Origin of the sequence: Streptomyces crystallinus, from assembly GCF_039521265.1 — a bacterium.
GTDB classification, from domain to species: domain Bacteria; phylum Actinomycetota; class Actinomycetes; order Streptomycetales; family Streptomycetaceae; genus Streptomyces; species Streptomyces crystallinus.
Genome location: NZ_BAAACA010000005.1, coordinates 1 through 56809, shown reverse-complemented (window position 1 = coordinate 56809; position 56809 = coordinate 1). Strand labels below are relative to the sequence as shown.

The following is a 56809-nucleotide window of genomic DNA, read 5'->3' as shown; positions in this document are numbered from 1 at the left end:
AGCCGCACCAGGCGCTCGCGCTCCTCGCCGCGCTCCAGCAGGGCGGGCGCCGGCGCCGCGGGCCCGGCGGGCACCGGCGGCTTGAGCGAGCGTTCGCGCTCGATGCGTTCGGCGGTGGAGCGGCGTTCGGGGCGGCCGGGTATCTCACCGGGCGGGCAGGGCTCGATCTCGCTGCCGTCGACCGGGTTGACGGTGAGCAGGAAGTCGCCCGAGACCAGTTGGACGGTGCGGGCGAGTGAGGCGGCGCGGGCGCCGAGCTCGGGGGTGACGGCGTCGCGGTCCTTGCGCGGCGCGGCCGTACCCGTGCCCGGTCCGCCCTGCTCGTCGTCGAACTCGTCCGGTCCCCGGGTGTCCATCGGGTTCATGGTGAAAGCCCCCCAGATGCGCCTGCGTCAACCTTGCCCCACCCGGCCGCTACGCACTGCGCTGTCGCTCTGGTCCGGTACCCGCCGCAGGGATGTCGACCGGCGGGAGACCGCACCCTAAACCTTCGCCCAGTATCGCCGAACGGGCGGGGTGCCACCCCGCCCAGAGCGTCACAGTCCGGTGAGGATTGCGTGCGGAGGACCGGCTTCCACATCTTCTGCACAAGTGCCGCACAAGCCGTGCCCACCAGGCCGCGGCGAGACTCGTACGACGGTGGCGCAGCCTGCGTTCACACGCGCGGCAGTGCCTCCGCCGCGATGCCGCCCTCGATGGCGAGGATGCGGTGCAGCCGGGTCGCCACCAGCAGGCGCTGCATCTGGGGCGGCACGCCCCGCAGCACCAGCCGCCGGCCGCAGCGGCCGGCCCGCCGGTGGGCGCCCATGATCACGCCGAGGCCGGTGGCGTCCCAGGAGTCCAGCTCGGTCAGGTCGAGCACCAGGTCGCCGGCTCCGTCGTCGACGGCCGAGTGCAGGACCGTACGGGCGTCCGCCGCGCTGCGGACGTCGAGGCGGCCCCCGACGACCAGCTCGACGTGGTCGCCCCTGATGTGCATATGAACTCCCCGGAGTGCTCCGTATGCCTGTCTGCCTGTCGTCTCTTACTGCACCAACTGACTGCACAGACCGCAGGGAAGTTGCCGTCTGTAAGCGAACCGATACCTAATTCACCCCATGGAGTGATTCCGGGGCGAGGGGAGGTGAGGGTGTGTCAGTCAGTGCTTGTAGAAGCCCTGCCCGCTCTTGCGGCCGATGTCACCCGCGTCAACCATCCGGCGCATCAGCTCCGGCGGCGCGAACTTCTCGTCCTGGGACTCGGTGTAGATGTTGCTGGTGGCGTGGAGCAGGATGTCCACGCCGGTGAGGTCGGCGGTGGCCAGCGGGCCCATCGCGTGGCCGAAGCCCAGCTTGCACGCGAGGTCGATGTCCTCGGCGGTGGCCACGCCCGACTCGTACAGCTTCGCCGCCTCGACGACGAGCGCGGAGATGAGGCGGGTGGTCACGAACCCGGCGACGTCGCGGTTGACGACGATGCAGGTCTTGCCGACGGACTCGGCGAACTCCCGGGCGGTGGCCAGGGTTTCGTCGCTCGTCTTGTAGCCGCGCACCAGCTCGCAGAGCTGCATCATCGGCACCGGCGAGAAGAAGTGCACACCGACGACCCGCTCGGGGTTCTCGGTGGCCGCCGCGATCTTGGTGATCGGGATGGCGGAGGTGTTGGAGGCGAGCACGGCGTCCGGGCGCACGATCTTGTCGAGCGCGCGGAAGATGTCGTGCTTGACCTCCAGCTTCTCGAAGACGGCCTCGACGACGACGTCGGCGTCGGCGGCGGCGTCCAGGTCGGTGGTGGTGGTGATACGGGCGAGCGCGGCCTGCGCGTCCTCGGCGGCCAGCTTGCCCTTGCTCACGAACTTGTCGTACGAGGCCTTGATGCCGTCGGTGCCACGGGCCAGCGCCTCGTCGGTCACATCGCGCAGGACGACGTCCCAGCCCGCCTGGGCCGAGACCTGCGCGATGCCCGAACCCATGAGTCCGGCCCCGATGACGGCGAGCTTCCTGGCCACTTCACACCCCTTTGACGGCTTACTGATACGGCTCTCCGGCGGAGGCTATCGGCCGTGAGGCGTCTTGGGAGCCCTAAGAGATGCGCGTCACGTCTCAGATGACGGACATCACACCAAGACGGGTGAGCGGCGTCTCATCGGGGGCCCGTACGGACCCCATCGCTCGTCCCGTACCGCGTACTTGGGCGGGGAATGTCCGTACCGCGAGGCGGGCCGTGACGGTCGGCACAGAAGCGTGGCGGACGGCCCCCGCGTAACTAGGCTGACCCCATGGTCAATCTGACGCGCATCTACACCCGCACCGGCGACAAGGGCACCACGGCCCTGGGCGACATGAGCCGTACGCCCAAGACGGATCTGCGGATCTCGGCGTACGCGGACGCCAACGAAGCGAACGCGGTGATCGGCACGGCGATCGCGCTGGGCGGCCTCGACGAGGAGGTCGTGGGGGTCCTCACCCGGGTGCAGAACGACCTGTTCGACGTGGGCGCGGACCTGTCGACACCGGTGGTCGAGGACCCGAAGTACCCCCCGCTGCGGGTCGAGCAGTTCTACGTGGACCGGCTTGAGGCGGACTGCGACCGGTTCAACGAGCGGCTGGAGAAGCTGCGCAGCTTCATCCTGCCGGGCGGCACCCCGGGCGCGGCCCTGCTGCACCAGGCGTGCACGGTGGTGCGCCGCGCCGAGCGCTCGACCTGGGCGGCCTTCGAGGTGCACGGCGAGACGATGAACCCGCTGACCGCCACGTATCTCAACCGCCTCTCCGACCTGCTGTTCATCCTCGCGAGGACGGCGAACGTGGCGACCGGGGACGTGCTGTGGGTCCCCGGCGGCGAGCGGTAGGACGGCGCTCAGCGGCGCGGGCGGACCGCCTCGGCCTTCTTCGGGAACAGCGTGTAGCTCAGCGCGATGATCAGGTTGATGCCGATCAGCCACAGCATCCGCTGCTGCCACATCCGCAGCGAGTCCACGTTCCCGTCGCCGCCGACGTACCAGATCCCGCCCTGGAGCAGCCCGATCGCGAGGGCGGCGGCGAGCGTCCAGCGCCCCGCGGTCTTCCACTCGTGGAGCGTGCGGGCCGTGCCGCCCGCCGGCGCCTTGGCGGGGGGCGGGCCGCCCGCGAAGCGGTGGGCGAACCGGGCGTCGGCCCACTTCACCAGGGAGTGGCCCATGGCGACCGAGAAGCCGATGTAGACGGCGGCGAGACCGTGCTTCCAGTCCGGGTCGGCCCCGTTCTTGAGGTCGACCACGGTGACCACCAGGAGCAGCAGTTCCAGCAGCGGCTCGCACAGCAGCACCGCCACCGACGCCCTCGGCATCTTCGCGAGGTAGCGCAGGGCCAGGCCGCCGGCCAGCAGCACCCAGAAGCCGACCTCGCAGACGACGATCAGTGTGACGATCACGGTGTTCCCCGTTTCCCCGGTTCCCCGTTTCCCCGGACTCCCTTCCAGCGTCGGCCCGCGATCGGGCCCGCTCGTCGTCGGCAGTGAGGAAACGGCACTGCACCCTTCGATGTAGTGCCGGATCGCCCCGTGCGTGGAGGCCCCCGTCCCCGGCCCCGTGTTTCATGGGAACGTGAACCTCTTCCGCCGCCGCCCGCACCGGCACGACGTGATCATCGCCGTCGTCGGCCTGCTGACCGGTCTGGCGGGCTGGGCGCTCGGGCTGCACACCCAGGGCGGGCGCCCGTTCGGCGGCGCGTGGGTGCTGCTGCCGCTGGCCGTGACGGCCGCCCTCGAACTCGTACGCCGGACCGCCCCCCGGTTCGCCCTGGTCACCGGCACCTTCGCGATCATCGCGGACCAGTTCACGCTCGGCAGCGTGGTGACGGTGCTGATGTTCACGGATCTGGTCTACGCGGCCGTCCTGTACGGCACCCCGGCCGCCGCCCGCCGCATCCCCGTCACCACCGGGCTGCTCTCGGTCGCGGTGGCCATCGGCTTCCTGGCGTGGCTGCACAAGCCCGAGGCCCTGCTGATCGGTCTGCTCACCGGCATCGTCTCGTTCGCGCCCGCCACCACCGGCGCGCTGGTGCGCAACCACCGCGACGCCGCCGAGGCGGCCACCCTGCGCGCCGAGCAGACCGCGCTGCTCGCCGAGATCGACCGCACCCAGGCGGTGGTGGCCGAGCGCGCCCGGATGGCCCGCGAGATGCACGACATGGTCGCCAACCACCTCTCGGCGATCGCGATCCACTCCACCGCGGCGCTCTCGCTGGACGACCCGGCGACCACCCGCCGGGCGCTCACGGTCATCCGGACCAACAGCGTGGACGGGCTCGCGGAGATGCGCCGGTTGATCGGGCTGCTGCGGGACAGCGGCGCGGCCACCGAACCGGCCGCCGCGCCCACGCTGGCCGGGCTGGACGCGCTGGTCGCCCAGGCGCGTACCAACGGCGCCTCCAGCGGACTCGGCTTCACGCTGAAGGACGAGCGCCCGGCCGGGGCCGCGCTGCCCGCCCCGGTCGAGCTCGCGGCGTACCGGATCGTCCAGGAGTCGCTGACCAACGCCCTCAAGCACGCCTCCCCCGGCGCGGTCACCGTCCACCTCGCGCACACCGGGCGGGCCCTGACCGTCGAGGTGGCCAGCCCGTACGGTGACGGGGAGCGACCGGGGCCGAGGGCGCCGGGCTCGGGGGCGGGGCTTGTGGGGATGCGGGAGCGGGCCGCCCTGCTCGGCGGGACCTTCGAGTCGGGGCCCGAGCCGTCGGCGGACGGCCGCAAGATCTGGCGGGTACGGGCCGAACTGCCCGTTGGGGAAGGCGAGTCGCAGGGATGACGATCCGGGTGCTGGTCGCGGAGGACCAGTCGTCGGTACGGGCCGGTCTGGTGCTGATCCTGGGCAGCGCCCCGGACATCGAGGTGGCCGGGGAGGCGGCGGACGGTGAGGAGGCGGTGCGTCTGGCCCGTGAACTCCGGCCGGACCTGGTGCTGATGGATGTGCAGATGCCCCGGCTCGACGGTGTCTCGGCGACCCGTCAGGTGGTCGCGGAGGGGCTGGCGGACGTGCTGGTGCTGACGACGTTCGACCTCGACGAGTACGTGTTCGGGGCGCTGCGGGCGGGGGCGGCGGGGTTCCTGCTGAAGAACACCGAGGCCCGGGATCTGATCGAGGCGGTACGGACGGTGGCGCGCGGCGAGGGCATGATCGCCCCGGCCGTGACCCGGCGGCTGATCGCGGAGTTCGCGGCCCCGGCGGCACGGCCCGCCGTCCGGCGGCCGGCCGCGCTGGACACGCTGACCCGGCGGGAGAGCGAGGTGCTGTCCTGTCTGGGCGAGGGGCTCTCGAACGCCGAGATCGCGGAGCGGCTGGCGATGGCCGAGGCCACGGTGAAGACGCATGTCAGTCGGCTGCTGGGCAAACTGGAGCTGCGCAGCCGGGTCCAAGCGGCCGTACTGGCGCAGGAGTTGGGCATCTGAGGGCGCCTTCCGGCCGTTGGTCTGGACCTCTTGACGGTTGGTCCAGACCTTTCTACGCTCACGGCACTGCTGTGTGAGCGTGGCCGCTTGCGCCGCGTGCTCACCGGGCGGAGCAGGGTCCCACCCCCACACCCGTCGGACCTCACTCGAGGAGCTTCCTTGAGCACTCCCACGCGCATCCGCACCCGCTTGAGAACCCGAGCCGCCGCGACCCTCACGGCGCTGGCCCTTCCCCTGGCCGCACTCGTCGGCCTGGCCGGCGCCTCCCCCGCCGCGGCCGCCGCCTCGGCGACCGCCACCTACACCAAGACCCAGGACTGGGGCTCCGGCTTCGGCGCCCAGTGGACGGTGAAGAACACCGGCACCACCGCGCTCAGCTCCTGGACCGTGGAGTGGGACTACCCCTCGGGTACGTCCGTGACCTCGTTCTGGGACGCGGATGTCACCCATGACGTCAACCACTGGACCGCCAAGAACAAGTCGTACAACGGCACGCTCGCGCCCGGCGCCAGCGTCACCTTCGGCTTCAACGGCGCCGGCTCCGGCGCCCCTTCGGGATGCAAGCTCAACGGGGGCTCCTGCGACGGCACCACCACCCCGCCCGGCGACAGCCCGCCCTCCGCGCCCGGCACCCCCACCGCGAGCGGCGTCACGAACACGTCGGTGGGCCTGTCCTGGACCGCCGCCACCGACGACAAGGGCGTCAAGAACTACGACGTCTACCGCGGCTCCGCGAAGGTCGCCACGGTGACCGGTACGACGTACACCGACACGGGCCTGACCGCCGGGACGGCCTACACGTACAGCGTGACCGCGCGCGACACCGCCGACCAGACCGGCCCCTCCTCCGGCTCGGTCACCGTCACCACCACGGGCGGTGGCGGCAACCCGGACCCGGGCTCCGCCGTCAAGCTCGGCTACTTCACCGACTGGGGCGTCTACCAGCGCAACTACCACGTCAAGAACATCGTCACCTCGGGCTCGGCCGCGAAGCTCACCCACATCAACTACGCCTTCGGCAACGTCACGAACGGCCAGTGCGCCATCGGTGACGCCTACGCCGACTACCAGAAGACGTACGACGCCTCCTCCAGCGTCGACGGCACCGCCGACACCTGGGACCAGCCGGTCGCGGGCAACATCAACCAGCTGCGCGAGCTGAAGAAGAAGTACCCGAACATCAAGGTGCTGTGGTCGTTCGGCGGCTGGACCTGGTCGGGCGGCTTCGGCGCCGCCGCGGCCAACCCGACGGCGTTCGCCAACTCCTGCTACAACCTGGTCGAGGACCCGCGCTGGGCCGACGTCTTCGACGGCATCGACATCGACTGGGAGTACCCCAACGCCTGCGGGCTCTCCTGCGACACCAGTGGGCAGGCGGCGCTGAAGAACCTGCTGTCCGCGCTGCGGGCCAAGTTCGGCTCCGCCAACCTGGTGACGGCGGCCGTGACGGCCGACGGCTCCGCCAACGGCAAGATGGACCAGGCCGACTACGCGGGCGCCGCCCAGTACGTCGACTGGTACAACGTGATGACGTACGACTTCTTCGGCGCCTGGGACGCGAAGGGTCCGACGGCCCCGCACTCGCCGCTCACCTCGTACAACGGCATCCCGATCGCGGGCTTCAACACGGACGCGGCGATCCAGAAGTACCGGGCCAAGGGGATCCCCGCGAGCAAGCTCAACCTGGGGATCGGGTTCTACGGCCGCGGCTGGACCGGCGTCACCCAGGACGCCCCCGGCGGCACCGCGACGGGGCCGGCGCCCGGCACGTACGAGCAGGGCATCGAGGACTACAAGGTCCTCAAGAACAGCTGCCCGGCGACGGGCACGATCGCGGGCACGGCGTACGCCCGGTGCGGCTCCAACTGGTGGAGCTACGACACGCCGTCGACGATCGTCTCGAAGATGTCGTACGTGAAGTCCCAGGGCCTGAAGGGGGCGTTCTTCTGGGAGTTCAGCGGCGACACGGCCGGGGGTGAGCTGATCTCGGCGATCGACAGCGGCCTCAGGTAACTCCTGGTACGACACCGGGCGGACGGCCCGTCCCCGTCTCCCGGTGTCACCGTTCCCCGCGCCCCTAGGTGCCTAGGGGCGCGGGGAACTGCGCGAGCAACCCAGCACGGTCCGCAGACGAACCAGCCGGCCGTCCGCCAGAGGACTTTCGGGAAGGGGCGGGGTGGGGAACAGCTACGCCACGTTGACGCGCTGGCCCGGGGGCGCCGCCTCCAGCCAGGCCAGGAAGCCCGTCAGGGCGTCCTCGCTCATCGCCAGCTCCAGGCGCACGCCCCGGTGCGTACAGCCGAGAACGATCGCGTCGGACAGGAGAGCGAGCTCCTCCTCCCCCGCCGGCTTGCGCCGCGCCACGACCTCGATCGCGGACCGCTCCAGCAGCCGCCGCGGCCGAGGCGCGTAGGAGAAGACCCGGAACCACTCGATCCGGTCACCGCTGTACCGTGCGACTCCGTACACCCAGCCCTTGCCGCTGGGATCGCCGCCCTCCGGCACGTCCCAGCGCAGACTGCAGTCGAAGGTCCCGCCGGAACGCTGGATCAAGCGCCGGCGCAGACCGAAGACGAAGAGTCCCACCAGTACCAGCGCGACGACCAGGCCGCCCACAAGCAGAACGAGGGTCATCTACACCGACCTCCTCGCTCCATTCGGGGCCGGGGGATCGCCCCGGTCACTTGTGCCTGCATCGACCTCAGCCGCGGCCGGGTCCGGAAGATTCCAGACCCGTGACCGCGGCTGAGGGCAAAACTCTTCGGCGGGGTGCTAGCGCACCGACACCGTACGCAGCCGGACCTCGGCGCGGCGCTCGGCGGCGCCGTCCTCGGCCGACTTGGCGCTCTCCAGCGCACGCTCGGCACGCTGGACGTCGATCTCGTCCGCGAGCTCCGCGATCTCCGCGAGCATGGAGAGCTTGTTGTCCGCGAACGAGATGAACCCGCCGTGCACAGCGGCGACGACGGTGCCGCCCTCGCTCGTACGGATCGTCACCGGGCCCGACTCCAGCACTCCGAGGAGCGGCTGGTGACCGGGCATGACGCCGATGTCGCCGGACGTGGTGCGCGCGACGACCAGGGTGGCCTCGCCGGACCAGACACTGCGGTCCGCGGCGACGAGCTCGACGTGCAGCTCAGCAGCCAAGGTGGGCTCCTCGGGTCACCACCCGGCGGTTGCTGCCGGGTGTTGGGTCAAAGTCTAGTGGGCGGCGGTGAGGGGGCGGGACGCACCCGCCCCCTCACCGTCACTGATCCGGGGCCGGCGTCAGGAGACGCCGAGCTCCTTCGCGTTGGCCTTCAGGTCCTCGATGCCACCGCACATGAAGAACGCCTGCTCGGGGAAGTGGTCGTACTCACCGTCGCAGATCGCGTTGAACGCGGTGATCGACTCGTCGAGCGGGACGTCCGAACCGTCGACGCCGGTGAACTGCTTGGCGACGTGCGTGTTCTGGGACAGGAAGCGCTCGACGCGGCGGGCACGGTGGACAACGAGCTTGTCCTCCTCGCCCAGCTCGTCGATACCGAGGATCGCGATGATGTCCTGGAGGTCCTTGTACTTCTGCAGGATCCCCTTGACACGCATGGCGGCCTGGTAGTGGTCCGCCGCGATGTACCGCGGGTCGAGGATGCGGGACGTCGAGTCCAGCGGGTCCACGGCCGGGTAGATGCCCTTCTCGGAGATCGGACGGGAGAGCACCGTCGTCGCGTCGAGGTGGGCGAAGGTGGTGGCCGGGGCCGGGTCGGTCAGGTCGTCCGCGGGGACGTAGATCGCCTGCATCGAGGTGATCGAGTGACCACGGGTCGAGGTGATGCGCTCCTGGAGGAGACCCATCTCGTCGGCCAGGTTCGGCTGGTAACCCACCGCGGAGGGCATACGGCCGAGCAGGGTCGACACCTCGGAACCCGCCTGGGTGTACCGGAAGATGTTGTCGATGAAGAAGAGGACGTCCTGCTTCTGGACGTCACGGAAGTACTCCGCCATCGTCAGACCGGCCAGCGCGACGCGCAGACGCGTGCCCGGCGGCTCGTCCATCTGACCGAAGACCAGGGCGGTCTTGTCGATGACGCCCGAGTCGCCCATCTCCTCGATGAGGTCGTTGCCCTCACGGGTACGCTCACCGACGCCCGCGAACACCGACACACCGTCGTGGTTGTTGGCGACGCGGTAGATCATCTCCTGGATCAGCACGGTCTTGCCGACACCGGCACCACCGAACAGACCGATCTTTCCACCCTTGACGTACGGGGTGAGGAGGTCGATGACCTTGACGCCGGTCTCGAACATCTCGGTCTTCGACTCGAGCTCGTCGAAGTTCGGCGCCTTGCGGTGGATCGGCCAGCGCTCGGTGACCTCGGCGTTCGCCTCGGGGTAGTTGAGCACCTCGCCCAGGGTGTTGAACACCTTGCCCTTGGTGAAGTCACCGACGGGGACGGTGATGCCCGTGCCCGTGTCGGTCACCGCGGCCTGGCGGACCAGACCGTCGGTGGGCTGCATCGAGATCGTGCGGACCAGGCCGTCACCCAGGTGCTGGGCGACTTCCAGGGTCAGCGTCTTGAGCGCGCCGTCCTCGGCCGGGTCGGCGACCTGGACCGTCAGCGCGTTGTAGATGTCGGGCATCGCGTCGACGGGGAACTCCACGTCGACGACCGGGCCGATGACCCGGGCGACGCGGCCCGTGGCGGCGGCCGTCTCAACAGAGGTCGTCATTACTTGTCACTCCCCGCGGTCGCGTCGGCCATGGCGCTGGCGCCACCGACGATCTCGCTGATTTCCTGGGTGATTTCGGCCTGGCGGGCCGCGTTGGCAAGCCGGGAGAGGCTCTTGATGAGGTCCCCGGCGTTGTCGGTCGCCGACTTCATCGCGCGGCGGCGGGCGGCGTGCTCGGAAGCGGCCGACTGCAGCAGTGCGTTGTAGATACGGCTCTCGACGTAGCGCGGCAGCAGGGCGTCGAGGACGTCCTCCGCCGACGGCTCGAAGTCGAACAGCGGAAGGATCTCGCCCTTCCCACCGATCTCTTCCTCGGCCTTGTCGAGGCTGAGCGGCAGCATCCGGTCGTCCACCGCGTTCTGCGTCATCATCGACACGAACTCCGTGTAGACGATGTGCAGCTCGTCGACGCCACCCTCGGCCGTGTCCTGCTGGATGGCCTCGATCAGCGGCGCCGCGACGCGCTTGGCGTCCGCGTAGGCCGGGCTGTCGGTGAAGCCGGTCCACGAGTCCGTGACCTTGCGCTCACGGAAGCCGTAGTAGGCGACACCCTTGCGGCCGACGATGTACGCGTCGACGTCCTTGCCCTCAGCACGCAGCCGCTCGGTGAGCCGCTCCGCCTGCTTGATGGCGTTCGAGGAGTAGCCGCCGGCCAGACCGCGGTCGCTCGTGATGAGCAGGACCGCGGCCCGGGTCGGCGTCTCGACCTCGGTGGTCAGGGCGTGGTTGGTGGTCGAGCCGGTCGCGACCGCGGTCACCGCGCGGGTGAGCTCGGTCGCGTACGGCATCGACGCCGCCACCTTGCGCTGCGCCTTGACGATGCGCGAGGCGGCGATCATCTCCATCGCCTTGGTGATCTTCTTGGTCGCCGTGACGGCACGGATGCGACGCTTGTAGACCCGGAGCTGCGCTCCCATGAGTCAGGTCCCTTCCGTCGTCACTTGGAGACGTTGACGGCCGGCGCGTCGTCGCCCAGGAGCTTGCCGTCCGAGGTCTCGAACTGCCGCTTGAAGGCCGTGATCGCGTCGGCGACCGACTGGAGCGTGTCGTCCGACATCTTGCCGCCCTCGGCGATGGAGGTGAGGAGCTCCTTGCGCTCACGGCGCAGGTACTCCAGCAGCTCCGACTCGAAGCGGCGGATGTCGGCGACCGGGACGTCGTCCATCTTGCCGGTGGTGCCGGCCCAGACGGAGACGACCTGCTCCTCGACGGGCATCGGCTGGTACTGGCCCTGCTTCAGCAGCTCGACCATGCGCTTGCCGCGCTCCAGCGAGGCCTTCGACGCGGCGTCCAGGTCGGAACCGAAGGCGGCGAACGCCTCCAGCTCGCGGTACTGGGCCAGGTCCACACGAAGACGGCCGGAGACCTGCTTCATCGCCTTGTGCTGCGCGGAACCACCGACTCGGGAGACGGAGATACCGACGTTCAGCGCGGGGCGCTGACCGGCGTTGAACAGGTCCGACTCCAGGAAGCACTGGCCGTCGGTGATGGAGATGACGTTGGTCGGGATGAACGCCGAGACGTCGTTCGCCTTGGTCTCGACGATCGGCAGACCGGTCATCGAGCCGTTGCCCATCTCGTCGGACAGCTTCGCGCAGCGCTCCAGCAGACGGGAGTGCAGGTAGAAGACGTCACCCGGGTAGGCCTCACGGCCCGGCGGGCGGCGCAGCAGCAGCGACACGGCGCGGTAGGCGTCGGCCTGCTTCGACAGGTCGTCGAAGATGATCAGGACGTGCTTGCCGGCGTACATCCAGTGCTGGCCGATGGCGGAACCGGTGTACGGCGCCAGGTACTTGAAGCCGGCCGGGTCGGACGCCGGGGCGGCGACGATCGTCGTGTACTCGAGCGCGCCGGCCTCTTCCAGGGCGCCGCGCACGGACGCGATGGTCGAGCCCTTCTGGCCGATGGCGACGTAGATGCAGCGGACCTGCTTGTTCACGTCGCCCGAGCGCCAGTTGTCGCGCTGGTTGATGATCGTGTCGACGGCCAGCGCGGTCTTGCCGGTCTGACGGTCGCCGATGATCAGCTGACGCTGGCCACGGCCGATCGGCACCATCGCGTCGACGGCCTTGTAGCCGGTCTGCATGGGCTCGTGCACCGACTTACGGACCATGACGCCCGGGGCCTGCAGCTCGAGGGCGCGGCGGCCTTCGGTCGCGATCTCGCCGAGGCCGTCGATCGGGTTGCCGAGCGGGTCGACAACGCGGCCGAGGTAGCCCTCGCCGACGCCTACCGAGAGGACCTCACCGGTGCGCTGCACCGGCTGACCCTCCTCGATGCCGTTGAATTCGCCGAGGACGATCGCACCGATCTCGCGCTCCTCGAGGTTGAGGGCGAGACCGAGGGTGCCGTCCTCGAACTTCAGCAGCTCGTTCGCCATGGCGGAGGGCAGGCCCTCCACCTTCGCGATGCCGTCGCCGGCAACGCTGACCGTTCCGACCTCCTCGCGCGAGGCCGCGTCCGGCTGGTACGACTGGACGAAGTTCTCCAGTGCGTCCCGGATCTCCTCCGGCCGGATCGTGAGCTCCGCCATCTGGGTTCCCTGCTCTCCTTGTTGGGCCTGAAGCTTCTTAGGGGGTCTGGGGGCGACCCCCAGGAATCTTCTGCAAGTTCTGCACGGCCCAACCGGGCCGCTGTGTTGCCTGTGTTGTTGGTGACCTGCCGAGGCAGGTCAGCCGGCCAGCCGCCGGCTCGCCTCGTCGAGGCGCTGCGCGATGGTGCCGTCGATGACCTCGTCGCCCACCCGCACCGAGATCCCGCCGAGGACCGTCGGGTCCACGTCCAGGTTCAGGTGCATCTGGCGGCCGTACACCTTCGCCAGAGCGGCGCCGAGGCGCTGCTTCTGTACGTCGGTCAGCGGCACCGCCGAGGTGACCACGGCGACCATGCGGTCCCGGCGCTCCGCGGCGAGCTTGGAGAGGGACTCGAGTCCCGCTTCCAGGCTACGTCCACGCGGCTTGGTCACAAGCCGCGTGACCAGACGCTCGGTGGCCGCGTTGGCCTTGCCGCCGAGCAGGCTGCGCAGCAGCTCGCCCTTGGCGGACGCGGTGGCGGCGCGGTGGGTCAGCGCGGAGCGCAGGTCGGCGTTGGAGGTGACGATCCGGCCGAACCGGAACAGCTCGTCCTCCACGTCGTCCAGCGCGCCGGCCTTCTGCGCGGCGGTGAGGTCGGCGGTGTTCGCCAGCTCCTCCAGCGCGTCGACCAGGTCGCGCGACTGCGACCAGCGGGAGCGGACCATGCCGCTCACCAGGTCGGCGCTCTCGCCGCCGACCTGACCGCCGAGCAGGCGCCCGGCCAGCTCGGCCTTGGCCTCGGCGGGCTGCGCCGGGTCGGTGAGGACCCGACGCAGCGACACCTCGCGGTCGAGCAGCGCGGTGACGGCCGCCAGCTCCTCGGCGAGCTTCGCCGCGTCGACGGACGTGTGGTCCATCAGCGCGTCGAGCCGCTCGCGCGCGGCAGCCAGGGCCTCGCGGCTCGCTCCGTTCATCGCGTGGCCTCGGCCTTCGAAGCGCTGTCCTCGAGACCCTCGAGGAAGCGGTCGATGGTGCGGCTCTGCCGGGCGTGGTCCTCAAGGGACTCGCCGACGAGCTTGCCGGCCAGGTCGGTGGCGAGCTTGCCGACGTCCTGGCGCAGCGAGTGCGCGGCGGCCTTGCGGTCGGCCTCGATCTGAGCGTGACCGGCAGCGATGATCTCCTCACGCTGCCGCTGGCCTTCCGCCCTCATCTCCTGGATGAGCACGGTGCCCTGCTCGGTCGCCTCCTGGCGCAGGCGGGCGGCCTCGTGGCGGGCCTCGGCGAGCTGGGCCTTGTACTGCTCCAGCACGCTCTGAGCCTCGGTCTGCGCGGCCTCGGCCTTCTCGATACCGCCCTCGATGGCCTCGCGACGCTCTTCCAGAACCTTGTTGATGTTCGGGAGGAGCTTCTTGGCGAGGAAGCCGAAGACGATGACGAAGGCGATCAGGCCGATGACGAGCTCAGGCCACGGCGGAACGAGAGGGTTTTCCTTCTCGGCCGCCAGCTGAACCATGGTGAGGTTCACATCAGTGCCTTTCGTCGGATCGGTCTAGTCGTCGTTCGTCTTAGTAGACGAACGGCATGACGAGGCCGATGAGGGCCAGCGCCTCACAGAACGCGAAACCGAGGATCTGGTTGGCGCGGATCAGGCCGGCCGCCTCAGGCTGACGAGCCATGGCCTGGGTGCCGTTACCGAAGATGATGCCGACGCCGACGCCGGGGCCGATCGCGGCGAGGCCGTAACCGACGGAGCTGAGGGAGCCGGTGACGCCATCGGAGGCAGCGAGGATCTGGGACATGCCAGTTCTTCCTTCTCTTTCACGGACCGGTGGGGGTTGGCCACCGGACGACTTTGGGGGTGGTGAGGTGCGAGCGGGCGGTCAGTGGTGCTCGGCGACGGCGCCCTGGATGAAGCTGCAGGCCAGAAGCACGAACACGTACGCCTGGACGGCCTGGATGAAGAGCTCGAAGCCGGTCATCACGATGACCATCACGAACGAGACGCCCGAGTACGCGATGCCGATGCCGTTGAGCATGTACCAGCTGGCGATGGTGAAGAGCAGCAGCAGGGTGTGACCGGCGAACATGTTCGCGAACAGTCGCACCGCGTGCGTGAAGGGGCGCACGAACACGTTCGAGAAGAACTCGATGACCATGACCAGCGGCAGGACCGCGCCGAGCGACTTGTCGTAGCCCGTGAGGTTCTTGAAGCCGCCGACGAAGCCGTGGCGCTTGAACGTCAGGCTCATCCAGATGACGTAGACGATCCCCGCGAGAACCGCCGGGTACGCGATGATCGACGTCACCGGGAACTGCGCGACGGGGACGATCGACCAAAGGTTCATCATCCAGACGAAGAAGAAGATCGAGACCATGAGGGGGACCCACTTCTCGCCCTCCTTCTTGCCGATCGTCTCGTAGACGATGCCGCGGCGTACGAAGTCGTAGCCGGCCTCGGCGACCATCTGGAGCTTGCCGGGGACGACCTTCGGCTTGCGGAAGGCGGCCCAGAAGAAGCCCACGATGATGAGCGAACCCAGCAGGGCGAGCAGCATCGGCTTGTTGAAATAAACGCCGTTGCCGTCCGCGTCGCCCCAAAGAGGCTTGAACAGGAACGAGTGCAGGCCCGGACCCTCGAAGCCACCGCAGTCCTGGAACAGGTGGCAACTGGTGTCGAAAGCGAGCTGCGTCGGGTCAGCACTCACCGCGGGCTCCTTCAGCGTGGCGCATAGGTACGGCAACCTCGTTGTGTCGGCGCGGCGCGCAGCCGCGGTTCGGCACTGGACTGGTGTTACGGATGATGGGGCGGCGGTCGGGCATCAAGCCTCGCGTTCGAGCAGGCGTCAGCTCAGATGCCCGCGCCCGCAGTGCCGCAGTTGGCACCGGACGATAGCAGGGTCTCGAACTCGCATTTATTCCGCCCCTACCTTTCACGACGAAGACCCGGACTTGTGGGCCTTGTGAGCCTCCGAATCCGGCTCGACGTAAAGGATCTTGGCCTTCATGTGCGCACGTGCCTGCATGCCGATCCAGACGAGGGTCAGCGCGACGAGCGTGGCGGCGAATGCCTTGGGGTTGAACAGCGTCGTGTTCTTGAAGACCGCGACGAAGATGAAGAGCAACAGCAGCTGGGCCGTGTACAGCATCAGCCCCATGGCCTGGAACAGGTGGGGCAGGTTCTTTGCCGTGCGTTCCAGGACGACCAGCCCGATACCCATGAAAGCGATGACCACGACCGACGCGACGGCGGCTCCGATGGCCCCCTTGCCACCCGCGACCCCCGCGCTGACGGCGACGGCGATCACGCCGGCGGCAGCGGTGGGCAGGGCGGTCCGAAGGAGGGTGCGGGCGTCGTTGGACGGCATGGCGGCAGCTCCGCTTACTGGTGGGGGCAGGGTGTCGTCATGGACGAGCGTAGGCCCCGGCCGAGGTGATCCCTCGGGCCAATGGGCCGTCGCACTACGGTCCTTCGGCTCTGTTGCCGGGTCTCGTGAACCGTATCACAAACTATTTGATGAGGTCTTTACCATGGGGTGTGCTGCCCGTCACACATGAGAGTGAACGCGCCCGCATGTGCAAGACGGGCGGCAACTTGTCTGGTATTGGGGTCCGGTGCGGCAATTCGTCAGCGCGACGCGCCCGTCTTCCGCCGGTCGGGGAAGCGCGAACGGGGGCCGATGGCGGTCGCCCCGTTGACGCCGGAGACGCCCGCGCCGACCGGGGTGCGCTCCTCCTCGTCCCCGTCCCACTCCTCGGCGTCCCGCGCGGCCGCGGCCGCCGCGGCGAGCCGGGTACGGCGCCGATAGCGCGGCGGGACGAACGCCTCGGCCCAGCGCGGGGCGCGCGGGGTGAAGCGCGGGAGCAGCAGCAGGACCAGACCGACCGCGCTCAGCGCGACGATCACGAAGACGATCCACATCGACGCCGAGTGCACCGAGTACGCCAGCGTCCCGAAGGCGATCAGGGCCGCCCAGAAGTACATGATCAGCACGGCCCGGCTGTGGCTGTGGCCGATCTCCAGGAGCCGGTGGTGCAGATGCCCGCGGTCGGCGGCGAACGGCGACTGGCCCTTCCAGGTGCGCCGCACGATCGCCAGCACCAGGTCGGCCATCGGGATCGCGATGATGGTCAGCGGCATCAGCAGCGGGATGAAGACCGGCAGCATCGCGTGGGTCGCCTCGCGCTCGCTGCCGCTGAGGCTGAGGTTCATCCGCAGCGCGTCCGGGTCCACCTGGCCGGTGATGGAGATCGCGCCGGCCGCCAGGACCAGGCCGATCAGCATCGAGCCGGAGTCGCCCATGAAGATCCGCGCCGGGTGCATGTTGTGCGGCAGGAAGCCCAGGCACATACCCATCAGGATGGCGGCGAAGAGGGTGGCCGGGGCCGCGGCCTCGATGCCGTACCCGAACCAGATCCGGTACGCGTACATGAAGAAGGCCGCGGCGGCGATGCACACCATGCCGGCCGCCAGGCCGTCCAGGCCGTCCACGAAGTTCACCGCGTTGATGGTGATCACCACCAGGGCGACCGTGAGCAGCGTGCCCTGCCAGGAGGTGAGCGAGACCGCGCCGACGCCCGGGACGGGCAGCCACAGGATCGTCAGACCCTGGACGACCATCACACCGGCGGCGATCATCTGGCCGCCGAGCTTGATCAGGGCGTCGATCTCGAACTTGTCGTCCAGGACGCCGATGATCCAGATCAGCGCGGCGCCGGAGAGCAGCGCGCGCGGTTCGTTGGAGCGCTCGAAGACGCCGTTGAGGCTGTCGAGGTGGTCGGCGACCAGCAGACCGGCGCACAGTCCGCCGAACATGGCGATGCCGCCGAGCCGCGGCGTCGGTTCGCGGTGCACGTCCCGGGCCCGGATCTCGGGCATCGCACCGGTCGCGATGGCGAACTTCCGCACCGGCCCGGTGAGCAGATAGGTCACCGCGGCCGTGACGCAGAGCGTCAGCAGGTATTCACGCACGGGCTGCCCCAGAGGTATCGCTGGCCATCTCAGCCCCACAGACTAGCTTCGCGCTTCCATGGTTGAGGACATGCGGGTACACGAGATGGTTGCAGTCAACCCCGTCACTCACCCCATCTATTGCGGATAGGGCGGAAATCTCCCGGCAAGTTCCCGCACCTCGGCGCGGACTTCACCGCCTTGCGCGCTGTCTTCCCGCAGCGCCGCCGAGAACAGCACCGCGAGCCTGGCCATCTCCGCCTCGCCCATTCCCTGGGTGGTCACCGCGGCCGTACCGAGCCGGATGCCGCGCGCTTCGTCGTACGGCAGGGCACAGGTGTCCAGGACCAGCCCGGCGCCCGCCAGACGGCCCCTGGCGGCCCTTCCGTCGGCTCCCAGGGGGCCGGGGTCGGCCAGGATCAAGTGGGTGTCGGTGCCCTCGGTGACGACGGCGAACCCCTCGGCGGCGAGCCCGGCCGCCAGCACGCGCGCGTTGGCGACCACCTGATGGGCGTACCCGGTGAAGGCGGGGGTCGCCGCCTCGCCGAACGCGACCGCCTTGGCGGCGATGGTGTGCATCTGGGCGCCGCCCTGGGTGAACGGGAAGACCGCCCGGTCGATCCGGGCCGCCAGCTCCGCGCCGCACAGCAGCATCCCGCCGCGCGGGCCGCGCAGCACCTTGTGGGTGGTCGCGCAGACCACGTCGGCGTACGGGACGGGGCTGGGCGCCGCTCCCCCGGCCACCAGGCCCATGGGGTGCGCCGCGTCCGCGATGAGGTAGGCGCCGACCGCGTCGGCGATCTCGCGGAACGCTTCGTAGTCGGGGTGGCGCGGGTAGCAGATCGAGCCGCAGACGATCGCCTTGGGGCGGTGGCGCTCGGCCAGCGCCGCGACCTCCTCGTAGTCGATGAGGCCGCTCTCCGCGTCGACGCCGTAGCCGACGAAGTCGAACCACCGGCCGGAGAAGTTGGCGGGCGAGCCGTGGGTGAGGTGTCCCCCGTACGGGAGGCCCATGGCGAGCACGGTGTCCCCCGGGCGGAGCAGCGCCGCGTAGGCCGCGAGCACGGCCGAGGAGCCGGAGTGCGGCTGTACGTTGGCGTGCTCGGCGCCGAAGAGCGCCTTGGCGCGGTCCACGGCGATCCGCTCGGCCACGTCCACCAGCTCGCAGCCGCCGTGGTGGCGGGCGCCGGGGTAGCCCTCGGCGTACTTGTTGCTGAGCGGGGAGCCGAGCGCCGCGAGCACGGCGGGCGAGGTGAAGTTCTCGGCGGCGACGAGCTGGAGCGAGGTGGCCTGCCGGCGGGTCTCGCCGAGCAGCACGTCGGCGATCTCGGGATCCTGGCGCCGCAGGGCGTCGAGCGCCCCCTCGGGGGCGGCGGCGCGGGCAGCGGACACGGCTGCGGTGGTGACCGTCATCGGGGGTCTCCGGGCCTGACAGGGGGTGTGTGAGGCGTCAGATCCAATGTAGGCCGCCCTGCGGACGTACGCCCGCCGTATTCCCGTCAGTGCGGCGCGGCCACACCCGTCAGCGCCGTCACCACCGGCTCCAGGGCCGTGTTGAGCCCCTCCCCTACGCGCCACTCGCGATGCTCGGCCCGAGGGGCCTCACAGGCTTCGAGTCGCCGCGCCGGACTCCGTCCGGCGGTCTCGTGCCCGGGCTTCCTTCAATGCGGATGCGGCGCGGCCACACCCGTCAGCGCCGTCACCACCGGCTCCAGGGCCGTGTTGATCTCGTCGCCGATGGAGCGGAAGAACGTGATGGGGGCCCCGTACGGGTCGTTCACCTCGTCCGCCTCCGCGCTCGGGGCCAGCAGCCAGCCGCGCAGCGCCGCGGCAGCGCGGACCAGGGCGCGGGCGCGCTCGACCATGCCGTCCTCCAGGGGGTCCGGCAGCGTCGTGGGGTCTATGGCGCGCACCAGCCGGGTGAACTCCTTCAGCGTGAAGGTGCGCAGCCCCGCCGAGTGGCCCATGGAAATGACCTGGGCGCGGTGGTCGCGGGTGGCCGTGAGGACCAGGTCCGCGGTGATGACGTGCTCGTCCAGGAGCTCGCGCCCCGTGAAGCCGGAGGCGTCCGCGCCGAAGTCCGCGAGGACGGCCGCCGCGTTGGCCTCCATCGGGGCGCCCTCGTGGCCCCAGGTGCCCGCGCTCTCCACGATCAGGCCGCCGGTGTACGGGTCGCCGAGGCGGTCGTACAGGGCATGCCGGGTCAGCCGCTCGGTGATGGGCGAGCGGCACACGTTGCCGGTGCTGACGTGGAGGATGCGGAAAGTGGTGCCGGTGAGCCCGGTGCCTATGCCACGCCCCGTCTCAGGGGCTGTCAATTCGCCACCTCGAGGTCGGGTACCACCTTGCGCAGCTCGTCGGCGTCGAGCGCGCCCGCGCGCAGCAGCACCGGCACCTTCCCCGTGACGTCGACGATCGACGACGGGACGATACCGGGGGTGGGGCCGCCGTCCAGGTACACCGAGACGGAGTCGCCCAGCATCTCCTGCGCGGCGTCGCAGTCCTCCGGCGAGGGGTGCCCGGTGAGGTTGGCCGAGGAGACGGCCATCGGGCCGACCTCGGTCAGCAGCTCGATGGCGACCGGGTGCAGCGGCATCCGGATGGCGACCGTGCCCCGGGTGTCGCCCAGGTCCCACTGGAGGGACGGCTGGTGCTTGGCGACCAGCGTGAGGGCGCCCGGCCAGAACGCGTCGACGAGCTCCCACGCCTGCTCGGAGAAGTCCGTGACCAGGCCGTGCAGCGTGTTCGGCGACCCGATCAGGACAGGGGTGGGCATATTGCGGCCCCGGCCCTTGGCGTCCAGCAGGGAGGCGACGGCCTCGGAGCTGAACGCGTCGGCGCCGATGCCGTACACGGTGTCCGTCGGGAGGACGACGAGCTCGCCGCGGCGCACTGCGGAGGCGGCCTCACGCAGACCGGTCGTGCGGTCGGTCGCGTCGTTGCAGTCGTATCGCCGAGCCATTTAACGGGCCTCCTCGTACACGTACGCGGTGTTGAAGCGGTTGGGGGTGGAAACGGTCACGGCAGAGCCTTGCGGGCCGTGGCGAAGCGCGGACGGTTGTTCAGGTCGGGGTGGTCGGCGGCGTCCGCCCAGCCGGCCTCCTCGTTGAAGATCCACGGCACCTGGCCGCCCTGGGTGTCGGCGTGCTCGACGACGACGAGGCCGCCGGGCCGCAGCAGCCGGTGGGCGGTGCGCTCGATGCCCCGGATCGTGTCGAGGCCGTCCTCGCCGGAGAACAGGGCGAGTTCGGGGTCGTGGTCCCGGGCCTCGGGGGCGACGTACTCCCACTCGGTGAGCGGGATGTACGGCGGGTTGGAGATGACCAGGTCGACCTGGCCGTCGAGCTCGGGCAGCGCGGTCAGCGCGTCGCCCTGGTGCAGCACGACACGCGAGCCCTCGACGTTCTTGCGGGTCCAGTTGAGCGCGTCCTCGGACAGCTCCACCGCGTGCACCCGCGAGCGGGGCACCTCCTGGGCCATGGCCAGCGCGATCGCGCCGGAGCCGGTGCACAGGTCCACGATGAGCGGCTCGACCACGTCCATGGCGCGCACGGCGTCTATGGCCCAGCCGACGACCGACTCGGTCTCGGGACGGGGCACGAAGACGCCGGGGCCGACCTGGAGCTCCAGATAGCGGAAGAACGCCCGCCCGGTGATGTGCTGGAGCGGCTCGCGCGCCTCGCGCCGGGCGACCGCCTCCCAGTAACGGGCGTCGAAGTCGGCGTCCTTGACCAGGTGCAGCTCTCCCCGCTTGACGCCGTGGATGTGCGCGGCGAGCTCCTCCGCGTCGAAGCGCGGCGAGGGCACGCCGGCGTCGGCCAGCCGCTGGGTGGCCTGGGCCACCTCCGCGAGCAGCACACTGCGGGGGCCTGGGGTTCGCCCCCCAGAATGTTGCGGCACGCTGGTCCTCCGGGCTGCAATGGGCCTCCCCCGCCCCGTCGTACGGCGGGGGAAGTACCGGGTGTCTTACGGGTGTCAGCTCGCCGCGGCGAGCTTGGCGGCGGAGTCGGCGTCGACGCACGCCTGGATCATCGCGTCCAGGTCGCCGTCGAGCACCTGGTCCAAGTTGTACGCCTTGAAGCCGACCCGGTGGTCCGAGATGCGGTTCTCCGGGAAGTTGTAGGTGCGGATCTTCTCGGAGCGGTCCACGGTACGCACCTGGCTGCGCCGGGCGTCGGCGGCCTCCGCCTCGGCCTTCTCCTGGGCCGCGGCGAGCAGCCGCGAACGCAGGATACGCATGGCCTGCTCCTTGTTCTGGAGCTGGCTCTTCTCGTTCTGGCAGGAGGCGACCACACCGGTCGGCAGGTGCGTGATGCGCACGGCGGAGTCGGTGGTGTTGACGGACTGGCCGCCGGGGCCCGAGGAGCGGTAGACGTCGATGCGCAGATCGTTCATGTTGATCTCGACGTCGACCTCCTCGGCCTCGGGCGTGACGAGCACGCCGGCGGCGGAGGTGTGGATACGGCCCTGCGACTCGGTGGCGGGCACGCGCTGCACGCGGTGCACCCCGCCCTCGTACTTCAGTCGCGCCCAGACGCCCTGGCCGGGCTCGGTGGCGCCGTTGCCGCCCTTGGTCTTCACCGCGACCTGGACGTCCTTGTAGCCGCCCAGCTCGGACTCGGTGGCGTCGATGATCTCGGTCTTCCAGCCGACCCGCTCGGCGTAGCGCAGATACATCCGCAGGAGGTCGCCGGCGAACAGGGCCGACTCGTCGCCGCCCGCGCCCGCCTTGATCTCCAGCAGGACGTCCTTGTCGTCGCTGGGGTCGCGCGGAACGAGGAGGAGCCGCAGCTTCTCCGTCAGCTCCTCGCGCTGCTTCTCCAGCTCCTTGACCTCGGCCGCGAAGTCGGGGTCGTCCGCCGCGAGCTCCCTGGCCGTCTCGATGTCCTCGCCCGTCTGCTTCCAGGAGCGATAGGTCCCGACGATCGGCGTCAGCTCGGCGTAGCGCTTGTTGAGCTTGCGCGCGTTCGCCTGGTCGGCGTGGACCGAAGGGTCGGCGAGCTTCTTCTCCAGATCGGCGTGCTCGCCGATCAGTTCCTCGACCGCCTCGAACATCGGGGGCTCCTGGGTAATCGTGTGAGTGGCTGCGGCAGACGGCAAAGCGCCGGTCCCAGCCGTCCCGCACGGGGACGGCCGAAGACCGGCGCAGTGGCTCGCTACTTCTTGGCGGCAGCAGCCTTGCCGAAGCGGGCCTCGAAGCGGGCCACACGGCCACCGGTGTCGAGGATCTTCTGCTTGCCCGTGTAGAACGGGTGGCACTCGGAGCAGACCTCGGCACGGATGGTGCCCTCGGCGAGGGTGCTGCGGGTGGTGAACGACGCGCCACAGGTGCAGCTGACCTGCGTCTCGACGTACTCGGGGTGGATGTCGCGCTTCAAGGTGTCTCCTATGTTCATGGAGGGCGCCGGGTCGTCCGCGCGGGACTGCGCGCACGTGAACCGGGGCCGACGTACCAGTCTGCCAGGACTGGGCGTATCTCCCAAAACCGGGGTCGGGCCCGTTCTATTCCAGGGCCCGCCCCTCCTGACATCAGTGCAGGTCAGCCGGTTTTCACCACGCCGCCGACATCACCCTTGTCACCCGCGGAGTCCGCGGTCGCGGAGGCCGGCACCGGCTGGTCCCTCAGCAGCGCGTCCCAGACCTGCTGGGCGTGGGCCTGCTGCGGCAGTACGCGGTTGGGGTCCGCCGGGTCGTACATCACCGGCAGGGTGATCATGTGGACGTCGTTCGCGCCCAGGCCCTTGAGCCCGTTGCCGAAGCCGATCAGCTTGTTGATCGAGTTCAGGTCGGAGTCGGTGGTGATGGCCTTGGTGGCGGCGTCCGCGAGCCCGTAGAGCTTGGTGGGGCTGGTGAAGACGCCCACGCCCTTGACCCGCTCGATCAGCGCCTTGATGAAGGCCTGCTGGAGCTGGATGCGGCCGAGGTCGGAGCCGTCGCCCACGCCGTGCCGGGTGCGCACGAGCCCGAGCGCCTGCTCGCCGTCGAGGGTGTGCTTTCCGGCCGGCAGGTCCAGATGGCTCTTGCTGTCCTTGATCGGCTTCGCGGTGGTGACGGGCACCCCGCCGAGCTCGTCGATGAGCTTCTTGAAGCCGGTGAAGTCGACCTCGATGTAGTGGTCCATCCGGATGCCGGACATCTGCTCGACCGTCTTGACCGCACAGGCCGGGCCGCCGACCTCGTACGCCGTGTTGAACATCTGGCGCTTGCCGCCGGGGTCGGTCTTCCCGTCCGTGGTGGCGCAGGAGGGCCGGGTGATCAGGGTGTCGCGCGGGATGGAGACCACGCTGGCGCTCTTGTGGCCCTCGTAGACGTGGACGACCATCGCGGTGTCGGAGCGGGCCCCGCCCTCGTCCTTGCCGTACTCCTTGTTGGCGCCGGCCCGCGAGTCGGAGCCGAGGACCAGGATGTCCATGGATCCGTTGTCGACGTCCTGCGGGCGGTCGGTGCCGAGCTGGGCGTTGATGTCGACGCCCTTGATGTTGCCGTTCAGCTTGAAGTAGACGTACCCCAGGCCCGCCCCGCCGGCCAGCACCACGCCCGCCGCGGACCAGGCCGCGATCGTCAGCACCCGGCGGCGCGGGGTCGGGCGCTTGCGGCGCCGGCCACGGCCGCCGCCGGATATTCGGTCGCTGCCGCTCTCGCTGTGGTCGGCCATGGTCTCCTCAGTCCTCGTCGCTGCTCCTGGTACCCCCCGCCGTGTCTGTCAGGCACGGTTTGTCGACACTTGTCAGACGGAGAAGCACCAAGAAGGGTTGCACAGGGTTCTAAGAAGCCCTGGAGAACGCCGTGGGCCTGTGGTGAAGCTCTCGGCGCCCCCGTTGCGCGAAAACGCCCCCGGCACCGAGGTGCCGGGGGCGTTCGCGCAGGTGGCGGCGGTGACGCTAGTCGTTGCCGTTGCCCGGGGTGGTCTTCTGGATCTGGAGCAGGAACTCGGCGTTCGACTTCGTCTGCTTCATCTTGTCCAGCAGGAGCTCGATGGCCTGCTGCTGGTCGAGCGCGTGCAGCACCCGGCGCAGCTTCCAGACCACCGCGAGCTCGTCGCTGCCGAGCAGGATCTCCTCCTTGCGGGTGCCGGACGCGTCCACGTCCACCGCCGGGAAGATGCGCTTGTCGGCGAGCTTGCGGTCGAGCTTGAGCTCCATGTTGCCGGTGCCCTTGAACTCCTCGAAGATCACCTCGTCCATGCGCGAGCCGGTCTCCACGAGCGCGGTGGCGAGGATGGTCAGCGAGCCGCCGTCCTCGATGTTGCGCGCGGCGCCGAAGAAGCGCTTGGGCGGGTAGAGCGCCGTCGAGTCGACACCACCGGACAGGATGCGGCCGGAGGCCGGGGCCGCCAGGTTGTACGCACGGCCCAGACGGGTGATCGAGTCGAGCAGCACGACCACGTCGTGGCCGAGCTCCACGAGGCGCTTGGCGCGCTCGATGGCGAGCTCGGCGACCGTGGTGTGGTCCTCGGCCGGGCGGTCGAAGGTCGAGGAGATGACCTCGCCCTTGACCGACCGCTGCATGTCGGTGACCTCTTCCGGACGCTCGTCGACCAGGACGACCATCAGGTGGCACTCGGGGTTGTTGTGCGTGATCGCGTTGGCGATCGCCTGCATGATCATGGTCTTGCCGGTCTTCGGCGGGGCCACGATCAGACCGCGCTGGCCCTTACCGATGGGCGAGACGAGGTCGATGATGCGGGTGGTGAGCACACCCGGGTCGGTCTCCAGACGGAGCCGGTCCTGCGGGTAGAGCGGGGTGAGCTTGTTGAACTCGGGACGGCCCCGGCCGGAGTCGGCCGCCATGCCGTTCGCCGAGTCCAGGCGGACCAGCGCGTTGAACTTCTCGCGGCGCTCGCCCTCCTTGGGCTGGCGCACGGCGCCGGTGACGTGGTCACCCTTGCGCAGACCGTTCTTGCGGACCTGGGCGAGCGAGACGTACACGTCGTTCGGGCCCGGCAGGTAGCCGGAGGTCCGGATGAACGCGTAGTTGTCGAGGATGTCCAGGATGCCCGCCACGGGGATCAGCACATCGTCGTCGTTGACCTGCGGCTCGGCGCCGAACTCGTCGCGCCCGCCACGACGGCCCCGGCGGTCGCGGTAGCGGCCCCGGCGGCCACGGCGGCCCTCGTCGTCGAAGTCGTCTTGCGGGCCGTTGTTCTGCTGGCCCTGGCCGCCCTGGCGCTGCTGGCGCTGGCCGCCCTGGCCCTGCTGGTCGTCGCCCTTGCCACGGCGGTCACCGCGGTCGCCGCGGTCACCACGCTCGCCGCGGTCGCGGTCGCCGCGACGGCCGCCCTGGCGGTCGCCCCGCTCACCGCGGTCACGGCGCTCGCGACGGCCCTCGGCGCCGTCGACGGCCTCGGTGGCCTTGGCGTCCGGCTGCCCGTCGGTCTTCTGCTCGGCCCGGGCGTCCGTCTTGGCCTCGGCCTTGGCGGACTGCGGCTCGGCGGCGGTCGCGGACTCCGGGGAGCCGGCGGCCGCGGTGGCGCGCCGGCGGCGGCGCTCGCCCGCGGGCTGCTCCTCGCCCCCGTGCTCACGGCCGCGCTCGGCCTGGGCGCCGCCCCCGGCCGGCTGGCCGGGGATCTCGATCTGCTGCTGGGCGGCGGGCTTCTCGGCCGCCTCGTCACCCGTACGGGCCTTGGAGGTGGCGCGGCGCTTGGGCTTGGTCTCGGCCGCGTCGGCGCCCTTGGCCGGGGCGGCGGAGCCGGAGCCGGCCTGCGCCTCCTTGATGACCTCGATCAGCTGGCTCTTGCGCATCCGCGCGGTGCCCCTGATGCCGAGGCCGGACGCGACCTGCTGCAGCTCGGCCAGGACCATGCCGTCGAGGCCGGTGCCGGAGCGGCGGCGCCGTGCGGTGGTGCCAGAGGCAGCACCTGCGGCGGGCGCGGCGTCGCCGACGGAAGTGTCGGCAGTCACGCCCATCAGATCGGTGGTGTCGCTCACGAAGGGTCCTTCCCTGGAGCGGACGTCGGCCTGTCTGGCTCGGCGACCGGTTGTGCTGTCCGAACATGGCCTGTGACCTGGGGTCACTGACCGTGCCGGGGCGGTGGTCCGCCGCGTACGGCGGAGAGGTAAACGTGCGTGGGGTCCGGCCCGAGTTCCCCTACTCGGCCCCCTGAGGAAGAGCGGGGGGTGTCGTGCCGGTTCCGGAGCGTGCTCGGAAACTGCTCAGGCAGGCTGCGCTGGCGGTTTGGGAGGCTCCCGGAAGAAAGGCGGTCCCTGAAGGGGACACGAAGCACCGCGCCACAAAGACGACCGATGCAGACTTGAGGTTAACACTACCGGATCCAACAAACATTCCCCCTCTCGTTCACCGGCAAGCCGCGCGTGACGCCCTGGCGGCCATACGACCCCGATGGCCTATGACCCCAGTGGCAGGACACTCGCGCCCGAGGCGTCGAGGCGGAGCCGGTTCGCGGCCCACCCGTCGCCCGCCAGCCGTGCGACCTTGTCGGCCGCACCGTCCTCGACCAGCGCCAGGACCGTGGGTCCCGCGCCGGAGATGACCGCGGGGACGCCGTCCGCCCGCAGTCGGTTGACCAGCGCCACGCTCTCGGGCATCGCCGGTGCCCGGTATTCCTGGTGGAGCCGGTCCTCGGTGGCCGGGAGCAGCAGCTCGGGGCGCCTGGTCAGCGCCTCCACGAGCAGCGCCGCACGCCCGGCGTTGGCGGCCGCGTCCCCGTGCGGGACGGTCCGCGGCAGCAGCCCCCGCGCGGTCTCCGTCAGCACCGGCCTCCCGGGCACGAAGACCACCGGAACGACGGAATCCGCAGGGTCCATCCTGATGGCCCGCGCAGCTCCGCCCTCCATCCAGGAGAGCGTGAAGCCGCCGAGCAGACAGGCCGCGACGTTGTCGGGGTGGCCCTCGATCTCGGTGGCCAGCTCCAGCAGCGCGGCGTCGTCGAGCCGCGCGTCGCCGCCTATGGTCACCGCGCGCGCGGCCACGATGCCGGCGCAGATGGCGGCCGACGAGGAGCCCAGGCCCCGGCCGTGCGGGATGCGGTTGGCACAGACGACCTCCAGGCCGCGCGGCTGCCCGCCGAGCAGGTCGAAGGCGGTGCGCAGCGACCGTACGAGGAGGTGGCTCTCGTCGCGGGGCAGCGTCTCGGCGCCCTCGCCCGCGATGTCGATGTGCAGGCCGGAGTCGGCGACGCGGACGACCACGTCGTCGTACAGCCCCAGTGACAGGCCCAGGGAGTCGAAGCCCGGGCCGAGGTTGGCACTGGTGGCGGGGACGCGCACCCGTACGGCGGCGGCGCGGAATGCGGGACCGGCCATCGCTCTGATGACTCTCCTTGTGAGGACTGCTGCGAGTTTTTCGAAGAGGTACCCAAGAACCCGACGGCCACGTGGGCAACTGCACCGCGGCATATGCGGCGGGGCGGGTTGGGTACAGCCTATCGAAGGAAGGTTCAGTGGCGACATAGGGCGCACAGGAGGCGCACGATGCGTGTCGCGAGCCCCCTGCGCCCCTACGTGCCGAGTTACTGCGAGTTGTACGGGTTCGCGTACGGCCTGAAGCCCCGGTTCCGGCTACGCCAGCCCGAGGCGCTCGGCCGCGGCCGCCGCGTCCACCGGCACGGTGACCGGCTGCGGAGCGCCCGCGACGGCCCAGTCCGGGTCCTTGAGGCCGTTGCCCGTCACCGTACAGACGATCTTCTGGCCGGGATCCACCAGCCCCTGCTCGGCGGCCTTGAGCAGCCCGGCGACCGAGGCGGCCGAGGCGGGCTCCACGAAGACGCCCTCCTGGGCCGCGAGGAGCCGGTAGGCCCGCAGGATCTCACGGTCCGTCACCTCGTCGATGAGACCGCCCGATTCATCGCGCGCGGCCTCCGCGAACTGCCAGGATGCAGGGTTGCCGATGCGAATCGCGGTGGCGATCGTGGAGGGGTCCTTGACCACCTCGCCCCGCACGATCGGCGCCGAGCCGGACGCCTGGAAGCCCCACATACGAGGCGTACGCGTGGCCACCCCGTCCGCCGCGTACTCCCGGTACCCACGCCAGTAGGCCGTGATGTTCCCGGCGTTGCCCACGGGAAGGACATGGATGTCGGGCGCGTCGCCGAGCATGTCCACGATCTCGAACGCGGCGGTCTTCTGGCCCTCGATACGGACCGGGTTGACCGAATTGACCAGCGCCACCGGGTAGTTGTCGGAGAGCCCGCGCGCCAGCGTCAGACAGTCGTCGAAGTTCCCGTCCACCTGAAGGATCTTCGCCCCGTGGACCAGCGCCTGGCCCATCTTGCCGAGCGCGATCTTGCCCTGCGGCACCAGGACCGCGCAGACCATGCCGGCCCGTACCGCGTAGGCGGCCGCGGAGGCGGAGGTGTTGCCGGTGGAGGCGCAGATGACCGCCTGCGCGCCCTCCTCCTTCGCCCGGGTGATCGCCATCGTCATCCCGCGGTCCTTGAAGGAGCCGGTGGGGTTGGCGCCCTCGACCTTGAGGTGGACCTCGCAGCCGGTGCGCTCGGAGAGCACCTGCGCGGGCACGAGCGGCGTACCGCCCTCGCGGAGGGTGACGACCGGGGTCGTGGCGGAGACCGGGAGGCGGTCCCGGTACTCCTCGATGATTCCGCGCCACTGGTGGGTCATGGCTCGTTACTCCCCTTCCACACGCATGATGCTGGCGACACCCCGCACGGTGTCGAGTCCCCGCAGGACGTCCACGGTCCCGGTGAGGGCCGCGTCGGCCGCGCGGTGGGTGACGACGACGAGGGAGGCCTCGCCGTCCTTGCCCGACTGGCGGACGGTGTCGATGGACACCCCGTGCTCGGCGAAGACCGTGGCCACCTGGGCGAGCACACCCGGCTTGTCGGCCACGTCGAGGCTGATGTGATAGCGCGTCACCACGTCACCCATGGGGCTCACGGGCAGCTGGGTGTACGCGGACTCACCCGGCCCGGTGGACTCGGCGAGCTTGTTGCGGCAGACCGCGACCAGGTCGCCCAGGACCGCGGAGGCGGTCGGCGCGCCGCCCGCGCCGGGCCCGTAGAACATCAGCTGTCCGGCGGCCTCGGCCTCGACGAAGACGGCGTTGTAGGCGCCGCGCACGGAGGCCAGCGGGTGGTCCAGCGGGATCATCGCCGGGTGCACCCGCGCGGTGACGGACCCGCCGTCGGCGGCGCGCTCGCAGATGGCGAGCAGCTTGATGGTGCAGCCCATCTCCTTCGCGGAGGCGAAGTCGGCGGCGGTGACCTCGGTCATGCCCTCGCGGTAGACGTCGTCGAGGCGGACCCGGGTGTGGAAGGCGATCCCGGCGAGGATGGCGGCCTTGGCGGCGGCGTCGAAGCCCTCCACGTCGGCGGTGGGGTCGGCCTCGGCGTATCCGAGCGCGGTGGCCTCGTCCAGGGCCTCCTGGTAGCCGGCCCCGGTCGAGTCCATCTTGTCGAGGATGAAGTTGGTCGTGCCGTTGACGATGCCGAGCACCCGGTTGACCTTGTCGCCGGCGAGGGACTCGCGCAGCGGCCGGATCAGCGGGATGGCGCCGGCGACGGCCGCCTCGTAGTACAGGTCCCGCCCGTGCTCGACGGCGGCGGCGTGCAGCGCGGCGCCGTCCTGGGCGAGCAGCGCCTTGTTGGCCGAGACGACGGAGGCGCCGTGCTCGAAGGCGGTGGTGATGAGCGTACGAGCGGGCTCGATGCCGCCGATGACCTCGACGATGACGTCGATGTCGCCGCGTTTGACGAGGGCGGTGGCGTCGGTGGTGACGAGCGCGGGGTCGATGCCCTCGCGCACCTTGGAGGGCCGGCGCACGGCGACACCGGCGAGCTCGACCGGCGCGCCGATGCGCGCCGTGAGGTCGTCGGCGTGCGTCGTCATGATGCGCGCCACCTCTGAGCCGACCACTCCACAGCCCAGCAGCGCCACCTTCAGCGGACGCGTACGCATCATCCGACCTCGTTTCCTTCTACCAGCTTGAATGCGAACCAGTCTCACTCACCGGACGGAGGTTTCCGTGCTCCGTCCGGATCCTGAGACACATATTCCACTATTTATTCATCGTTCTATTCATTTGTTCATCATCCGACGTCGAGACGCAGGAGATCTTCCTCCGTCTCACGCCGGACGATCACCCGCGCCTCGCCGTCGCGGACCGCCACCACCGGCGGCCGCAGGGCGTGGTTGTAGTTGCTGGCCATGGAGCGGCAGTACGCCCCGGTGGCAGGCACCGCGATGAGGTCGCCGGGCGCCAGGTCGGCGGGCAGGAACGCGTCCCGGACGACGATGTCGCCGCTCTCGCAGTGCTTGCCCACGACCCGTACCAGCATCGGCTCGGCCTCGGAGGTGCGCGAGACGAGGGCCACCGAGTACTCGGCGTCGTACAGGGCGGTCCGGATGTTGTCGGACATCCCCCCGTCGACGCTGACGTACGTCCGCAGCCCCTCCAACGGCTTGATCGTCCCAACCTCGTACAGCGTGAAGGCGCTGGGCCCGACGATCGCGCGCCCCGGCTCGACGGAGATGCGCGGCGTACGCAGCCCGGCGGCCTCGCACTCGCGCGAGACGATCTCGTTGAGCGCCTTGGCGATCTCGTGCGGCTCGCGGGGGTCGTCGTCGGAGGTGTACGCGATACCGAGCCCGCCGCCGAGGTCGATCTCGGGCAGCTCGACCCCGTGCTCGTCACGCACCTCGGCGAGCAGCTGCACGACGCGCCGGGCGGACACCTCGAATCCGGCCATGTCGAAGATCTGGGACCCGATGTGGGAGTGGATCCCGATGAGCTCGAGCCCGTCGAGCTTCAGAGCCCGCCGCACGGCTTCGGCGGCCTGCCCGCCCGCCAGCGCGATCCCGAACTTCTGGTCCTCATGAGCGGTGGCGATGAACTCATGGGTGTGTGCCTCGACGCCCACGGTCACGCGGATCTGAACGCGCTGGCGCTTGCCGAGGCTCTGCGCGATGTGGGCGACACGGACGATCTCCTGGAAGGAGTCGAGGACGATGCGCCCGACGCCGACGTCGACGGCCCGCCGGATCTCGTCCTCGGACTTGTTGTTGCCGTGGAAGGCGATGCGCTCGGCGGGCATACCGGCCGCGAGGGCGGTGGCGAGCTCGGTGCCGGAGCAGACGTCGAGGTTGAGCCCTTCCTCGTGCAGCCACCGCACGATGGCGCGCGACAGGAAGGCCTTCCCGGCGTAGAAGACATCGGCGTCCTTGCCGAAGGCGTCGGCCCAGGCGCGGCAGCGGGCGCGGAAGTCGGTCTCGTCGAGGAAGTAGGCGGGGGTGCCGAACTCCTCGGCGAGCGAGGTGACATCGAGCCCGGCGACGGTGGCGACACCGTCGGCGTCGCGCCCGACGGTCTGCGACCAGACCTTCGGATCAAGGAAGTTGAGGTCGGCGGGCGGCGCCGAGTAGTGCCCTTCGGGAAGGACGTCGGCGTGGCGGGGCCCGGCGGGGTGGGCGGAACGGCTCATGCGGTCACTCTCACAACTCTCACGACTCGTACGGCTCTCACGAGTTCACAGGAATTCAGGGGCGTCGATGCCGAACAGGGACAGGCCACCGGCGAGCACCGCTCCGGCGGCTTCGGCGAGCGCGAGCCGGGCACGGTGGGCGGCCAAGGGTTTCTCGTCCCCGAGCGGCAACACGAGGTGCTGAAAGTCGAGCAGCGCCCCGGCGACCACCTCGAGATGCCGCGCGACCCGATCGGGGGCAGCGAGCTGGGCGGCGCGGAGGAGGGTGGGGGGGTGGTCGGCGAGGTGGGTGAGGAGGGGGGTTGGGGGGGTGGTGTTTGTGGGGGTGGTGTTTGTGGGGGTGCCGGGGGCGGGGGCGCCCGGGGCCGGGGGGAGGTCGGGGTCGGCCGGGGCGGGGGTGTCGGCGGGGAGGCCGAGGTCGCCCGGGGCGCGGGGGTCACGGCCGGTGGCGGGGAGGCCGAGGTCGCCCCGGGCGCGGGGGTCGCGGGCATCGGCCGGGATGTCGAGGTCGCCCGGGGCGCTGGTGAAGCCGAGGGCGTGGGCGTTGCGGGTGAGGGCGCGGGTGCGGGAGTACGCGTACCGGACACGGAAGTACGGATTGGCGTCGCGCTGGGCGAGGAGCTCGGCGGCGGGGGCGGGCCGGTCCGGGGCGGCGGCGCGGAGGTAGGCCCAGCGGGCGGCGTCGGGCCCGACGCGGTCGGCCAGGGGCGCGGGACCGGGGTCGGGCAGGACGTGCAGTCGCTGTCCCCCACCCCGGATCTCGGCGGTGGCGCCCTGCGAGCGCAGCAGCGCGACGACGGCGGAGGTGACGGCGAGGGCGCGGGGCTCGTGGACGGGGGCGAAGGAGAGGTACTGCCCGGCGAGGGCGTCGCCGTACCCGTAGCGCGGCCCGAGGGCGAGCACCTGGCGTACGAGGTCGGCGTGGGCCGTGTCCGCGTCCAGGGTGAAGTTGAGGAACCCGGGTCCGGTGATGTCGACGCGCGCGAGGCCGGGTGCGCCGGCGAGGTGCCCGCGCAGGGCCTCGGCGACGGTACGGGGGGCGAGGCCGGAGGCGGCGGCGAGCTTGAGGGCGACGGCGGTGGCGTAGTCCCCGCCCCCTCCGGGCCGGGGCCGCTCCACCTTGACGTCACGGTCACCGGGCACGTCCACGGCGAGCACACCCTCGTCGACGGCGCTGCGCACGGCACGCACGACGGTACGGGAGAGCTCTGCGGGGGTCACGGGACCAGCGTATGGGAGAGGGGGGGTGGGGCGGCCAATCGGTTTCGGGATGTGGGAAGGGGGGCTGGGCGCCGGGGGGTACGGGGCCGGGCGGGGGCCGCTGTGGGCCGGGGTCACCCCGCGCCGCCCCTGCTGCGGTCCGGCGGGCTCGGGGCCCTGGCACGGCGCCGCAACCATGCTCGACAGGGTTAGGCTCGACAGGGTTAGGTCAGGCAGGACGGACGGGGTCAGCCCAGGGAGGTGCCGGCCGCCCGCCCGGCGCGTCCGGGCTGCCTGTTGCCGTCGGCGGACGGCGGGGCCTCCCGGTGCATCAGCTGCCGGACGACCTTGACCAGCTCGGCCGGCTCGAAGGGCTTGGCCAGGAACGCGTCGACACCGGCCGCGAGCCCGTTCTCGACCTCGTACTGCGTACAGGCACTGATGATGGCGAGCGGCAGCTGCCGCGTACGCGGATCCGCCCGCAGCCGGGCGGCCGTACGCAGCCCGTCGAGCCGAGGCATCACGACGTCCAGGGTGATGACATCCGGACAGACCCGGTGCACCACTTCCAGACACTCGGCACCATCGGCCGCGGTCACGACCTCGAAGCCCTCCAGCTCGAGGTTGACCCTGATCAGCTGCCGGATGACCTTGTTGTCGTCGACAACAAGCACCCGGCCGGACACGCCTGACACATCTCGAGGTTAGGTCCGCGACCGTCGCCGCGTCCGGGTTTTCCCCACTTCCGCCCCCTGCGGGGGACCCCGCCCCCGCCGACCACCGGAAATACCTGTTCACAGCCACCCCACGGGAGCTGGTAGGGTTCTACCCGTCGCCGCCAAGCACGGCGAACGCCCCCGTAGCTCAGGGGATAGAGCAACGGCCTCCGGAGCCGTGTGCGCAGGTTCGAATCCTGCCGGGGGCACCTTGTATTTGGTGCCCAAAGACCCCGTCATCAGCGGAAACGCTGAGGGTGGGGTCTTCGCGTTTGTGCAGGCGTATGCAGCACTGAGCGGCCCTGTGTCGGGGTCTGTGGACTATTCGTGGACAGGCTCTTGGGACATTGGCCCTGGTCAGCCCTGGAAACGGCGAAGGCCCCCGGACGGATCCAGGGGCCTGAAGCCTCGTACGGCGCGCGCGAGATCACTCGTACTCGCGCAACAGCTCTTCGATCTTGCGGTTGGCGATCTCCTGCCGACTGTCGATGCACTTCGTGTAGCGGCTCAGCAGGACCTCGACGCTGTTGCCCGCACGCTCGGCGACCTCGGTCGCGTCGACGCCGGAGTTGAGCCAGGTCGACAGCGCCGAGTGCCGCAGGCCGTACGGACGGGCGGCGAGCGACGAGGCAACAACGGCCGGCGGAAGAGCCAGCGCGCGAGCCTCCTGCCACACGCGGTAGTACGTGGACGAGCCGACCACTCCCCCGCGCTCGTTCGTGAACAGCCGCCCGTCCTTCGCAGTGCCGAACGTGTCGAGGTGATCTCGGAGAATCGCCACGAGCTGCGGCGGGATCGGCACGGGCCACACCTCTTCGACGGGCCGGTTTTTGAGTCCGCTGAAGTCCTCGCAGTCGGGGCACATGGCGGACGATCCCCCTTCTTCGGGCATGGCTCGGGTAGGGACCTGACGCGATGCGGTCGCGCCAACCGTGGAGCGGGAGGGATCAGGCAGTAGCGGGGATGGACTCGACGGCCGAGGCGTCAACCGGCGTCGGGATGGCGAGCGCCGGCAGGAAGGGGGCCAGGGCGGGCAGGTCCGGGGCCAGGGCGGCGTACCGGTTGCAGGTGTTCACGGCCTGACGCAGGGAGGTGTGCGGGGCGCGGATGCGGGCCCAGCCGCCGGTCGAGTCGCCGGTGATGGCGATGCCGGGCATGTCGGTGGGGAGCTGGATCGCGGCGAGGACGGCGTCCGGGGCGATGTCCCCGAAGGTCATGTTCGCGCTGGACTCGTCGTTGACGCGGTGCGCGGTACGCCCGGTGAGCTGGGCGCGGAGCGTGGTGATGCCCTTGCCGAGTTCGGAGCCGAAGCGCTGACCGCAGATCTCCAGGCAGATGCCGGCGGCGCGGCCGAGCTGGGCGAGCCGGGCGAGCGCGGTAATGATCCGGTCCCGGCGCTTCTCTTCCTCCTTGGTGGCGAACAGGGCGAGTTCGGCGACCTCGTCGACCAGGACCACAATGGGCACCGGGCGGAGGTCTTCCGGCAGGTCCCAGATGTCGGCGGCTATCTCCGCATCCGGCACGTCAGCGGTGATCTGTTGTTCGGCGCGGATGAGCTGGTAGACGTCCTGCATGTGGGAGACCAAGGCGTCGAGGAGTTCGGCGGCGGTGTCCTGGTTGTCGGCCAGCGCGGAGAACCGGCGAGCCAGCGGGAACAGCTCCACACCCTGCTTGCAGTCGATCCCGACCAGGGCGACCCGTTGCGGGGCGAGCGCGGCGACGAGGTTGCGCTGGTAGACGGACTTGCCGGACTCCGTGGCGCCGAGCGTGAGCGCGTGGGGGACCGCGCGGTAGTCGCGGTAGTGGACCGCGCCGTCTTCCCTGAGGGCGACCGGAACCCGCATCGGACGGGTGTCGACCTTGATCGGCATCTGCACCCGCTTGAGCACGTCGTAGCCGGTCATCCGCACTTCCACGACGCCCGAACGCAATTCCCGCGAGGTGACGCCGTACATGGCGAACGAGTGCCGCAGTCGGTCACACGAGGCTGCCACGTCGAAGACGTCCTGACCGGGACGGAGCTTGAGCCGCAGCACCAGCCCGGTTCGGGTCGGTCGCAGACGCAGGATGCGCGGGGCGCGGGGACGGGGAAGCGGTCGGTTCGTGGCCCGGGCCAGGGTGAGGCGCCAGCGCGAGGGCGAGACCGTCAGCCCGCAGGCGTCCATCACGGACGCGCACCGGACGAGGACCCGCAGACCGGCCAGGACGACACCGAAGGTGAGCCAGTACCAGGCGGGGCGCCGCCACCACAGGAGACCCGCAGCGGCGACGACCAGCACCAGGGCGACCAGGACCAGGTCATGGTCAGGCTGCCTTCGGCTTCGTAGCGCCGGCAACCAGCGAGGTGACCGCGACGGCCCGGAACGAGATCCCGTGCCGCTTCTGGCCGTTGAACTCGTTCTCCCACGGCCGAGCGATCAGGCCGGTCAGCCCGACCGGGGTGCCCATGGTGAGCTCACCGGTGATGCCCGACTCGCCCACGGACACGGTGATGACGTCGGCGTTGCCGTTCATGACGAACAGCAGGTCCAGCGTCACCAGGAATTCGCCGGTCTGGGTGTCGACGGCGCGCGTCTGGGTCTTCCGATCGGAGTACTTGGGCTGCGGGGGCTGGGCGACCATCAGGGTCGCGCCGTTCGTGTCGACGGAGACCTGACGCATCGTCTGTCTCCTGATTTCGGGAGTCGGAACCGCCTTGTTCGGCCGTGAGATCAGGAGACCGCGAAAGGTGGTGGACACATCACGTCCCGTTGGACGTTTAGGGTCTGAGATATCGTCAAAACGTCCCCGGCACGTCCCAGAGAAGGGCACATCATGGCGAACGAGCGTCTGCGCGCGACGATTTCGGCGAAGGGCGAGACGATCCAGTCGGTTGCTCAGCACGTCGGCGTAGACCCCGAAGAGTGTTGAGCGATGGATCACCACCGGCCGTACACCACACCGAGGACACCGATGGAAGGCCGCTAGCTTCCTGGGCGTTGACGAGGTGTACCTCTGGCCCTCCGTTGAGAAGCAGACTGAGACGGCCAGCACTTCCGAGCTGATCACGTACTACCCGCACCGTGGCGCGGTCCCGCGCCGCTGTGGTCATCGCTCATCGAGAAGGCGACAGACCAAGTCGGGATCCTGGTCTATGCAGGCTTGTTCCTCTTCGACAACCACCCGGACCTGCCTAACCTGTTGGCGGAGAAGGCGAAGGCCGGCGCCCAAGTGCGCATCCTGCTGGGCGACCCAGAATCAGAAGCCGTCCGGCAGCGGGACGAGGAGGAAGGCATCGGCGGCGATCTGGCGGCACGCGCAAGGATCACCCGTCGCTACCTCGAGCCGGCGACGACCACGCCAGGTGTTGAGGTTCGACTGCACGACACGATCCTCTACAACTCGGTCTATCGGTTCGACGATGACGTGTTGGTGAACCCACACGTCCTCGGTGCGCCGGCGGGACAGAACCCGGTCCTGCACTTCCGCTACCTCCCCGGTGCCCGCGCCTTCCGGCACTACATGCGGAGCTTCGACTACGCATGGGAGCGAGGACGGCCCGCATAGCCCATCACTTCAGCACCGAGGCATGCGACGCTAGGTGCATGGCACGAGTCGACTACTTCAACGATCCGAACGCCCCGAAGGCGAACAGCATCGTTCCCTCGGTCACGGCGGTGGTCACGAACGATGCTGGCGAAGTCCTCTTGATCCACAAGACGGACAACGACCTTTGGGCGCTGCCCGGAGGCGGCGTTGATGTTGGAGAGTCAGCGCCCGACGCAGCCGTGCGCGAGACGAAGGAAGAGGCCGGGATCGACGTGGAGGTGACCGGCCTAGTCGGCATCTACACGAATCCGGCGCACGTCATGGCGTACGACGACGGCGAAGTCCGGCAGCAGTTCTCCATCTGCTTCCGGGCGCGAATCACGGGCGGCGAAGTACGGACGAGCAGCGAGAGCAAGGAAGTGGCGTTCGTCGCTCCGAGCAAGCTGGACGAGCTGAACATCCACCCGTCCATGCGCATGCGGATCGATCACGGCTTGGCTGGCCGACCCGAGCCCTACATCGGCTGATCCGCGAGACGCGCGCGCGTACGGTCAACAGCGGCGCCAAGGTACGGCCGAGCTTTGCTGATCGCGGTGTGCACTTCGCTGCCCGGCTCGTACCGAACCAAGATCTCGTCAATCCGCCGGTCAAAGTCGAACGACTGCCCCGCTGGACCAGTGGTCATGTCGGCGAAGATCAACGCGTCCAGGACCGGCGAATCCTCCCGTTCGTACACGGCCAGTTCAACAGTCAGACCGCGCTGCTCAGCCTCATACACGGCGCCTGAGTGGTGGGCGACCAACCGCACGAGGCGTGAAGGTGCACCGAGTGTTTCCAGGTAGCGCGCACCGTCGAGCGGGTGGAAACCGGTGTCCCGCAGTTCCGGCGCGTAACCGATGTCGTGGAGCCATGCTGCAGCGACCAGGAGGTCACGGTCATCTTCGGCACGGCCGGCGAAGCCTCGCGAGCGCGTTGGGCGACAGCTTGGGTGTGCAACCAGCGGTTTCCGAGCGGAGGCAGCAGGCACTCAGCCAGTTCGGCCGCCCTCTGGGGCGTGTCCAAAGCAGATGACATGGGACGCACGGTAGCGGACCAGACGGACAGACGGACAGCCCTGGTCAGACGCACCGGATCTTGGCGCGGTGGAAGTTCTCTACATCATCAAGGGCTCGCTTCGCTCGCCGTTGCTCCCGGCCTCCTGAACTCCAAACAGTCCGATCACAGATCGGAGGTACCGCGCACAGCGCGGCGGCGCCGGACGGTCGCCGGCGCGCCGCCCCTCCTTGCCTTCGTCACCGGGGCCGCGCGCCGGCGCCCGTCCGCGCCCACAAGGGGCGAAGACCAGGCCGGGGTAAGTGTGAGACGGCCCAGCCGAGGCTAGAACAGTGCCTCCGGCGGGGGATCGGCCAGCACCGGGATGGAGGGGGCGCCATTGCCGCCCGTGGGTCCGCTGTGGCGTGGGCCAGGCGCTGCCATCCCGTACGCCATCGACCCAGGCAGAGCCGAGCAGACGCGGCCCCTGGCGTCCAGGTCGTTCGTACAGTGGCGCGCTCCACCTGGACGCCAGGAACCACGCCTGCTCCACGGTGTGTGGGTCGACGGCGTACGGGATGGCAGCGGGGGAGAGTGGTGGGTTGAGCAAGTGGGCGCCTCGAGCAGCGTGGAGGCCCAAGGCGGCGCCAGCTGTCAGTCGTCCAAAATTTTAGGCAAGTCTCCCAGTCGACTAATCATGCGTGTGTTGAATCGGCGATCCAGCTTGGCGACCTTGAAGAGGTGGGCCCACTGTCGTTCAGTGACGACTATGTCGGCGTAGGGGACTGCGACCGAAAGCGCGGCTAGGTCGATATGGTCGTGTTGCTGCCACGACCACTGGGCGTTTCGATGCTTCAAGCGTCGCGCCTCGTACCTCACCGCAACAGATGGCATGGCCCGCAAGAACCCTTTAACTGCTTCCGGACCGCCCATCTGGACCAGCTTTCCATAGACATTCAGTGGGTCGAGACCAATTTTTGCCGCAGCCTCATTTACATCCTCCGAAATCTCGGTCAGGTCCTGAGCTGCGATCAAGTCATCCAGTTTTCCCTTCTTTCCAGGGGACGTAACCAGGTGATCTGACAGCGCTCGTTCTTGCATGGCGTACGCCTCGCCGATCCTGTGCTGACCTCGCGTGTCCCAGCCCTTCTGGATCATCGAGTCGTTCGCATTGCCTGCAAGCGACCACCACTCATAGGCGTCGTTGGGCAGAGCGCGCACCTTGTCCAAGAGGGCCAGTAGTTGCGGCTCCGGTTCTAGCGGTGCTCCTTCCGGACGGCCCTCTGTGGCAACACTGCTAACCAGGCGCAGACGTCCGGTAGGCGATGCAAAAGCGTGATTAACGCCACGTCCGAGAATCTGTTCCTGAACTGCCCTGGGTTCTTCCTCTCCGGATTTGAACCCAAGGTAGTGAATTAGAGCTAGATCTATCTCCCAACGCTGCACGCGTTGCACCGGTGCCAGCGTAGAAAACTGCGAGAGGTCGCGCATAATCCACGCCAAATTATGCCTGGACTTCCAGTCCGACCGATGCCATGTCTCAACGTAATGGCCTGCTGCCAGCGGCACTACTATGCTCCCCGACTGAACGGCCTTTCGGAGGGTGGCGGCAGCCGTTAAGGAAGGTGAGTCCCTTCCGCTCTTCTGCGCCTTGAGTATCTCGACCCACTTGTTCTGGTCAAGGTAGACGATCTTCCTGGAGCCCATGCAGGAAGTCTGGCAGAACGCAGAGGGAAACTTTGTGGCTTTGTGGTCAGGGAAGCCCCCGAGGGGGCGGGCGGGGGAAGGCGCACGGCAGGATGCGCGGGCCGTCCGAGGGGATCAACGGCGACAGGTGACGACCACCAGCGACAGGTCTTGGCCAGCCGGGTGGGACACCAATGCCGTGTGATCCGCGCTCGCGCAACGGCCAGGCGACGCTCTGGGCGCGGGATCTACGCACGGACGGCTTCGCGAGGTGACCCGGCTTTGCTGCCGGCGTGTCAGCCGACTGTCAGTCACCATGGCTGGGCCACCAAGTTGTCAGGCACGAGTGTCTTACCGAGTCACCCATCGGCTGGCAGGTGGTCGAGAGTGGTCGTCGTTGGCCACTGTCGAGCGGCCTCAAACGACCGAGAGACGGCCCAGATAGTAGGGGGTTGAAAGAGCTCATGTCTTGATCGCTGCGACGCTATGCTTCAGCTAGGGGCTACGTCGAGGAGCAGAGGGCAACTCGCAAATCGGCATGGGTTGCTGCAGCGTGGGTCAGTCCGACTGCATGGGGGGATCGAGGATGAGGCCGTCCTGGTGGTGTGAAGCCCGGTCCCGGCCACAACAGCTCCCTGTCACGTGGCTAGCCCGCGAGTGATTGACAACATCGCGGCCGTCGGAGACCTCTATCAGCAGGTCATTGCGATCCGCGCCAGTTGCAGGGAAGAGCCGTGATCTCCTCCGCCGGAGCCTAGCTCTCTGTGTAGCCGGAACGGCCAGATTCGTGATCATTGACCTGCGGGAAGCCAACCAGAGTCCTCGCGGTCACGCCGGGTGCGCGGCCCGTCCCCGCCACACTCCTCGGAATTATGGAGGACCGATGCCCAACTTCACCGATGCCGACGCAACCCGCTTCATCGCCTGGATGCTTGATGCGGTCGTTGCCGAGGCTCGTGGCGACTACATGACGGTTCTGCCTGTGGCGCCCAATGGTCGGCTCTGGCTCGGCAGGCTCGCACCCCAAGCTGTCGTGCAAAGTAGCCCGCTAGGCGAGCGGAGCGAGCGACTTGAGCCCTGCGAGGTCGGCATACGCCTTCGGCCCCAAGCGCTCGACGGACAACCGGTCAGCTGCCACGCCCGACTCGTCGCCTGGAACGAATTCGACGGAGGAGACGACGCCCCCGACGCGCCACGCTGGCGTAAGTGCGCCCCCATTGAGGTCACAGCTGTCCTCCAGACGCCCACCGCCATCGGCGATGCCGCCACGAGCGCTGGTAGGGCCGACTTCGAGGCTGCCTTTCATGCCATTGGCGCTGGCGGCATGGCATGCGAGTTCCACGCAGAACTGGAGGCTGGCAAGGACGGCCCTGAGCTAGTGCTTACTCTCGTGAACGTCTCACTCCAGGAGATACCTCACTGGGACACCAACGTCTACGAAGCGAGCCTCAAAGTACATGCCGGTCGCACCCAGCCCTTCACTCTCGACAGTCTTCCTGACTCCTTCCGCTACAGCAGGGAGGTTCCTGCCTACGGGGTCAACGGCGGTGTGGTTCAGGTCGCCGCGGATACGTTCCGCACAGAGGACGCCGCGACCCACGATCAACCAAGACCCTCCTACTGGGACCCCGATGTCGGGCCGATACCGGACCTGAGCTTCGCAACGCTCGCCGCCGATCCCCTCCCGTCTCTGCGCGCGCTGGTCACGGCATGCGAGAGATGGGGCGCCACACACTGGACCGAACACGTGCTCGACAGTCGCGCCGAGGCCGAGGAGTGGGACGCCGGGATGCGGCAGAGTGCCGCCGACGAGGCAGCCTTATTCGAAGAGGAACTAGAGCGTCTACGCTCCGGGCTGACACTGCTCGAAACCAATGCCAACCTACGGCGCAGCTTTATGCTCGCCAACCGCTCATTCGCCAATTCCCCACTGATCACTCACACCGAATGGCGCGCCTTCCAACTCGGCTTCGTACTCGCGAACGCCACCTCCATCATCGACGAATCTGCTGACGGCGATCGCTCGATCGTTGACACCCTCTGGTTCGCAACCGGTGGGGGGAAAACCGAGACCTACCTGCTTTATGTAGTGACCACTGCCTTCTACGACCGCCTGCGAGGCAAATATGAAGGCATCACTTCATGGGGCCGGTTCCCCCTGCGAATGCTTTCACTGCAGCAGACCCAGCGATTTGCCGACGTTATGGCCGCCGCCGAACTGGTCCGCCGCGACGAGGGAATTACTGGTCGGGAGTTCTCACTCGGTTTTTTGGTCGGGGCTGGCGGCACTCCGAACCGCATCCAGCGCGGCAACAGCGCCCGCCCCGGAGAGCCTGATCCGAATGACCCCGGCATGCCAGAGCGCTATCAGATCCTGTTGCGTTGTCCATTCTGCGGCTCAGAGCAGCTGCGTATGGGTTTCGATCGGAAATATTGGACACTCAATCACATATGCACCGCACCCGAGTGTCCGTGGGGTGGACGGCCGCTGCCGTTCCGCATCGTCGATGACGAGATATTCCGCTCGCTTCCGACCGTGGTGTTGGGCACCCTTGACAAGGCCGCGAGTATCGCGATGCAAGCAGCAATGCGGGGCTTTTACGGCCCCCCGTCTGGCCGCTGCCCGGATATGGGGCACGGCTTCACCTATGCGCCTCGTAGCGGTTTGCCCGGCCCCGGAGGCTGCCTTTTCCCGGGCTGTCAATCCGCAACCGGGCCTCTCGCCCAACCCGAGGCGCTCTACGCCCCGACCGTGCGCATGCAGGATGAGCTGCACCTGCTTCGAGACAGTCTCGGTGCTGTCGACTCGCACTACGAGGCAGTTCTCGACGCACTGCAGCAGCACTACGGATCAGTTCCAAAGGTCATCGCCTCGTCGGCAACCCTCGCCGGCCACGACGATCAGGTACGCGCGCTGTACCGGCGTAGCGGTCGCACCTTCCCCCGCCCCGGGCCCCGGGCAGGCTGGTCGTTCTGGTCACGTACGACCGACAACCTCGCTCGCCGCTTCGCAGGTCTCGCCCCGCGCGGCGTCACGCTTGAGTACGCCACAGACCAACTGACCGAATCGCTGCAGCGCGTGACCAGGAGCGCGCTCGAGAACCCTGAAGCCATCGCCAAGGCAACGGGCATCGACCTTTCGGCGATTCCGCACCTGGTCGACGCATATGGCGTCGACGTCGTCTACGGCTCCAACCTCAAGGACGTCGAAGCCGTCGCCAGGTCCTTCGACACACAGCTCCAGCTGGACCGCACGATCAATGCGGCGACCCTCACCGGGCGCACTCCCCTAAACGAGGTTCGCACTAATCTGGAACGGCTCGTAACGCCCGAACCTGACTTCTATGATCGTCTCCACCTCGTGGCAGCTTCGTCAATGCTCTCTCACGGGGTCGATGTGAACCGTCTCAACGTCATGGTCATGCTCGGGCTGCCGCTAGCGACCGCGGAGTTCATCCAGACAACGTCGCGTGTCGGCCGCACGCATCCCGGGCTCGTGATTGTCCTCCACAAAATCGGGCGTGAGCGGGACGCCGCTGTGTACCGAACTTTTCCTTCCTTCGTAGAACATGCCAGCCGACTGATCGATCCCGTTCCGATCACAGCAAAGAGCCGTCGCGTCCTGGAACTCACCTTCGCTGGCCTCGTCCAGGCGCGGGTCTACGGCATCCACGAACCCGCTGCGATCGCGGCGAACATGCGCCAGCTAACCAAACCGATGACGGTGCGGCGAGCCTTCAGCCAGCTCCCGGTGCTTGAGCAGGACGAGTTGCAGGCGCTCATTGAGATGCTCGACATCGAAGGGCCCCTTGATGAGAACCTCCGTGGGGACCTTGAGCGCTACCTGCGCGAGTTTTACCGGGCACTCAATGATCCGGCGAGCAGCGCAGAGTGGGTGAGCGATCTCTTCCCAACCGGGGGGCCGATGCGGTCTCTGCGGGACGTCGAGGAACAGGTACCCGTGTTCTCGCGAGGGGGTCGATCATGAAAGTCGAGCGTGGTGCGTCACAGATTCTATTCGGCCTTCTCCCCGGGCAGACCGCCGACCTGGAGGGCCGTATCTGGAAGGTCACGCAGTGGCTCGATCCGATACCCATGGCCCTCGACCAGGACGCAGTACGGAGAGCACTACTCGGAGCCATAACACCGTGGTCGGCGACCAGAAATGACGACGGCCTGGAACGCGACCTACGCGCTCGCATTAGAGTCGAGGTGGTTGAGCTAAACAAGCACCGTGGCGTCCTCGTCGAGCCGTTCCCTAACCAGTGGCGCTGCAAGGCTTGCGGCAGTATCGCAAGATCTCGTGACGATCGATGCCGTTGCGGCGGAACCACTCGGGCGCAGATGCAGTTCGTCACCTACCACACGTGTGGTGCATCGGGTGAGCCGTACCTACCGCGATGCAGGGCGCACAACGCCGTCGCTGTCCGCCTTCCTGGCACGGCGACGGCACGCGAGCTCCGCATCTTCTGTCCCCAGTGCAGTCGGCAGTTGACGCCTGGCGGTTTCCCCTTCCAGCTCTGCAACTGCGGAGACGGTGGCATGTCGTTCACCGTCCATCGAGCGGCTGTCGTCTTCTCGCCGCACTTCGCCGTACTCGTGAACCCCCCGGACCCCACCGAGGCGGCACGCCTACGTGCTGGCGGCGGAGGGGCTCGTGCGCTTGAGTGGGTCCTCAACGGGATGACATCGAACGACCCAGCAACAGGGAGACAGACCGTCGCCGGGCTCGTCGAAACTCTTCGCCTCGCGAACCTGTCCGAAGAGACCGCGCAACGAATGGCTCAAGAAGCCGTCATGCGTGGAGAGGTCGACGCCGGACATGGAGGAGCCGAAATTGCCTTGCCCGACAACACTCGTGACAAGGTGCACGAGGAAGCGTTGAGCCTCGCCTCGGCCGTCAATGGCGGCCGGATCAGGGTCAACGACATGGTCGCCGGTACGACCCCACCGTTGCGGACCCTGTACGAGGGCGCGTACGGGAACTCAATGCGACAGGCGCAACTTGAGGGGGTTGAGCTGCTCGCCAACTTCCCCGTAGCAACACTGGCATTCGGGTACACCCGAGGGGACCTCTCGCCCGGAGCTGCTCGCCTGGTTCCGTTCCGCGAACGCGGACGCATCCGCGCCTATGGGTCGCTGTCCCGTACCGAAGCCCTGCTCTTCCGTCTGGACCCGCTCAGCGTATATCGGCACCTCGCGAGTCGGGGGCACGCACTGCCTGATGTGAAGGATGCCCGAGCGGCGCGTATCGCTCTGCTGCAAACGATGGAGCTTCCGTACCCGACTCAGGAGCAGGTCCAACCGCTGGGCAGTGACCTGCTCCGGCTCGTGCACTCGTACGCCCACCGGGCCATCCGCCGGCTCGCTTCCTTCGCCGGTATCGAACGCGACGGCCTTGCCGAGTATCTCGTCCCGCACCACCTCAGCTTTGTCGTTTACGCGGCATCGCGGGGTGACTTCGTGCTCGGTGGACTCCAATCCGTCTTTGAGTCCTCTCTGCACCGCTTCCTCGCTGACGTAGTCGAGGGCGAGTCGCGCTGCGCGTTGGACCCTGGTTGCCGTAGCGGCGGTGGCGCCTGCATGGGCTGTCTCCACCTTGGTGAGCCGTCCTGCCGATGGTTCAATCGGTTCCTCGATCGCTCAGAGCTCTTCGGCGCTCATGGCTTCCTCAACACTGGGACGTGACGCTGTGGATCACGCCGAACTAGTGGGTGGTGTACTCGTCGACTGCCCTGACCCCCGAGCGTCCGCCGGGGACCTCACCCGGTTCATGATGGCGACGCAACTGGACCGCGCGGCAGCCATTCGAGCCGGGCTGGAGCCGGAACTTGTGGAGGTACTACGCAGCCGGTACGCCAACGATCGGGAGCGAATCCCCGCGTTGTGCCAGGAGGCTGCGGCTTGGGTGCTGGGACGGAGGTCGATAGCCAGCGCCGAGCCGTGGGAACTCGTGGCATCCCTACCGAGAACAGACGTGCCGGGGGGCTTGCGCCGAACAACGGGGGAAACTCTCATCCAACTCGTCGTCCAGGCGACACAGACCCTCCGCCTCGTGGCCCCCTTTATTGACCAGCCCGGTCTTTCGTTCCTGGCCGAGGCGCTCGCAGCTGCCACGACACGAGGCGTGCGACTTGAGATCCTTCTCCCAACCCGTTCGACCAGTGCAGATGACGCCATTGACGACCTGACTAAGACCATCTCAGCCGAGGGACGCTCGACAAACTTCATGGTCTCGAGACTTCGAGAGGATGCGCCCTGGGCACACCTCAAGGTGCTCACTTCGGACTCCAAAGCGGCCTACATCGGCAGCGCCAACGTCACAGGAGCCGGCATTGGTGGTCGCAATCTTGAGCTCGGCGTTCTAGTTCGAGGCGAGCCCGTCATGGTGGTTGAACGCATCCTCGACATCTATCGCAGTTCCTGACCGATCCGCGGCAGGGCCTCTCAGCTCGTCCAGGGGCCATAGGACAGCCGCGAGCGGTTCTGCACGCAACCGCCGGAGTGCGCCTCGGGGCCTCGCGGGAGCGTCGTCCTCACTGGGGGGCCAGCGCCCGTCGCGTGGGCTCTACCTTAAAACCACCGTGCACTCCATTCCGACATCCAAAGGAATCAGAAAAGCCGCCCGGAAATCTCGGATGGCGATCCGTCGCTCTTTACGACTGCCGCAACGTGCTGCTTTAGGGTTTCCCCGATCACTTCACCCAATCGCACGGGAACGGCGTTACCGATAAGCCGGCCGAGCCGATTGAATCGAACCACCTCTCCTTCCTCAATAAACTTGTAGGAACGCGGAAATGTTTGAATCATCGCTGCTTCCCTCAAGGAAATAGCGCGGTCTTGTGTCGGATGACCGAAACGGCCGTTACCATAGCCGAAACATTGGGTCGTCATTGTCGGAGCCGGCATATCCCACTCCATACGCCCGTAGACACTGGGATATGTTGCACCTGTGGTCTTCCGATGGCACGCAGCAAGGAGCTCAGGATCCCAGTCGCGCCACGTTCCGCCTGGCTTGGATGCCCTTATCCGCCGCATGTTCATTTCACTGAGAGAGCAGGCGGTATGCAATGGATCGCTCGGGTGCTGCTCACCGGCACGAATCTCAGGAAGATCGGCGATCTCATCTCGAACCGTACGGGTCGGTGAAGTCATCCGATCAATTTGGTCAAGACCAATATCCCCTAGTTTCGACGCCAACAGAACCAAGCGCTTCCTCGATTGGGGAACACCAATCCTGGTGCACTCTACAACCGACCAATGAACGTGATAGCCTTTCAGGCTTTTCAAGAAACGCTTAAAGACACTGTGCGAGGCAAGTTGAGCAACATTTTCCATGGTCACAAGGTCCGGTTGCAGGTCAGCAACCAGATCTCCGAAACTGGAGACGAGTTGCCAATCCTTACCACGCTTCTTACTACGGCCGCTTTGGCTGTAAGACGAGAAAGGCTGACAAGGAGCGCAGCCGGCGAGCAGGGAGAAATCCCCCCCGCTCAAATGGGGCTCAATTTCTGCAGATGTCAACTCATTGACGTCTCGCTCAATGAATTTCGCGTCGTTATTGGCCTCATACGGATACCGACATGACGGATCGAGGTCGACTCCAGCGGCGACATTAACGCCGCTTCGAACCAGACCGTGCGTGAGCCCGCCGACCCCACAGAAAAGATCGACTGCAGAGATAGTCGGGATCGTACTGGTCATGGTGCACCACCGTTTGGCCTGAAATTGGGCCGAAGAAAATTATGAGAATCAATATGTCGAATGAAGCACTCTATCACTTCGCGCAAGTAACTTTCGACACTAGACGCCATCCGCCGCAGCTCGTCGACCGCCACGCCGTCCGCACAGTCGACAAACGAGATGGACCCGTGAGCCAGGCCGTTCCTTCGATCCTTGACGAGCTTCATGGGCCCCAGGTCATCCCGCATGTTGGCCTTGACGCCTCGTCGAGTCTGCTCCGTGACGGAGATCACGCACCCCAGGCGCTTACCCATGGCGAAGATTGCCTCATCGTCCCAATTGCCCCCGCCGCCAGCTTCCACACTGAACCTGCCCACAGGAAGCTGCTGGACGATGTGCTCACTGAGCTGCATCGCGTGCTTCAAGCGATGCTCAGGACTCATATCGGTGTGAGTACGGGCTATGGAACGGACCCATTCACGCTGAAGTTCGTCACTCAGTTGATGCGGCTTCCACTGGCCAGCCTGAGTCGCAGCTTGAGTTATTGCTTCAACGCACCGAGAGACCGTCGCTTCGACGAGGTTGTACAGCTGCAGATACAGGCTGGAGTACAAGATTTTTTGTTGCATAGCCGAGATCTTGTACTCAGTTCCGTGAAGGCGAGGAGCTCCATCCTGTGCCGCCTTTTCAAGCTCCTCAAGTAAATCTACGTAAGCGTCGACCTCTTCGAATCTCTCTTCAAAGAAGGTGAGAAGATCGGCAGAATTCATTCTTGCACCAGCCGATCACGCACAAAGTCGATGCGACCTTCAAGACGCGCACGAGCATTCGCACCATCAGATCCCGTGACTTCTAGGAAATCTTCACCCTGCAGCCAGGGGAGAACGTTCAGCTGTCCGCGAGTCATATCACGAAGCTGAGGTTTGTCCTGGAGAGCTCGATAGGAGCCAATTGCGATTGCTTCAAATCGAGCCCTCGGAGTAGCCCTCCCTGTGGGCGTCTTGCGGAAGCCGTACGGGAAGATCTGTTCCACAAAATCAAGAGTTTCCTGGAATCGCCGCCTATATTCATCCGAGAGTGTCGGCCTCTCCGAAAAGACGACATTCTTCTTCTTGACATAGTCGAAGATGAAGTCGGCAGGTCGATCCCTGTATCCGGTGAGACCGTCGCCATACGCAAAGAACCGAGTCACCAGTTCTTCGTATCCCCGCTCATCTTTCCTCTTGGCGCTCATTGGGGCAAGCCTTGCGAACCGGGCATCCGACGCCAGTTCTATCACTAGCCTCATAAACGGGCCAGCTAGAGCGCCACGGCGGATCTCAGCGGTATTGGCATTCTTACTACCGGTATTGATGCGCTCAAACATGTCCAACCGGGCTGCTTCATCAGCGTGTTCATTGAGAACGATGCCACGGATTGACCTGTTGCGAATCTTCCGCTGGCGGGACTCCGGAAGATCGTCGAAGGTAAAGTATGAAACGTTGCTGAGCTGGTCAAGTTCTCCCAGCCGGAGGCCCTTGTGCAGGAACTCTTCAATGGTCCTCAGCCGCTGGGAGCCATCGACGATCTCCAACTTACCGTCCTCCATCTCCCAGAAGAAGATAAAGGGGATGGGTAGGCCCATAATCAGAGATTCAATGAACTTTGACTTGCGCTCAGGCTCCCAAGTGAATTCACGTTGATAGTCGGGAACAACGTATTCGCCGCTTTTCATCTTGTTTGCGAGGATTTCAACCGAGTATTCGGTGATGTAGAAATCGATACGCTTGGATTGGTCAGCGATCTGTTGCTCGGCAGCATCGCGTTCGTCGGGCGTGATCATGATGGCTTCGCTCGACATCGCTTGGTGCCTCCCCGGTGACGTCTTCTCGCGCTGGTTGGACAACCTGTTGGCGCTAGTTGATGATGTCACAGGCTGACTCACCAGGCTGTATAGCCCTCAAGTTGTCTTCAACGCAACGGGCTGACGCCTCACCCGACTTGGCTCGTGCAGCCGAACTCCCCTTCAGGGCGGCCACTGCTGCGCCAGCCCAGGGACGGACTCGGAAATGGGGGAGGCATGCTGCCTCTGCCCCAGAACGGCCCGATGCACGCCTGCTTGCTGTGATTGAGCCCCTTACGACTGATCCACGTCCATCGTGAGCGTAGCCGTCACGCTGCTGTAGTACGCGTCGATGCACAAGCCACTGCCGCCTTCACGACTACCGCGGGAACATGGCATCCGCCAACCACCCTTCCGCCGGCACCCTGGATGGGGTGCTACCGCGTGGCTCACCGTGGCGGCCAGCCGGACCAGCGCACGGCGGGCGCGGACTATTCATGGACGGATGGGCTTCCCGATGAGCGTCAAGGCATTCTGACCAGCTGAGACCTGTGAGACACACGGGCCCTCCGGAGCCGTGTGCGCAGGTTCGAATCCTGCCGGGGGCACCTTGCAGAAGGTGCCTAAGACCCCGCCACCAGCCGCTTCGCTGGGTGCGGGGTCGTCTTGCTTGTGCGGGTGGATGCCACCAGAAGTGGCCGCATGACACGACTCAGGGCGTATTCGGTAGGGCATCCGGCGGCGCTCCGCGTGGCAGCACGGTGCAGCGACTCGACGCCGACCAAGACGAGAGTGCGTTCGACCGGCATGGCGCAGTAGCAGTGCCGCTCCAGCGCGCCTTGAACGCAGCCCCTAAGGCCTTGCTCGCGGCGGCGGAGGGCTGCGGCCGTCCCTCACCGCCTTCGGCCATGGTGTCGCCCGCCCAGACGGATGCGCTCCAATGAGTCTTGGTATCGGTACTGAACGCCCCTCCAGGGCATCGCCGCCGTTGCTTTGGGTACGCCGCGACGAGATGCCGCCGCAGTAGTGCAGTGCTTCATCTCGATATCTCTGCACGATGATCGTGACAGCTCGGACGACCTGCCTCGTCCCCCACCGCCCCAAGCCCCGGCTGCGATGTGCTCCTGCTTTTCGTAGAGCTGCGCAGTGCTCCCCGTGGCCGAATCTGCCCCGCCACCCCCTTGGCTTCCCTCCCGTAGTGCTACAAACGGGAACGATCAACACTCGGAGGGGCTGGATGACCTGGGGAGAATGGGAGCGCATCAAGGCTGAGAGGGCCAGCGGCCACGGTGGCGGGACTCGGCTGAACCAGCTGGCGCCCGCAGCAGACGGTGGCGGTGTCGGGGCACCGGATATGGCCTCCACTCCAGCACAGAAACAAGCCGCGGCGAAGGCGATCGGAGAGCATCTGGGACCCGATACCGCGACGAGCGGTCGGCACGCCACCGAGAGCACTGCCGCGGCGGTCAAGGAGTTCGGGGCCAAGGACGGTCACGGCTGGGAGGCATCCGTCGCGTTGGCCAAGGCTCACGAGACCTGGGAGAAACAGGTCAGGGGCCTCCTCGGACGCCTGGCCGCGGAGAAGCACGCACTGAGCAGGACAGGCGTCGACTTCCAGCAAAATGATCTCGGTGTCGCCGGGCAATTGGCGCGCCAGTCCGACATCGACACCTACTGACCAGCCGACCGACAGCACAGGGGAACGTCGTGCCGACTTACCACGAAGCCATGAGCACCGACCTGTCCAAGCTGGGCACGGCGGCCGGCAAGTGGGAGGAGATGGCGGCGAAGTTCAAGACGCTCATGGACTCGTACGAGCGGGATGTCCACGGCATCTCGCTCGGTACGTCCTGGCTGGGCGTGAGCGCCCAGGCCGCGAACGGCCGGTTCACCGTCACCCTCAGGGAGCTCCAAGGGGCGCAGAAGGAAGCCAAAGCAGTGGCTTCCATTCTGCGCGAGGCTCAGACGCAACTCGCTGATCTGCGAGGCAGGATCGAAGCTGTACGCGCCGATGCCGTCAAGGACGGCATGCGCGTCTCGGACCAGGGCACTGTCACCTTCGACTCCGAACGGCTCACCCAGGGCGAGCGCACGGCCTATGTGCACGATCCCAGCTTCCAGCAGAGCGCTCGGGCGAAGGCGGGAGAATGGAGCGAGCGGATCGCCCAAGCGGTCAAGGCGGTCGGGGACGCCGATGCCGGTATCCGGCTCGCCCTCAATTCCGCCGTACTCGACTCGGACATCCTCGACGGCACGGTCAACGGCTTCAACAGGAACCCTCTCCACAGCCCCTATCCCTCCCTGGAGGCCGCCGGCAAAGCCGCACACATGCCCAAGGGCAGGAAGGACATCGCGGAGTGGTGGCACGATCTCGATCCAGTCACTCGTGGCGTCCTGCTACGTGAGCGCGGTGATGAACTGCGGACGGCCGGCATCATGGACCCGTTGTACAACTGGAAGTCCCCCGACCCCGGTTCAGGCCCCTTCGGCGCGGAGAAGCCGACACCACGAGACGTGTGGCTCCACGCCAAAGCCCTCTCCATCGCGACAGCGGGAGACGTCCTCGGAGAAACCGGAGCGTCGCGCAACATGCTTCACTATCTCAGCGGTACCGGTAAGCCGCTGAACTTGGACGTGGACCGAATGCTGCACGAAGACTCTGAATTCCGTTCCGGAATCGAGCAGGAGCATGTAGCGGGCAATCAGGACGTCTGGCGGAAAAAGGCACTGGGCGAGTTCTACCGCGCCGGCGGCGACAAGACAGTGGTCGTTCCGGTCGAGAGTCCGGCCCTGCATCGCACGCTCAAGAGCGACGAATGGTTTCACGCAGTCGGGTCGCACGCGCAGAACGTCTCGGGGATGGTTACCGTCTCACCGAACAGGGACGGCGGTCCCCCCAAGGTCTCGGTTGACTACCAGGTCAACGTGTGGGATCGCTACAACTGGGACAAAGGAAAGTCGACGACGTTTCCGGGTGGCATCGTCATCCCAGACGCCGACATGGGCCGACTGCACACCGTAGGCATTGCTCAGGAATTCGACATGCGAGGCAGCAGCTCCACCTACACTCACGACCTCACCAGCCACACCGCCCCTGGTGTCACACCGGCCGACCCAGGCCGCGAAGGCACGCGTGGCGACGTGTCCCGTGGTGACGAGGAGAACCGATGACGCTCTCGCCCCGTTCCATGAGGCGTCCTGTGCTCCTGTCCATGAGGCGTCTCGCCGTCCTCCCCGTCGTCGCCGGTCTGGCGCTCAGCGCCTGCTCTTCCTCGCTGCCCAGCCGTGGCAACTCCGAGTGGGAGAAGGGGGCCGGGGCTCCCGAAGCCGCCGCCTTCATCAAGCTCCGTATCCCTGCGGGCGCGACCGGAGTCACGGGCGCCGTGCGGAATCAGCCCCGAGAGCGTCTGTACCTGCTCTCCTTCCTCACCGACGAGAAAGCCGCCCGATCCCTCGTCGACGACCTGCGGCCCGACCACCCCTTGCGGGCCGTTCCCGCCGCCTCCTCCTCCCTCAGCGGGGACGGATTCCGGCATCTGGGGCTCGCGCCGCCCCAGGAGTTGGACGGTGTACGGACCACGAGCGCCTGTCCGCCGTGTGTGGGGGACTCACGGCGCCCCGGCGTTCAGGGCATCGAGGTTCATGTCGGTCAGCAGATGGGTGGGCAGATCGGCGGGCAGGACGGTGGGCGCGTACGGGTGTATCTCGCTGCCTACTGATCCACTCAGCGGCACGGGGGCGAGGCACGCCCGAACCAGCCCGGCCCTCACCCCGCCGACCCCGACCAGAACTCCGACCGCTCACGCGGCTTGAGCTCCTCCGTCCGAGGGCCCCCCGGCTTCCCCGGCGTCCCAGACGGATACGTCATCTCCGCATCCTCCGCACACGCGAAACTCGCGCTGAGGAACACGTTCCCCACGCTTCCCACCTGGAGCGAGACGCTGAAGCCGTCGTCCCGGGTGGCTCGTACCCACGGCATTGACTCGTCGTCGCGCACGCTCGTGACCTTGAAGCCCGCCGACTCCCAGTGGCGCTGGACCACGCCCAGGAGGCTGCCGCGGCGGTCGGGGGAGATGATCGTCAGGATGTTGCGGCTGCGGGTGACCGTCGTCCGGCCCATCGGCTCGTTGAGGTCCGTGCTGCACGCCTCCTGCATGGGGGCGCCGTACGACCACTTCACCGGTGGCTGGATCGCCGCCAGGGTCGCGTCCAGGATGTTCTCCGAGCCCTCGCCCGCCTGCTGCATGTTCATCGCTCGTACCCTCTGGTCGTTCTGGTTCTCGCTCTTCGTCTGCCCGCCGCACGCCGTGAGGCCCATCAGCGTCGCCAGCAGGACCACCAGGCCCAGGCCCCGCCTCATCGCGGTGCCGTCGTCTTGATGCGGTCGCCGTTGCCCGTGACCACGCTCGCGATGTTCGGGAGGGAGTCGCCGCCCGCGTCGGGGTCGAAGTAGAGCGAGTGCGCGGGGAGGTCGCCCTGGGCCAGACCGGTCAGGCCCGTGTCCTTGCCGGGGGCCACCGCGAAGTGGTGGCCCCCGAAGTGGTTGTCCGCCGGGTCCGTGCCGAACCAGTTCTTCTTCGGGCCGTATTCGCTTCCCGGCGCCACGTACTCCAGCAGGTTGGGGGAAGGGAGGTAGGTCACCTGGTCGTTCTCCGCCGCTCCTACATATACGTGGTCCGCGCCCACCCCCAGGTCCGACGCCTTGTTCACTCCCACCCCGGGGCTGCCCACCAGCACCACGTCGTCCGCCGGTATGCCGCCGGGCTGCTGGCTCGCCTGGCCCACCGTGAGCGAGCCGTACGAGTGGCCGATCGCCGTCACGTGCGGGGAGCCGGACTCGTGGGTGGCGCGGATGCCGCTGAGGAACCTGTCGTACGCCGGCGCGCCCGCCTGCGCGTCGTCCTTGCTCATCACGTCGGTGGCCGACCACTTGAAGCCGTCGAGCTGCGGGCAGTCGTATCCCAGCCACACCACCGAGGCGGTCGTGGTGTCGGGGTACATCTTGTTCGCCATGGTCGCCACGTTCCGCGCCCGGTCCACGTCCGCCGAGGCGAAGTGGCCGCTCAGCTTGGTGTTGAGGCCGGGGACGTACGCGGAGACGTTCTTCGAGGTGTCCGGGTTGCCCCAGGACACTATGGCCCGGCCCTTGCCCTCCGCGCCGATGCCCAGCAGATACGGGCGCGGCTCGCCCTCCACCGCCAGCTGCTTCTGGATGCCCTTGAGGCCCTCGATCTTGTCCTTGAGGGCCTTCGCCTTGTCGCCGTCGGCTCCCGCGTACTCCCCCTCCAGGCTGTTGAGCAGCATCGGCAGATACGTCCGGTTGGCCTTGTCGCGGTCGGTGGCCGGGATGCCGTCGCGGTTGCCGATCTCCTGCGGGTAGTCCTGGATCAGCTCCGCCTGGAGGCTGGGGGACAGCTGCGCCCACCACTGCTGTACGGCGGCGGGTGAGCCCTTGGCGTCCGGCATGCCGAGCTCGTGCAGCAGCTGGCGGTTGAGCTCGTCCGCCTTCGCCAGCTCCGTGAAGCCCAAGCTCCAGTCGCCCCTGGCGCACCGGTTGGCCGCGTCGGTGAAGAGCTTGACCGCCGCCGCGTACTCCTTGTCGGCCGTCTGCGCCGCCGACAGGGCGTCGCCTATCCGGTCGGCGTAGCCCTGCGCCCGGGTGGCCTGGTCACGCTGCATCATCGCCACGTCGCCGGGCTTCATCCCGGCCGTGTCGACGCTCGGCGCGGTGACCTTGCCGTCGTCGGCGACCGTGTAGCCGGCCCCGGTCGCGTCCGCGATCGCGTGTGCGAGCTTGCCCTGCTGGAGGGCGAACTCCTCGCCGCAGGCCCGCAACACCGTGCCCACGGCGTCGAGTTCCTTCTTGGCCACCACCAGGTCGCGCTGCATCCGGGCCAGCCGGTCGGCGGCGGACTCGGCGGCGATCCCGCCCCAGTTCCCCTGCTGGATGGGGGCGTGCAGGTACTTGCCGCAGTCGGCGGTGTGCGTGCCGAACTTCTCCGCCAGCTTGTCCCAGGCGTCGCCCGCGTCCGTCAGCAGGAGCGGCTTGGCGTCGCGCAGTTGAGAGACCCTCATGCGTCAGTGGCCCCCGTTCGAGACCGGGGGGACGGTGACGCCGGGGGCGTAGGGGGTGTGCGGGGCGTACGGGCCCTGCGCCCCCGGCGCGTACGGGCCGTGCACTCCCGGCGCCGAGACGCCCGGCGCGTACGGCGTGTACGGGCCGAAGCCGAGGAACGACTGCTGCCGCGCGTGGTCCTCCTTGGTGAAGCTGGTGCTGGACGAGCCGACCGCGTCCGCCGTCCCCTCCACCATGCCCGCCAGCGAGCGCAGCGCCTTGGCCCACGCCTCCAGGCAGTCGTCGATCGCCTTGGCGGTCTCGAAGCCCGCGAGGCCCGCCACCGCCGTGTCGGTCGGCGTGTACAGGGTCTTGATCTCGTCGGGGATGTCCTTGGCCACCTTGCGGGCCGACTCCGCGGCCTTCTGGACATCGCCTGCCGTGATCCAGAAGCCCCGCGTGGGACCGCCGATCGGTGTGGACATGCCGTTCGCCCCTCCGTTTGCTGATCTTCCTCCCGGGAGGCTACTCGGCGATTTCCGGCCAGCCATGAGTACGCGTACTCAGGCCGGTCCCGCTCCCGTTCCCGGCCCCGTACCCGGCGGCGGCTCTCCGATGTCCTCGAACCAGAGCTCCGGCTGTGCCGCGATGAACTCCCGCATCAGCGACCGGCATTCGGCGTCGTCGAGCACCACGACCTCCACCCCGTGCCCGGCCAGCCACTCCTGTCCGCCCTCGAACGTCCGCGCCTCGCCGATCACCACCCGGGAGATCCGAAACTGGCGGACCAGGCCGCTGCAGTACCAGCAGGGGGCGAGCGTCGTCACCATCGTCGTACCGGCGTACGTGGCCTGGCGGCCCGCGGCCCGGAACGCGGCCGTCTCGGCGTGCAGGGAAGGGTCGTCGTCCTGGACGCGGCGGTTGCGGCCGCGGCCGAGGAGCGCGTCCGTCGCGCCGAAGAGGGCCGCGCCGATGGGGACACCGCCCTCGGCCCGGCCCGCCCTGGCCTCCGCCAGCGCGATGGGGAGCAGGGCGCGTGCCGCTTCCAGGTCCATGGAGTCAGTGTGGGACACACCCCTGGCCCCGGCCCGCCGCCACGTCGGTGGCGGCGGGCC

52 protein-coding genes, 1 tRNA gene and 1 pseudogene (1 of these 54 cut by a window edge) are annotated in these 56809 nt (G+C 68.2%); 13 read left to right on the top strand and 41 right to left on the bottom strand.

Features of this window, described 5'->3' with window-relative positions; all coding sequences use genetic code 11:
* The 3 genes from ABD236_RS03230 to ABD236_RS03220 form a co-directional block, all read right to left on the bottom strand.
* Nucleotides 1–365 carry the 5' portion of a P-loop NTPase family protein gene (locus ABD236_RS03230; protein WP_344069852.1) on the bottom strand. It extends 2227 nt beyond the left edge of the window, so the window shows 365 of its 2592 coding nt (coding positions 1–365); its start codon is at nucleotides 363–365; its stop codon lies off the left edge, out of view.
* Nucleotides 366–655: 290 nt separating this feature from the next.
* Nucleotides 656–979, bottom strand: coding sequence for an STAS domain-containing protein (locus ABD236_RS03225; RefSeq protein WP_067163978.1), 324 nt, complete (start codon nucleotides 977–979; stop codon nucleotides 656–658).
* A gap of 159 nt (nucleotides 980–1138) precedes the next feature.
* Nucleotides 1139–1987, bottom strand: coding sequence for a 3-hydroxyacyl-CoA dehydrogenase family protein (locus tag ABD236_RS03220; RefSeq protein ID WP_344069849.1), 849 nt, complete (start codon nucleotides 1985–1987; stop codon nucleotides 1139–1141).
* 270 nt (nucleotides 1988–2257) lie between these two features.
* Between ABD236_RS03220 and ABD236_RS03215 the strand changes: the two genes are divergently transcribed.
* Entirely contained in the window at nucleotides 2258–2830 is a 573-nt protein-coding gene (locus tag ABD236_RS03215; RefSeq protein WP_344069847.1) for a cob(I)yrinic acid a,c-diamide adenosyltransferase, read from the top strand.
* A gap of 8 nt (nucleotides 2831–2838) precedes the next feature.
* Here the strand turns inward: ABD236_RS03215 and ABD236_RS03210 are convergent, their stop codons facing one another.
* Nucleotides 2839–3390, bottom strand: a complete 552-nt coding sequence (locus tag ABD236_RS03210) for a hypothetical protein (protein WP_344069845.1) — start codon at nucleotides 3388–3390, stop codon at nucleotides 2839–2841.
* A gap of 172 nt (nucleotides 3391–3562) precedes the next feature.
* Between ABD236_RS03210 and ABD236_RS03205 the strand changes: the two genes are divergently transcribed.
* From ABD236_RS03205 to ABD236_RS03195, 3 genes are all read left to right on the top strand, one after another.
* Nucleotides 3563–4765 (top strand): sensor histidine kinase, encoded by a 1203-nt coding sequence (locus ABD236_RS03205; RefSeq protein ID WP_344069843.1) that lies wholly within the window; start codon nucleotides 3563–3565, stop codon nucleotides 4763–4765.
* On the top strand, nucleotides 4762–5406 hold the full coding sequence (locus tag ABD236_RS03200; protein ID WP_344069841.1) for a response regulator: 645 nt from the start codon (nucleotides 4762–4764) through the stop codon (nucleotides 5404–5406). Before ABD236_RS03205 ends, ABD236_RS03200 begins: the two co-directional genes overlap by 4 nt.
* Before the next feature lie 159 nt (nucleotides 5407–5565).
* A complete protein-coding gene (locus ABD236_RS03195) occupies nucleotides 5566–7419 on the top strand; it encodes a glycosyl hydrolase family 18 protein (RefSeq protein WP_425543807.1) in 1854 nt (617 codons plus the stop codon).
* A gap of 174 nt (nucleotides 7420–7593) precedes the next feature.
* Here ABD236_RS03195 and ABD236_RS03190 read toward each other — a convergent pair whose 3' ends face one another.
* The 25 genes from ABD236_RS03190 to ABD236_RS03070 all read right to left on the bottom strand — a co-directional run bounded on the left by ABD236_RS03190 (nucleotide 7594) and on the right by ABD236_RS03070 (nucleotide 33867).
* A complete protein-coding gene (locus tag ABD236_RS03190; RefSeq protein ID WP_067163959.1) occupies nucleotides 7594–8040 on the bottom strand; it encodes a DUF2550 domain-containing protein in 447 nt (148 codons plus the stop codon).
* Nucleotides 8041–8178: 138 nt separating this feature from the next.
* Complete coding sequence (locus ABD236_RS03185) at nucleotides 8179–8553, bottom strand: F0F1 ATP synthase subunit epsilon (RefSeq protein ID WP_344069838.1); 375 nt, start codon at nucleotides 8551–8553, stop codon at nucleotides 8179–8181.
* 120 nt (nucleotides 8554–8673) lie between these two features.
* A complete protein-coding gene (gene atpD / locus ABD236_RS03180; RefSeq protein WP_344069836.1) occupies nucleotides 8674–10116 on the bottom strand; it encodes a F0F1 ATP synthase subunit beta in 1443 nt (480 codons plus the stop codon).
* Nucleotides 10116–11033, bottom strand: coding sequence for a F0F1 ATP synthase subunit gamma (locus tag ABD236_RS03175; RefSeq protein WP_344069834.1), 918 nt, complete (start codon nucleotides 11031–11033; stop codon nucleotides 10116–10118). Before ABD236_RS03175 ends, atpD begins: the two co-directional genes overlap by 1 nt.
* 20 nt (nucleotides 11034–11053) lie before the next feature.
* A complete protein-coding gene (atpA, locus tag ABD236_RS03170) occupies nucleotides 11054–12649 on the bottom strand; it encodes a F0F1 ATP synthase subunit alpha (RefSeq protein ID WP_344069832.1) in 1596 nt (531 codons plus the stop codon).
* A 138-nt stretch (nucleotides 12650–12787) separates the two neighbouring features.
* On the bottom strand, nucleotides 12788–13603 hold the full coding sequence (locus ABD236_RS03165; protein ID WP_344069830.1) for a F0F1 ATP synthase subunit delta: 816 nt from the start codon (nucleotides 13601–13603) through the stop codon (nucleotides 12788–12790).
* Complete coding sequence (locus ABD236_RS03160; protein ID WP_344070103.1) at nucleotides 13600–14142, bottom strand: F0F1 ATP synthase subunit B; 543 nt, start codon at nucleotides 14140–14142, stop codon at nucleotides 13600–13602. The genes ABD236_RS03165 and ABD236_RS03160 overlap by 4 nt, the downstream gene beginning before the upstream one ends.
* Before the next feature lie 52 nt (nucleotides 14143–14194).
* Nucleotides 14195–14428 (bottom strand): ATP synthase F0 subunit C, encoded by a 234-nt coding sequence (gene atpE / locus ABD236_RS03155; protein WP_344069828.1) that lies wholly within the window; start codon nucleotides 14426–14428, stop codon nucleotides 14195–14197.
* Nucleotides 14429–14509: 81 nt separating this feature from the next.
* On the bottom strand, nucleotides 14510–15334 hold the full coding sequence (atpB, locus tag ABD236_RS03150) for a F0F1 ATP synthase subunit A (protein WP_344069826.1): 825 nt from the start codon (nucleotides 15332–15334) through the stop codon (nucleotides 14510–14512).
* A 225-nt stretch (nucleotides 15335–15559) separates the two neighbouring features.
* Nucleotides 15560–15994: a Cg1360 family ATP-synthase-associated protein gene (locus ABD236_RS03145; RefSeq protein WP_344069824.1), complete on the bottom strand. Its 435-nt coding sequence runs from the start codon at nucleotides 15992–15994 to the stop codon at nucleotides 15560–15562.
* 260 nt (nucleotides 15995–16254) lie between these two features.
* Entirely contained in the window at nucleotides 16255–17610 is a 1356-nt protein-coding gene (locus ABD236_RS03140; RefSeq protein ID WP_344070101.1) for an MraY family glycosyltransferase, read from the bottom strand.
* A 105-nt stretch (nucleotides 17611–17715) separates the two neighbouring features.
* Nucleotides 17716–18990 (bottom strand): serine hydroxymethyltransferase, encoded by a 1275-nt coding sequence (locus ABD236_RS03135; RefSeq protein ID WP_344069822.1) that lies wholly within the window; start codon nucleotides 18988–18990, stop codon nucleotides 17716–17718.
* A 248-nt stretch (nucleotides 18991–19238) separates the two neighbouring features.
* Nucleotides 19239–19895 (bottom strand): arsenate reductase/protein-tyrosine-phosphatase family protein, encoded by a 657-nt coding sequence (locus ABD236_RS03130; protein WP_344069820.1) that lies wholly within the window; start codon nucleotides 19893–19895, stop codon nucleotides 19239–19241.
* Nucleotides 19892–20539: an L-threonylcarbamoyladenylate synthase gene (locus tag ABD236_RS03125; RefSeq protein WP_344069818.1), complete on the bottom strand. Its 648-nt coding sequence runs from the start codon at nucleotides 20537–20539 to the stop codon at nucleotides 19892–19894. The genes ABD236_RS03130 and ABD236_RS03125 overlap by 4 nt, the downstream gene beginning before the upstream one ends.
* 56 nt (nucleotides 20540–20595) lie before the next feature.
* Nucleotides 20596–21477 (bottom strand): peptide chain release factor N(5)-glutamine methyltransferase, encoded by an 882-nt coding sequence (gene prmC, locus ABD236_RS03120; protein ID WP_344069816.1) that lies wholly within the window; start codon nucleotides 21475–21477, stop codon nucleotides 20596–20598.
* Nucleotides 21478–21552: 75 nt separating this feature from the next.
* Nucleotides 21553–22632, bottom strand: a complete 1080-nt coding sequence (gene prfA / locus ABD236_RS03115; protein WP_344069814.1) for a peptide chain release factor 1 — start codon at nucleotides 22630–22632, stop codon at nucleotides 21553–21555.
* Nucleotides 22633–22733: 101 nt separating this feature from the next.
* Complete coding sequence (rpmE, locus tag ABD236_RS03110; protein WP_101390144.1) at nucleotides 22734–22955, bottom strand: 50S ribosomal protein L31; 222 nt, start codon at nucleotides 22953–22955, stop codon at nucleotides 22734–22736.
* Nucleotides 22956–23116: 161 nt separating this feature from the next.
* Nucleotides 23117–24232, bottom strand: coding sequence for an LCP family protein (locus ABD236_RS03105; RefSeq protein ID WP_344069811.1), 1116 nt, complete (start codon nucleotides 24230–24232; stop codon nucleotides 23117–23119).
* A 226-nt stretch (nucleotides 24233–24458) separates the two neighbouring features.
* Nucleotides 24459–26504 (bottom strand): transcription termination factor Rho, encoded by a 2046-nt coding sequence (rho, locus tag ABD236_RS03100; protein WP_344069809.1) that lies wholly within the window; start codon nucleotides 26502–26504, stop codon nucleotides 24459–24461.
* 417 nt (nucleotides 26505–26921) lie between these two features.
* Nucleotides 26922–27839, bottom strand: a complete 918-nt coding sequence (gene thrB, locus ABD236_RS03095) for a homoserine kinase (protein ID WP_344069807.1) — start codon at nucleotides 27837–27839, stop codon at nucleotides 26922–26924.
* 255 nt (nucleotides 27840–28094) lie between these two features.
* Entirely contained in the window at nucleotides 28095–29153 is a 1059-nt protein-coding gene (gene thrC, locus ABD236_RS03090; protein WP_344069805.1) for a threonine synthase, read from the bottom strand.
* 6 nt (nucleotides 29154–29159) lie between these two features.
* Nucleotides 29160–30449, bottom strand: a complete 1290-nt coding sequence (locus ABD236_RS03085) for a homoserine dehydrogenase (protein ID WP_344070099.1) — start codon at nucleotides 30447–30449, stop codon at nucleotides 29160–29162.
* Between the two features lie 131 nt (nucleotides 30450–30580).
* On the bottom strand, nucleotides 30581–31972 hold the full coding sequence (lysA, locus tag ABD236_RS03080) for a diaminopimelate decarboxylase (protein WP_344069803.1): 1392 nt from the start codon (nucleotides 31970–31972) through the stop codon (nucleotides 30581–30583).
* 45 nt (nucleotides 31973–32017) lie between these two features.
* Entirely contained in the window at nucleotides 32018–33193 is a 1176-nt protein-coding gene (nrtL, locus tag ABD236_RS03075) for an ArgS-related anticodon-binding protein NrtL (protein ID WP_344069801.1), read from the bottom strand.
* A gap of 227 nt (nucleotides 33194–33420) precedes the next feature.
* Nucleotides 33421–33867: a response regulator gene (locus tag ABD236_RS03070; RefSeq protein ID WP_344069798.1), complete on the bottom strand. Its 447-nt coding sequence runs from the start codon at nucleotides 33865–33867 to the stop codon at nucleotides 33421–33423.
* 158 nt (nucleotides 33868–34025) lie between these two features.
* Here ABD236_RS03070 and ABD236_RS03065 point away from each other — a divergent pair.
* Nucleotides 34026–34097: transfer RNA gene (locus ABD236_RS03065), tRNA-Arg, on the top strand.
* A gap of 218 nt (nucleotides 34098–34315) precedes the next feature.
* On the opposite strand, the pseudogene ABD236_RS03060 reads toward ABD236_RS03065, so the two are convergent.
* From ABD236_RS03060 to ABD236_RS03050, 3 genes and pseudogenes are all read right to left on the bottom strand, one after another.
* Nucleotides 34316–34735, bottom strand: a pseudogene (locus tag ABD236_RS03060) (tyrosine-type recombinase/integrase); the annotation flags it as partial.
* A gap of 100 nt (nucleotides 34736–34835) precedes the next feature.
* Nucleotides 34836–36179, bottom strand: coding sequence for an FtsK/SpoIIIE domain-containing protein (locus ABD236_RS03055; protein ID WP_344070097.1), 1344 nt, complete (start codon nucleotides 36177–36179; stop codon nucleotides 34836–34838).
* A 13-nt stretch (nucleotides 36180–36192) separates the two neighbouring features.
* Nucleotides 36193–36549, bottom strand: a complete 357-nt coding sequence (locus tag ABD236_RS03050; protein WP_344069795.1) for an SCO3933 family regulatory protein — start codon at nucleotides 36547–36549, stop codon at nucleotides 36193–36195.
* A 480-nt stretch (nucleotides 36550–37029) separates the two neighbouring features.
* Here ABD236_RS03050 and ABD236_RS03045 point away from each other — a divergent pair, with 480 nt between their 5' ends.
* Both ABD236_RS03045 and ABD236_RS03040 read left to right on the top strand, forming a co-directional pair.
* Nucleotides 37030–37434 carry a hypothetical protein gene (locus ABD236_RS03045; protein ID WP_344069791.1) on the top strand — a complete coding sequence of 135 codons (405 nt, stop codon included), beginning with the start codon at nucleotides 37030–37032 and terminating at the stop codon, nucleotides 37432–37434.
* A gap of 38 nt (nucleotides 37435–37472) precedes the next feature.
* Complete coding sequence (locus ABD236_RS03040) at nucleotides 37473–37943, top strand: NUDIX hydrolase (RefSeq protein ID WP_344069788.1); 471 nt, start codon at nucleotides 37473–37475, stop codon at nucleotides 37941–37943.
* Here ABD236_RS03040 and ABD236_RS03035 read toward each other — a convergent pair.
* The gene (locus tag ABD236_RS03035; RefSeq protein WP_344069785.1) at nucleotides 37931–38443 is read right to left on the bottom strand and encodes an HD domain-containing protein; all 513 of its coding nucleotides are present in this window, start codon (nucleotides 38441–38443) and stop codon (nucleotides 37931–37933) included. The two genes, ABD236_RS03040 and ABD236_RS03035, sit on opposite strands and share 13 nt — an antisense overlap.
* 659 nt (nucleotides 38444–39102) lie before the next feature.
* A complete protein-coding gene (locus ABD236_RS03030) occupies nucleotides 39103–40155 on the bottom strand; it encodes a hypothetical protein (RefSeq protein ID WP_344069782.1) in 1053 nt (350 codons plus the stop codon).
* 862 nt (nucleotides 40156–41017) lie between these two features.
* Here ABD236_RS03030 and ABD236_RS03025 point away from each other — a divergent pair.
* The 3 genes from ABD236_RS03025 (at nucleotide 41018) to ABD236_RS03015 (ending at nucleotide 46561) form a co-directional block, all read left to right on the top strand.
* Nucleotides 41018–44122: a helicase-related protein gene (locus ABD236_RS03025; protein WP_344069779.1), complete on the top strand. Its 3105-nt coding sequence runs from the start codon at nucleotides 41018–41020 to the stop codon at nucleotides 44120–44122.
* 554 nt (nucleotides 44123–44676) lie between these two features.
* On the top strand, nucleotides 44677–45822 hold the full coding sequence (locus ABD236_RS03020; RefSeq protein WP_344069776.1) for a hypothetical protein: 1146 nt from the start codon (nucleotides 44677–44679) through the stop codon (nucleotides 45820–45822).
* Nucleotides 45797–46561, top strand: coding sequence for a phospholipase D-like domain-containing protein (locus tag ABD236_RS03015; RefSeq protein WP_344069773.1), 765 nt, complete (start codon nucleotides 45797–45799; stop codon nucleotides 46559–46561). The genes ABD236_RS03020 and ABD236_RS03015 overlap by 26 nt, the downstream gene beginning before the upstream one ends.
* Before the next feature lie 185 nt (nucleotides 46562–46746).
* Here the strand turns inward: ABD236_RS03015 and ABD236_RS03010 are convergent, their stop codons facing one another.
* Genes ABD236_RS03010 through ABD236_RS03000 form a run of 3 tightly spaced genes read right to left on the bottom strand, consistent with a single transcriptional unit; the run spans nucleotide 46747 to nucleotide 49657 of the window.
* Nucleotides 46747–47838, bottom strand: a complete 1092-nt coding sequence (locus ABD236_RS03010; RefSeq protein ID WP_344069770.1) for a DNA cytosine methyltransferase — start codon at nucleotides 47836–47838, stop codon at nucleotides 46747–46749.
* Nucleotides 47835–48587, bottom strand: coding sequence for an MAE_28990/MAE_18760 family HEPN-like nuclease (locus ABD236_RS03005; RefSeq protein ID WP_344069767.1), 753 nt, complete (start codon nucleotides 48585–48587; stop codon nucleotides 47835–47837). Before ABD236_RS03005 ends, ABD236_RS03010 begins: the two co-directional genes overlap by 4 nt.
* The gene (locus ABD236_RS03000; protein WP_344069764.1) at nucleotides 48584–49657 is read right to left on the bottom strand and encodes a DUF262 domain-containing protein; all 1074 of its coding nucleotides are present in this window, start codon (nucleotides 49655–49657) and stop codon (nucleotides 48584–48586) included. Before ABD236_RS03000 ends, ABD236_RS03005 begins: the two co-directional genes overlap by 4 nt.
* A gap of 1219 nt (nucleotides 49658–50876) precedes the next feature.
* Here ABD236_RS03000 and ABD236_RS02995 point away from each other — a divergent pair.
* The 3 genes from ABD236_RS02995 to ABD236_RS02985 are packed head-to-tail and all read left to right on the top strand — an operon-like array spanning nucleotide 50877 to nucleotide 53358.
* The gene (locus tag ABD236_RS02995) at nucleotides 50877–51317 is read left to right on the top strand and encodes a hypothetical protein (protein WP_344069761.1); all 441 of its coding nucleotides are present in this window, start codon (nucleotides 50877–50879) and stop codon (nucleotides 51315–51317) included.
* A gap of 50 nt (nucleotides 51318–51367) precedes the next feature.
* Nucleotides 51368–52810: a hypothetical protein gene (locus tag ABD236_RS02990; RefSeq protein WP_344069758.1), complete on the top strand. Its 1443-nt coding sequence runs from the start codon at nucleotides 51368–51370 to the stop codon at nucleotides 52808–52810.
* 41 nt (nucleotides 52811–52851) lie between these two features.
* Entirely contained in the window at nucleotides 52852–53358 is a 507-nt protein-coding gene (locus ABD236_RS02985; protein ID WP_344069755.1) for a hypothetical protein, read from the top strand.
* A gap of 47 nt (nucleotides 53359–53405) precedes the next feature.
* Here the strand turns inward: ABD236_RS02985 and ABD236_RS02980 are convergent, their stop codons facing one another.
* The 4 genes from ABD236_RS02980 to ABD236_RS02965 all read right to left on the bottom strand — a co-directional run bounded on the left by ABD236_RS02980 (nucleotide 53406) and on the right by ABD236_RS02965 (nucleotide 56749).
* The gene (locus ABD236_RS02980) at nucleotides 53406–53999 is read right to left on the bottom strand and encodes a hypothetical protein (protein WP_344069752.1); all 594 of its coding nucleotides are present in this window, start codon (nucleotides 53997–53999) and stop codon (nucleotides 53406–53408) included.
* Nucleotides 53996–55714: an alpha/beta hydrolase gene (locus tag ABD236_RS02975; protein WP_344069749.1), complete on the bottom strand. Its 1719-nt coding sequence runs from the start codon at nucleotides 55712–55714 to the stop codon at nucleotides 53996–53998. The genes ABD236_RS02980 and ABD236_RS02975 overlap by 4 nt, the downstream gene beginning before the upstream one ends.
* 3 nt (nucleotides 55715–55717) lie before the next feature.
* Nucleotides 55718–56179, bottom strand: a complete 462-nt coding sequence (locus tag ABD236_RS02970; protein WP_344069746.1) for a hypothetical protein — start codon at nucleotides 56177–56179, stop codon at nucleotides 55718–55720.
* A gap of 78 nt (nucleotides 56180–56257) precedes the next feature.
* Nucleotides 56258–56749 (bottom strand): nucleoside deaminase, encoded by a 492-nt coding sequence (locus ABD236_RS02965; RefSeq protein WP_344069743.1) that lies wholly within the window; start codon nucleotides 56747–56749, stop codon nucleotides 56258–56260.
* Nucleotides 56750–56809 lie beyond the last annotated feature (60 nt).

What these genes read in the sequence shown, in the direction of transcription:
- ABD236_RS03225 (WP_067163978.1), bottom strand. Translation starts at nt 979, where the DNA reads ATGCACATCAGGGGCGACCACGTCGAGCTGGTCGTCGGGGGCCGCCTC.
- ABD236_RS03215 (WP_344069847.1), top strand. Translation starts at nt 2,258, where the DNA reads ATGGTCAATCTGACGCGCATCTACACCCGCACCGGCGACAAGGGCACC.
- ABD236_RS03200 (WP_344069841.1), top strand. Translation starts at nt 4,762, where the DNA reads ATGACGATCCGGGTGCTGGTCGCGGAGGACCAGTCGTCGGTACGGGCC.
- ABD236_RS03190 (WP_067163959.1), bottom strand. Translation starts at nt 8,040, where the DNA reads ATGACCCTCGTTCTGCTTGTGGGCGGCCTGGTCGTCGCGCTGGTACTG.
- atpD (WP_344069836.1), bottom strand. Translation starts at nt 10,116, where the DNA reads ATGACGACCTCTGTTGAGACGGCCGCCGCCACGGGCCGCGTCGCCCGG.
- ABD236_RS03175 (WP_344069834.1), bottom strand. Translation starts at nt 11,033, where the DNA reads ATGGGAGCGCAGCTCCGGGTCTACAAGCGTCGCATCCGTGCCGTCACG.
- atpA (WP_344069832.1), bottom strand. Translation starts at nt 12,649, where the DNA reads ATGGCGGAGCTCACGATCCGGCCGGAGGAGATCCGGGACGCACTGGAG.
- ABD236_RS03165 (WP_344069830.1), bottom strand. Translation starts at nt 13,603, where the DNA reads ATGAACGGAGCGAGCCGCGAGGCCCTGGCTGCCGCGCGCGAGCGGCTC.
- ABD236_RS03160 (WP_344070103.1), bottom strand. Translation starts at nt 14,142, where the DNA reads ATGGTTCAGCTGGCGGCCGAGAAGGAAAACCCTCTCGTTCCGCCGTGG.
- atpE (WP_344069828.1), bottom strand. Translation starts at nt 14,428, where the DNA reads ATGTCCCAGATCCTCGCTGCCTCCGATGGCGTCACCGGCTCCCTCAGC.
- ABD236_RS03145 (WP_344069824.1), bottom strand. Translation starts at nt 15,994, where the DNA reads ATGCCGTCCAACGACGCCCGCACCCTCCTTCGGACCGCCCTGCCCACC.
- ABD236_RS03135 (WP_344069822.1), bottom strand. Translation starts at nt 18,990, where the DNA reads ATGACGGTCACCACCGCAGCCGTGTCCGCTGCCCGCGCCGCCGCCCCC.
- ABD236_RS03125 (WP_344069818.1), bottom strand. Translation starts at nt 20,539, where the DNA reads ATGGCTCGGCGATACGACTGCAACGACGCGACCGACCGCACGACCGGT.
- prfA (WP_344069814.1), bottom strand. Translation starts at nt 22,632, where the DNA reads ATGTTCGAGGCGGTCGAGGAACTGATCGGCGAGCACGCCGATCTGGAG.
- ABD236_RS03105 (WP_344069811.1), bottom strand. Translation starts at nt 24,232, where the DNA reads ATGGCCGACCACAGCGAGAGCGGCAGCGACCGAATATCCGGCGGCGGC.
- thrB (WP_344069807.1), bottom strand. Translation starts at nt 27,839, where the DNA reads ATGGCCGGTCCCGCATTCCGCGCCGCCGCCGTACGGGTGCGCGTCCCC.
- thrC (WP_344069805.1), bottom strand. Translation starts at nt 29,153, where the DNA reads ATGACCCACCAGTGGCGCGGAATCATCGAGGAGTACCGGGACCGCCTC.
- ABD236_RS03085 (WP_344070099.1), bottom strand. Translation starts at nt 30,449, where the DNA reads ATGCGTACGCGTCCGCTGAAGGTGGCGCTGCTGGGCTGTGGAGTGGTC.
- lysA (WP_344069803.1), bottom strand. Translation starts at nt 31,972, where the DNA reads ATGAGCCGTTCCGCCCACCCCGCCGGGCCCCGCCACGCCGACGTCCTT.
- ABD236_RS03050 (WP_344069795.1), bottom strand. Translation starts at nt 36,549, where the DNA reads ATGCGTCAGGTCTCCGTCGACACGAACGGCGCGACCCTGATGGTCGCC.
- ABD236_RS03040 (WP_344069788.1), top strand. Translation starts at nt 37,473, where the DNA reads ATGGCACGAGTCGACTACTTCAACGATCCGAACGCCCCGAAGGCGAAC.
- ABD236_RS03030 (WP_344069782.1), bottom strand. Translation starts at nt 40,155, where the DNA reads ATGGGCTCCAGGAAGATCGTCTACCTTGACCAGAACAAGTGGGTCGAG.
- ABD236_RS03025 (WP_344069779.1), top strand. Translation starts at nt 41,018, where the DNA reads ATGCCCAACTTCACCGATGCCGACGCAACCCGCTTCATCGCCTGGATG.
- ABD236_RS03020 (WP_344069776.1), top strand. Translation starts at nt 44,677, where the DNA reads ATGTCGTTCACCGTCCATCGAGCGGCTGTCGTCTTCTCGCCGCACTTC.
- ABD236_RS03015 (WP_344069773.1), top strand. Translation starts at nt 45,797, where the DNA reads ATGGCTTCCTCAACACTGGGACGTGACGCTGTGGATCACGCCGAACTA.
- ABD236_RS03010 (WP_344069770.1), bottom strand. Translation starts at nt 47,838, where the DNA reads ATGACCAGTACGATCCCGACTATCTCTGCAGTCGATCTTTTCTGTGGG.
- ABD236_RS03005 (WP_344069767.1), bottom strand. Translation starts at nt 48,587, where the DNA reads ATGAATTCTGCCGATCTTCTCACCTTCTTTGAAGAGAGATTCGAAGAG.
- ABD236_RS03000 (WP_344069764.1), bottom strand. Translation starts at nt 49,657, where the DNA reads ATGTCGAGCGAAGCCATCATGATCACGCCCGACGAACGCGATGCTGCC.
- ABD236_RS02995 (WP_344069761.1), top strand. Translation starts at nt 50,877, where the DNA reads ATGACCTGGGGAGAATGGGAGCGCATCAAGGCTGAGAGGGCCAGCGGC.
- ABD236_RS02990 (WP_344069758.1), top strand. Translation starts at nt 51,368, where the DNA reads ATGAGCACCGACCTGTCCAAGCTGGGCACGGCGGCCGGCAAGTGGGAG.
- ABD236_RS02985 (WP_344069755.1), top strand. Translation starts at nt 52,852, where the DNA reads ATGAGGCGTCTCGCCGTCCTCCCCGTCGTCGCCGGTCTGGCGCTCAGC.
- ABD236_RS02980 (WP_344069752.1), bottom strand. Translation starts at nt 53,999, where the DNA reads ATGAGGCGGGGCCTGGGCCTGGTGGTCCTGCTGGCGACGCTGATGGGC.
- ABD236_RS02975 (WP_344069749.1), bottom strand. Translation starts at nt 55,714, where the DNA reads ATGAGGGTCTCTCAACTGCGCGACGCCAAGCCGCTCCTGCTGACGGAC.
- ABD236_RS02970 (WP_344069746.1), bottom strand. Translation starts at nt 56,179, where the DNA reads ATGTCCACACCGATCGGCGGTCCCACGCGGGGCTTCTGGATCACGGCA.
- ABD236_RS02965 (WP_344069743.1), bottom strand. Translation starts at nt 56,749, where the DNA reads ATGGACCTGGAAGCGGCACGCGCCCTGCTCCCCATCGCGCTGGCGGAG.